47 protein-coding genes and 2 pseudogenes are annotated in these 57,671 nt (G+C 68.6%); 20 read left to right on the forward strand and 29 right to left on the reverse strand.

The genetic code is table 11. The features are described 5' to 3' along the window. Positions 1 to 414 precede the first annotated feature (414 nt). From JK361_RS34880 to JK361_RS34890, 3 genes are all read right to left on the reverse strand, one after another. Complete coding sequence (locus JK361_RS34880) at positions 415 to 567, reverse strand: hypothetical protein (RefSeq protein WP_201826099.1); 153 nt, start codon at positions 565 to 567, stop codon at positions 415 to 417. A 535-nt stretch (positions 568 to 1,102) separates the two neighbouring features. Continuing rightward, positions 1,103 to 1,531: a hypothetical protein gene (locus JK361_RS34885; protein ID WP_201826101.1), complete on the reverse strand. Its 429-nt coding sequence runs from the start codon at positions 1,529 to 1,531 to the stop codon at positions 1,103 to 1,105. Continuing rightward, complete coding sequence (locus tag JK361_RS34890; protein ID WP_201826103.1) at positions 1,528 to 3,447, reverse strand: nSTAND1 domain-containing NTPase; 1,920 nt, start codon at positions 3,445 to 3,447, stop codon at positions 1,528 to 1,530. Before JK361_RS34890 ends, JK361_RS34885 begins: the two co-directional genes overlap by 4 nt. A 752-nt stretch (positions 3,448 to 4,199) precedes the next feature. Between JK361_RS34890 and JK361_RS34895 the strand changes: the two genes are divergently transcribed. Further along, entirely contained in the window at positions 4,200 to 4,982 is a 783-nt protein-coding gene (locus JK361_RS34895) for a DUF3103 family protein (protein ID WP_236054135.1), read from the forward strand. 15 nt (positions 4,983 to 4,997) lie between these two features. Here JK361_RS34895 and JK361_RS34900 read toward each other — a convergent pair whose 3' ends face one another. The 3 genes from JK361_RS34900 to JK361_RS34910 form a co-directional block, all read right to left on the reverse strand. Further along, positions 4,998 to 5,918: an MBL fold metallo-hydrolase gene (locus JK361_RS34900; protein ID WP_201826105.1), complete on the reverse strand. Its 921-nt coding sequence runs from the start codon at positions 5,916 to 5,918 to the stop codon at positions 4,998 to 5,000. 1,540 nt (positions 5,919 to 7,458) lie between these two features. Further along, a complete protein-coding gene (locus JK361_RS34905; protein ID WP_201826107.1) occupies positions 7,459 to 13,947 on the reverse strand; it encodes an RHS repeat domain-containing protein in 6,489 nt (2,162 codons plus the stop codon). Between the two features lie 111 nt (positions 13,948 to 14,058). Then, a complete protein-coding gene (locus tag JK361_RS34910) occupies positions 14,059 to 18,282 on the reverse strand; it encodes a LamG-like jellyroll fold domain-containing protein (RefSeq protein WP_307787392.1) in 4,224 nt (1,407 codons plus the stop codon). 2,785 nt (positions 18,283 to 21,067) lie between these two features. Between JK361_RS34910 and JK361_RS34915 the strand changes: the two genes are divergently transcribed. After that, complete coding sequence (locus JK361_RS34915) at positions 21,068 to 21,601, forward strand: PDDEXK family nuclease (RefSeq protein WP_236054123.1); 534 nt, start codon at positions 21,068 to 21,070, stop codon at positions 21,599 to 21,601. A 407-nt stretch (positions 21,602 to 22,008) separates the two neighbouring features. Further along, entirely contained in the window at positions 22,009 to 22,659 is a 651-nt protein-coding gene (locus JK361_RS34920; protein ID WP_201826110.1) for a DUF3223 domain-containing protein, read from the forward strand. A gap of 52 nt (positions 22,660 to 22,711) precedes the next feature. Here JK361_RS34920 and JK361_RS34925 read toward each other — a convergent pair whose 3' ends face one another. Continuing rightward, on the reverse strand, positions 22,712 to 24,010 hold the full coding sequence (locus tag JK361_RS34925) for a competence protein CoiA (protein ID WP_201826112.1): 1,299 nt from the start codon (positions 24,008 to 24,010) through the stop codon (positions 22,712 to 22,714). Positions 24,011 to 24,556: 546 nt separating this feature from the next. Here JK361_RS34925 and JK361_RS34930 point away from each other — a divergent pair. The 3 genes from JK361_RS34930 to JK361_RS34940 all read left to right on the forward strand — a co-directional run bounded on the left by JK361_RS34930 (position 24,557) and on the right by JK361_RS34940 (position 27,014). Further along, the gene (locus JK361_RS34930; RefSeq protein WP_201826114.1) at positions 24,557 to 24,862 is read left to right on the forward strand and encodes a MazG-like family protein; all 306 of its coding nucleotides are present in this window, start codon (positions 24,557 to 24,559) and stop codon (positions 24,860 to 24,862) included. A 775-nt stretch (positions 24,863 to 25,637) separates the two neighbouring features. Then, on the forward strand, positions 25,638 to 26,366 hold the full coding sequence (locus JK361_RS34935; protein ID WP_236054124.1) for a calcium-binding protein: 729 nt from the start codon (positions 25,638 to 25,640) through the stop codon (positions 26,364 to 26,366). Positions 26,367 to 26,507: 141 nt separating this feature from the next. Continuing rightward, a complete protein-coding gene (locus JK361_RS34940) occupies positions 26,508 to 27,014 on the forward strand; it encodes a hypothetical protein (RefSeq protein ID WP_201826118.1) in 507 nt (168 codons plus the stop codon). A 124-nt stretch (positions 27,015 to 27,138) separates the two neighbouring features. Here JK361_RS34940 and JK361_RS42250 read toward each other — a convergent pair whose 3' ends face one another. After that, a complete protein-coding gene (locus JK361_RS42250; RefSeq protein ID WP_268983251.1) occupies positions 27,139 to 27,666 on the reverse strand; it encodes a TIGR02391 family protein in 528 nt (175 codons plus the stop codon). A 718-nt stretch (positions 27,667 to 28,384) separates the two neighbouring features. Between JK361_RS42250 and JK361_RS34950 the strand changes: the two genes are divergently transcribed. Further along, positions 28,385 to 29,200 (forward strand): hypothetical protein, encoded by an 816-nt coding sequence (locus JK361_RS34950; RefSeq protein ID WP_201826120.1) that lies wholly within the window; start codon positions 28,385 to 28,387, stop codon positions 29,198 to 29,200. A gap of 108 nt (positions 29,201 to 29,308) precedes the next feature. Here the strand turns inward: JK361_RS34950 and JK361_RS34955 are convergent, their stop codons facing one another. Continuing rightward, positions 29,309 to 31,186 carry a DUF4158 domain-containing protein gene (locus JK361_RS34955; protein ID WP_201826121.1) on the reverse strand — a complete coding sequence of 626 codons (1,878 nt, stop codon included), beginning with the start codon at positions 31,184 to 31,186 and terminating at the stop codon, positions 29,309 to 29,311. A gap of 237 nt (positions 31,187 to 31,423) precedes the next feature. Here JK361_RS34955 and JK361_RS41685 point away from each other — a divergent pair, with 237 nt between their 5' ends. After that, positions 31,424 to 32,050, forward strand: coding sequence for a site-specific integrase (locus JK361_RS41685; RefSeq protein ID WP_236054126.1), 627 nt, complete (start codon positions 31,424 to 31,426; stop codon positions 32,048 to 32,050). Positions 32,051 to 33,400: 1,350 nt separating this feature from the next. On the opposite strand, the gene JK361_RS42255 is transcribed toward JK361_RS41685, so the two are convergent. Then, on the reverse strand, positions 33,401 to 33,532 hold the full coding sequence (locus JK361_RS42255) for a hypothetical protein (RefSeq protein ID WP_268983245.1): 132 nt from the start codon (positions 33,530 to 33,532) through the stop codon (positions 33,401 to 33,403). A 937-nt stretch (positions 33,533 to 34,469) separates the two neighbouring features. Between JK361_RS42255 and JK361_RS34965 the strand changes: the two genes are divergently transcribed. After that, on the forward strand, positions 34,470 to 34,931 hold the full coding sequence (locus tag JK361_RS34965; RefSeq protein ID WP_201826123.1) for a hypothetical protein: 462 nt from the start codon (positions 34,470 to 34,472) through the stop codon (positions 34,929 to 34,931). Positions 34,932 to 35,514: 583 nt separating this feature from the next. Here JK361_RS34965 and JK361_RS34970 read toward each other — a convergent pair. Both JK361_RS34970 and JK361_RS34975 read right to left on the reverse strand, forming a co-directional pair. Next, the gene (locus JK361_RS34970; protein ID WP_201826125.1) at positions 35,515 to 35,988 is read right to left on the reverse strand and encodes a hypothetical protein; all 474 of its coding nucleotides are present in this window, start codon (positions 35,986 to 35,988) and stop codon (positions 35,515 to 35,517) included. A gap of 165 nt (positions 35,989 to 36,153) precedes the next feature. After that, positions 36,154 to 36,450, reverse strand: coding sequence for a hypothetical protein (locus JK361_RS34975; protein WP_201826127.1), 297 nt, complete (start codon positions 36,448 to 36,450; stop codon positions 36,154 to 36,156). A gap of 336 nt (positions 36,451 to 36,786) precedes the next feature. Here JK361_RS34975 and JK361_RS42470 point away from each other — a divergent pair, with 336 nt between their 5' ends. The 5 genes from JK361_RS42470 to JK361_RS35000 all read left to right on the forward strand — a co-directional run bounded on the left by JK361_RS42470 (position 36,787) and on the right by JK361_RS35000 (position 41,605). Next, positions 36,787 to 38,226, forward strand: a complete 1,440-nt coding sequence (locus JK361_RS42470) for a pentapeptide repeat-containing protein (RefSeq protein WP_201826129.1) — start codon at positions 36,787 to 36,789, stop codon at positions 38,224 to 38,226. A 267-nt stretch (positions 38,227 to 38,493) separates the two neighbouring features. Further along, entirely contained in the window at positions 38,494 to 38,802 is a 309-nt protein-coding gene (locus JK361_RS34985; RefSeq protein WP_201826131.1) for a hypothetical protein, read from the forward strand. 540 nt (positions 38,803 to 39,342) lie between these two features. After that, complete coding sequence (locus JK361_RS34990; protein ID WP_236054127.1) at positions 39,343 to 40,689, forward strand: hypothetical protein; 1,347 nt, start codon at positions 39,343 to 39,345, stop codon at positions 40,687 to 40,689. Positions 40,690 to 40,716: 27 nt separating this feature from the next. Beyond that, positions 40,717 to 40,872 carry a hypothetical protein gene (locus JK361_RS34995; RefSeq protein WP_201826255.1) on the forward strand — a complete coding sequence of 52 codons (156 nt, stop codon included), beginning with the start codon at positions 40,717 to 40,719 and terminating at the stop codon, positions 40,870 to 40,872. A 289-nt stretch (positions 40,873 to 41,161) separates the two neighbouring features. Beyond that, on the forward strand, positions 41,162 to 41,605 hold the full coding sequence (locus JK361_RS35000) for an HIT family protein (RefSeq protein ID WP_201826133.1): 444 nt from the start codon (positions 41,162 to 41,164) through the stop codon (positions 41,603 to 41,605). A gap of 115 nt (positions 41,606 to 41,720) precedes the next feature. Here the strand turns inward: JK361_RS35000 and JK361_RS35005 are convergent, their stop codons facing one another. From JK361_RS35005 to JK361_RS35045, 9 genes and pseudogenes are all read right to left on the reverse strand, one after another. Then, positions 41,721 to 42,323, reverse strand: a complete 603-nt coding sequence (locus JK361_RS35005) for a DinB family protein (protein ID WP_201826135.1) — start codon at positions 42,321 to 42,323, stop codon at positions 41,721 to 41,723. A 44-nt stretch (positions 42,324 to 42,367) separates the two neighbouring features. After that, a pseudogene (locus JK361_RS35010) lies at positions 42,368 to 43,214 on the reverse strand (IS5 family transposase). 57 nt (positions 43,215 to 43,271) lie between these two features. Further along, complete coding sequence (locus JK361_RS35015) at positions 43,272 to 43,691, reverse strand: RacP protein (RefSeq protein ID WP_201826137.1); 420 nt, start codon at positions 43,689 to 43,691, stop codon at positions 43,272 to 43,274. A gap of 2 nt (positions 43,692 to 43,693) precedes the next feature. Beyond that, entirely contained in the window at positions 43,694 to 44,701 is a 1,008-nt protein-coding gene (locus JK361_RS35020) for a DUF6192 family protein (protein ID WP_201826138.1), read from the reverse strand. 171 nt (positions 44,702 to 44,872) lie between these two features. Then, a pseudogene (locus JK361_RS35025) lies at positions 44,873 to 45,112 on the reverse strand (type I pantothenate kinase); the annotation flags it as partial. A gap of 340 nt (positions 45,113 to 45,452) precedes the next feature. Further along, positions 45,453 to 45,653, reverse strand: coding sequence for a hypothetical protein (locus tag JK361_RS35030; RefSeq protein WP_201826140.1), 201 nt, complete (start codon positions 45,651 to 45,653; stop codon positions 45,453 to 45,455). A gap of 381 nt (positions 45,654 to 46,034) precedes the next feature. Further along, positions 46,035 to 46,205: a DUF5670 family protein gene (locus JK361_RS35035; RefSeq protein ID WP_011113206.1), complete on the reverse strand. Its 171-nt coding sequence runs from the start codon at positions 46,203 to 46,205 to the stop codon at positions 46,035 to 46,037. A 140-nt stretch (positions 46,206 to 46,345) separates the two neighbouring features. Beyond that, positions 46,346 to 46,666 (reverse strand): hypothetical protein, encoded by a 321-nt coding sequence (locus tag JK361_RS41700; RefSeq protein ID WP_236054130.1) that lies wholly within the window; start codon positions 46,664 to 46,666, stop codon positions 46,346 to 46,348. A gap of 65 nt (positions 46,667 to 46,731) precedes the next feature. Continuing rightward, on the reverse strand, positions 46,732 to 47,373 hold the full coding sequence (locus JK361_RS35045; protein ID WP_201826142.1) for a uridine kinase family protein: 642 nt from the start codon (positions 47,371 to 47,373) through the stop codon (positions 46,732 to 46,734). A 643-nt stretch (positions 47,374 to 48,016) separates the two neighbouring features. Between JK361_RS35045 and JK361_RS35050 the strand changes: the two genes are divergently transcribed. Then, entirely contained in the window at positions 48,017 to 48,256 is a 240-nt protein-coding gene (locus tag JK361_RS35050) for a hypothetical protein (protein WP_201826143.1), read from the forward strand. On the opposite strand, the gene JK361_RS35055 is transcribed toward JK361_RS35050, so the two are convergent. After that, a complete protein-coding gene (locus JK361_RS35055; protein ID WP_201826145.1) occupies positions 48,253 to 48,912 on the reverse strand; it encodes a GNAT family N-acetyltransferase in 660 nt (219 codons plus the stop codon). The two genes, JK361_RS35050 and JK361_RS35055, sit on opposite strands and share 4 nt — an antisense overlap. A 188-nt stretch (positions 48,913 to 49,100) precedes the next feature. Further along, the gene (locus tag JK361_RS35060) at positions 49,101 to 49,262 is read right to left on the reverse strand and encodes a hypothetical protein (RefSeq protein WP_201826147.1); all 162 of its coding nucleotides are present in this window, start codon (positions 49,260 to 49,262) and stop codon (positions 49,101 to 49,103) included. Here JK361_RS35060 and JK361_RS42750 point away from each other — a divergent pair. Further along, on the forward strand, positions 49,231 to 49,434 hold the full coding sequence (locus JK361_RS42750) for an 8-oxoguanine DNA glycosylase OGG fold protein (RefSeq protein ID WP_372448772.1): 204 nt from the start codon (positions 49,231 to 49,233) through the stop codon (positions 49,432 to 49,434). The two genes, JK361_RS35060 and JK361_RS42750, sit on opposite strands and share 32 nt — an antisense overlap. A gap of 268 nt (positions 49,435 to 49,702) precedes the next feature. Here JK361_RS42750 and JK361_RS35065 read toward each other — a convergent pair whose 3' ends face one another. Beyond that, a complete protein-coding gene (locus tag JK361_RS35065) occupies positions 49,703 to 49,882 on the reverse strand; it encodes a hypothetical protein (protein ID WP_201826257.1) in 180 nt (59 codons plus the stop codon). 117 nt (positions 49,883 to 49,999) lie between these two features. On the opposite strand from JK361_RS35065, the gene JK361_RS35070 reads away from it, so the two are divergent. Then, positions 50,000 to 51,943, forward strand: coding sequence for a helix-turn-helix domain-containing protein (locus tag JK361_RS35070; protein WP_201826149.1), 1,944 nt, complete (start codon positions 50,000 to 50,002; stop codon positions 51,941 to 51,943). Positions 51,944 to 52,435: 492 nt separating this feature from the next. Then, complete coding sequence (locus tag JK361_RS35075) at positions 52,436 to 52,882, forward strand: peptidase inhibitor family I36 protein (protein ID WP_201826151.1); 447 nt, start codon at positions 52,436 to 52,438, stop codon at positions 52,880 to 52,882. Positions 52,883 to 53,345: 463 nt separating this feature from the next. Here the strand turns inward: JK361_RS35075 and JK361_RS42755 are convergent, their stop codons facing one another. The 3 genes from JK361_RS42755 to JK361_RS35090 all read right to left on the reverse strand — a co-directional run bounded on the left by JK361_RS42755 (position 53,346) and on the right by JK361_RS35090 (position 54,546). Beyond that, positions 53,346 to 53,585: an SDR family NAD(P)-dependent oxidoreductase gene (locus tag JK361_RS42755; protein WP_201826242.1), complete on the reverse strand. Its 240-nt coding sequence runs from the start codon at positions 53,583 to 53,585 to the stop codon at positions 53,346 to 53,348. Continuing rightward, on the reverse strand, positions 53,564 to 53,701 hold the full coding sequence (locus tag JK361_RS35085; RefSeq protein WP_201826153.1) for a hypothetical protein: 138 nt from the start codon (positions 53,699 to 53,701) through the stop codon (positions 53,564 to 53,566). The genes JK361_RS42755 and JK361_RS35085 overlap by 22 nt, the downstream gene beginning before the upstream one ends. 248 nt (positions 53,702 to 53,949) lie before the next feature. Then, positions 53,950 to 54,546, reverse strand: coding sequence for a DUF2867 domain-containing protein (locus JK361_RS35090; RefSeq protein WP_201826155.1), 597 nt, complete (start codon positions 54,544 to 54,546; stop codon positions 53,950 to 53,952). A gap of 103 nt (positions 54,547 to 54,649) precedes the next feature. Between JK361_RS35090 and JK361_RS35095 the strand changes: the two genes are divergently transcribed. Further along, complete coding sequence (locus JK361_RS35095) at positions 54,650 to 55,207, forward strand: TetR/AcrR family transcriptional regulator (RefSeq protein WP_201826157.1); 558 nt, start codon at positions 54,650 to 54,652, stop codon at positions 55,205 to 55,207. A gap of 312 nt (positions 55,208 to 55,519) precedes the next feature. Here the strand turns inward: JK361_RS35095 and JK361_RS35100 are convergent, their stop codons facing one another. After that, positions 55,520 to 55,681, reverse strand: a complete 162-nt coding sequence (locus tag JK361_RS35100) for a hypothetical protein (protein ID WP_201826159.1) — start codon at positions 55,679 to 55,681, stop codon at positions 55,520 to 55,522. A 700-nt stretch (positions 55,682 to 56,381) separates the two neighbouring features. Between JK361_RS35100 and JK361_RS35105 the strand changes: the two genes are divergently transcribed. Beyond that, positions 56,382 to 57,209, forward strand: coding sequence for a class I SAM-dependent methyltransferase (locus JK361_RS35105; RefSeq protein ID WP_201826162.1), 828 nt, complete (start codon positions 56,382 to 56,384; stop codon positions 57,207 to 57,209). Between the two features lie 121 nt (positions 57,210 to 57,330). Here JK361_RS35105 and JK361_RS35110 read toward each other — a convergent pair whose 3' ends face one another. Beyond that, on the reverse strand, positions 57,331 to 57,663 hold the full coding sequence (locus JK361_RS35110) for a hypothetical protein (protein WP_201826164.1): 333 nt from the start codon (positions 57,661 to 57,663) through the stop codon (positions 57,331 to 57,333). Between the last annotated feature and the right edge of the window lie 8 nt (positions 57,664 to 57,671).

Genomic DNA, 57,671 nt, shown 5'->3' on the forward strand with positions numbered 1-57,671 from the left:
CCGAGCACACCATTCGGGCAAGACAGGGAGCCGACTGCTTGGTTCGGCATGGCTCGCCGCGGCGGCCGACCACCCGTTCGGCTGCGCATGCACGTCCAGGTACAGGTGCGCGGTGCGGCGCGTCAGGTGGTTCCCTGGGGTGAGTGGTGCCGCAGCCGATCCCCGAGTCCGCCGCGGCACCACCCCGAACCGACCGAGGCTGCACCACGACGCCCATGCCCCGTCGTCGCGGCACGGGCGGCTCGCCTTCCGCGCGCTCAGACACCCGAACGGCGATCAGCGGCAGCAGCTGGCACAGCCCGTCGTACCGCAGCCGGCCGACCCGGTACGAGGCTCAGCCCGTTCTCCTCCAGCGGCATCCCCGGGGCCGGAGCACCCTGTTGCTCTGGTCATCGAGGACGCCGTCGTGGTTCATCAGAGCGACACCCACAGCTTCGAGGTGCCGTGGGCGCGCTGCACCAGGTCCTTGCGCAGCAGAGCGGTTCGGATGTCGAGACTGTTCACGTTGAACTCCCAGGTACGGATGGTGTGGCGCGGTCCGTCCGCGTCGCTGGCCGCACCTTGCAAGACACGAGGGTTAGCCTCGCAACTCTCGCGAAAATCCACGGTCCTGCATGGGATAACACCAGATCAGGGCGCAGGTACCCCGGACAGCGTGAGGGCCTCGGACAGTTGGTGTCCGAGGCCCTCACGCTCGTTGCCTACCTGTGCGATAAGTGCCCGCTGGCAGGAGGTGGGACCAGGATCAGCGAGCGTTTCGGCCGGGCGGTCGACCAGCCGGGGCCCTGCTCCCATCCATCCACCCAGCGCGATGGCCGGTGCTACCCGCTTTCCTCCACGCTCGCACCGCCGCCTTCCCTGCACGCGCCAGGCCGAATGAGCAGGCACCTGAACGGCGGCCGGCCGTGGTGGAAGGCATGAGGATGTGACGTGGTCCCTGCCTGAGCCGATGCTGAGCACACCGGTAGACAGCCCTGCCTTTGGCCGCCGGGTGGGCGGCGGAGCCGAAGTTATGGACAGGGTTTTTGGCCTTGTCCCTTGTCCGCGGATGTGGACTGTGTTTGGTGCACCTGGCGGCGCTCGATGTCCGGGGTGGGTGGGCTCAGGAAGGAGGGTTTCGCTTTGAGCTGCCCAGGAACGCTGCGGCGAGCGCCGCGACACCACCGCCGAGCATGCCCGCCGCGGGTGCCGCGGCACCGTGGTCGACAAAGTATTTGGCGACCCAGAGGTAACCGGCTACACCACCGCTGCCAACGATCATGCCGGTTGCGCGCAGTGCCAGATTGACCAGGTCCAAGCGGCGCTCATGGGCACGGTCGAGACACCACTGCCGGTGCTTCTCAGCTTGGCGCTCGAAGTCCTGCTCCACGAGCCGCAGGATGCGTTCGCCGGCGCCTGGGACTACACGTTCCCATACCTCCGCTTGGCTGGCGGCCGGCAGAGCCGAGTACGGTGTCGACACCTGGCCCGGCTGCGCGCCGTCGTCGATCGCGGCAGCAGCACCTGGCTCCTCGGGGGGTGTCGTGGTCACCGCTCGTCCCTTTCGGCTTCTCCCGGCTGCCGGCCGTGAGTAGGGCCCGGCCACTGGATCAACGCTTCGGGCGGTGCGCCGAGTTGACCGTACTTCTCGCGCAGGGCCTCATCGACATTGCGTCGACTCTGCTCGCGGGAGGGCTTGTCAACAACCGGGCGAACCGGGACTCGATGGCCAGCAGCAGTTGCTCCCGCGCCGGATCGGTAGGGCCACAGATCCCGCAGCCCATCCAGGAAGACGCTCGCTCGGGCGGCGAAGGTGCGATCTTGATGTTCCGGCTGCGGAGCGCGTCCGAGATGGCGGCTGCGGCGCGAGGCAAGAAGCCCTCCCCCAGCCAACATGGCCCACACCACGAGGAAGCTCCCCAGCGACCACCCGCCGTGTGCGGTGGGAAGAGCCCGCAGCAGCAGGAACAGACCGGCCGTGAGCAGGGCAATCACGAACAGGACCAGGACAGGAAAGGCCAAGAGCCGAGCGGCACGGCGCTGGCACCGAACCGACGCGTCGAGGAACTCGGTTGCGACCGGACTGAGGTCACGACCGCCTTCATTCGAACTGCGGGCCACCGCTAGCTCGTGGCCTCGATACAGGGCACTAGGTGCGCGGCCGAGGCGCCGCCACGCGACTGCGGCATCCTCGATCTGCTGGCGAACCAGGAGGCCAGCACGTTCGTCGGAGAGCCAGGTCCGTAGACGCGGCCAGGCCCACAGCAGTGCCTCCTGAGTGATCTCCACGGTCTCCTGATCCAGGCTGAGGACGCGGCTCTGGGTGAAGGCGTGCAGGACCTTTTCAGCAGAGGAATTGTCGCGGTCATTGCCGAGAAGGTCGATCCAGGTCACGCGCCGGCGGGTCGGCTCAATGTCCTCTGCCACTCTGACCAACTGCAGGAAGATCCTTCTGGCTGTCGGCTGGTCTTCCGGATCCAGCCCGGCAAATACCTGTTCGGCCATGGTCGCCACAGCATGTCGGATGCCGCCGGTGGCCTCGTAATCCGCGATCGTCAGGCGGTGGCCTTGTCGTCGGCGCCATACCTCACGAAGCGCGTGCGCTAGCAACGGCAGCCGCGTGGTTTCGGATACGTGCTCAAGATCCCGCAGCAACAGCTCGGTCAGACCCGACTCGATCTGCAGGCCCATCGCCTGAGCTGGCAGCACGATGGCTTCTCGCAGCTGAGGGACTGACAGCGGCCCAACCCACACGGGTTCGCGCAATGCCACCTCCAGCTCGGAGTACGTGGCACTGAGGACGAGGTAGTCGTCGAGGTAGTTGGATGACAGTGCGTACACCACCAGTGCAACGGGGGGTGTGCCGTCGGGGCCTGGTTTCGCCAGAGCGGACAGCGAACAGAGAAAGTCGCGGCGCTCCTGCTCGTCCGGGCACAGTGTGAAGACCTCTTCGAGCTGGTCGACCACGAGGACCAGGCAGGCATCAGCGACTCCGCTGCTGGCCCGTGCAGGGACCGCCTCCCGGAGTCTGTCGGCCTGGCCCTCCGGATTCTCCGACAGCGCCTCGGCCATGCTGTCAGGCGGAACGCCGACGAGGGACCCAAGGCGAAGGGCCAAGGACTTCATCGGGTGTTCGGTGGGGGTGAAGTACAGCACCGGCATGCGATCCGAGCCAGGGATGGCACCGGCGGCAAGCGCGGGGAGCAGGCCAGCTGCCAGCAACGACGACTTGCCCACGCCCGTCGGACCGACGACCGCCACCGCGCCACCGGAGCGCAGTCGCCCGCTGAGACAAGCAATCAGCCGTGCAAGCAGTTCGTCCCGGCCGAAGAACCACTGTGCCTGATAGGCACCGAAGGAGGCCAGGCCGGGATATGGGCAGACGTCCTCTGCCTGTTCCGAACGGAGCGATCGGTCACCACCGCGGGAGCCTCCCCGCGTCCAGGCTTCGGGAAGCTGCTTATCCACTCCGCTCCCCTTCATGCCCACGCGCGATCCAGACCTCACGGTAGTCCAGCGGCTTCCGCAATGACAGCACGTCAACCCCACCAGTAAGGTCGCATTCCCGGCCGCCAACTGCCCGGCTTCAGGTCGTACTTGTCCAGCGCGCAGGCTCCGCAGTCGCGCGGCGTCGGCCTCCAGGCTGATGCCCAACCGGCGTTCACCCCGCTGGCGGCTCCATGGAGCGAAGAGAGGGCGACGCCAGTTCCCGGCGAGTGAAGTGCCCTCGCGATCCGTGATCGACATGGCGCTGGACTTCATCGTGGACAGCTCAACAGCGCATAACCCAAGTGGGACGGCTACCGTGCCCAGCTCGCCCTGTACGCGGGCGGGCAGTCGTCGCTGCACCGCCTCGGCTGTCGTGCGCGGCTCCAGAGCCTACTGACACAGGAGCCACGTCGACACACCTCACTCAAGTAGCTTGTATGTGACATTGCTCGTGCGGCTCTTATCGCCGACGTCTGTCAAGCCCGTAACTACGAACTTCTTAAGTCCAGCGGATTTGGCTCGGTTTCCGCCCGACCGTGTTAAACCCCAATGCCTCTTTGCGCCAGTCGACCGCATCCGGCGACCAGCGGGGTTGGAAGTTGTCATCGTCCGCGCGGGCCGACTCCACGTGGTCGAGGACTTCTTCCACGACCTGAGCCGGCACGGCTGACGAGGCCGGCGCGAACCGCCGGGTCGCCGCGCTGAAGGGGCTGCCCGCCTCGACCGGTTCACTGCTTCGCGTGCGTCTCGGCGCGGCCTCCATGCGTGCCCGTCTGACCCCGGACGTGACCCCTTGGGTCGCGGTCGCCGCCTCCGACGAGCACGCGAAGACGATCACGGCGTTCGACAGCCGGGGCCGCGGCCACACCGTGGACGCGACACACGTACCCGCCTTCCCCCTGTACGTCCTGGACATCGACGCGGCCAAGGCGCACAAGGCCGGACTCCGAGTGCTCCGCGAGCAACTCGCCGACAACGGCGTCAGCACACCCGCGCCCCAGGGCGCGCACGCCGCGGACACGGCCGGCTGGTGGGCCACCAAGGTCACCGCGGTCGAGGTGAACGACGACCAGGAACCCTGGTTCAAGGGCGCGGCCGAGACGTTCTCGCTGGTGACCGGCTTCGGACAGGACGGCAAGGCGCGCGTCGACTCGGTCGACATGATCTACCTCGACTACGACGGGACGGTGTACTACCCCAACCAGATCCTGGTCAACTGGTCCAACTACAAGTACAACCTGGCCGACGTCGTCATGATGGAGGACGACGACGGCACCAACTACAAATCGCTCGCCCAAGCCCTCACCACGGCCCTGCTGACCGTCACCGACCAGGGCACCTACATCCCGCTGGTGAACGCGGTGCTGTCGGCGATGCCCGACTCCTGGTTCACCGACGACCCCGACTACGTGGAGTCCTGGTACACCCTGGCCAGGAACTCCACGGGCCGTCTCAATGGAGCCGCCGGCAACGGCTGGATGACCGTCGAACCGTACTTCGTCGAGCAGTTGTGACCCTCGGGCCAGGATTCACCCGAGGCCCGCGAGCGGGGCGGACGGCTGCCAGGCGACGGGCATGACGACGTCGACGGCGTCACGACGGGCCAGCGGCAGCAGTCGGCCCGTCGTGACGCCGAGGTCGTCCATGACGTAGGGCATGGGCCGCAGGGGCCGGTGGAGGCCGAGGAAGAAGTCGTCCCAGTGCACGAGGACGACACGGCGGGCCCCGGTCGTGACCACGACCTCGTCCCAGTAGGCACGCACGAACCCGGCCGGTCGCCTGCCCAGGTTGCCGACACCCAGATAGACGACGTCGGCGTCCACACCACGCAGCGCGCCGGGCCGGAAGTTGGCACTGGCGTGCAGCAGCACACGGCCCCCGGGATGGGAGAGGACCACACTGTAGGCGGTGCCGGTCCGCCAGGCGCCTGCGCGGGCCGGCGGGACGAGGGGCTCGTCGACGGTGCCGGGGAAGCGGTCGCCGGGGCTGTGCACGGAGTCCAGGAAGGTCAGCCCGAAACTCCCGTACGACACCGTGTCCCCGTCCGCGACCACGCGCAGGGACGACTCCGGCACGCCCGAGCCCCGGCCGATGTTCGCGGTGGACCGTGAGCCGATCAGGTCCGCGCCGGTCTCCAGCGCCCACACCGGGGCGTCCAGGGCGTGGTCGTAGTGGGAGTGAGCGCAGAACACCGCCGCGAGGTCCCGCGCCCGGAGCCGGTCGATCGCGGCGCGCACGAGCGCGCGGTCGGGCGAGATCCTGCCCGCCGCCACCCGCAACAGCCCCGGCCGGCTGATGAATCCGTCGCTGAGCACCGAGGTCTCCCCGTCGGAGAACAGCACGGAACTGGTGCCCAGGAAGTACGCGACCACCCCGTCGTGGCCGGGCGCGGCGGGCTGCTTGTACGGAAGGCACGGGCGCAGACTCGGACGGCCGAAGGGCGTTCTCATACGGGCATCCTGGCCCATCACGACCCGCCGGGCGAGGGCGGCGTGACGGGAGGACCGGACGGCCCGCCTAGGCTGAGGTACATGCCTTTCTCCCTGGGACCCGAGGCGCGCAGCGGGAGCCGGCGCGGACTTCCCGTCGAGATCGTCGACGCGTGCCTGCGCGGCCGGGGCGGCGGCAGCCCGACTGCGGTCGTCCACGGACTGCCCGCGCCTGCGGCCGAACGCCGTCGCATCCCAGGGCAAGTGGGCACGTCCCATGCCGTTTTCCTCCCACCAGCGAGATGCGTTGTGCTGGCGTGCAGCCGGCCGGCCGGACACCCACACCCCCCAGCAGCCGCGGCGGCGCAGAAGTCACCTGGCCGGACTCCGCCAACGTGCCCATGATGGCGGTGATGGACCATTCCCGCAGGCGCGGGGAACACGGGGGTTCCCGATGACCAGTCGCAAAATGCCTGGGCCCATCCCCGCGCATGCGGGGATGGGCCCAGGGACGCTGTACTGAATGCTGTGCACGTCGGCTGCTCCCTGCGCATGCGGGGATGATCCCGAGACGGCGTGACGTGACCACCGCCGTCAACTGCTCCCCGCGCATGCAGGGATGAAGGGACGTCTGGTCGGCGAGATCCACTGCGATCGCACTGGGGCCACACCTCGCCCAGCCGCCAGGCCACAGCGAAGCCCGCCACGCCTGGAACAAGCCTCCACCTCACCCGCCGACGGCGGACCCGCACCCCGACCCGGGTCAGCCGCCGGGGCCGGTTGAACTCATCCACGGGACGCGGTACCGGCCGGCCCGTCACCTCCTCCACCCAACCCCCGTACCGGGCCCCGACAAAGGCATAAAAACCGGTAGACCGCCTGTGCCATCTGCTCCCGCGCTGCGTCTGCGCCTGCGCCTGCGCACCCTGGCCCCGGACAGCCGCCAACCAGGCTTCCACCCCGCCGGCCCCACATCCCACACCGACGCACCATTCTCTGGTATGCCCGTTAAGGGGGGTGCGATTTACTGGGGCTTACAGCGGCTAAAACGCAGGTGGGCGGGAGTGAGTTCGTACTGGCTCTAAGTGGCGCGGGCCCTCAGAAAATTATCGCCGGAGGATGACGACCTGATCATTATTCGTGTCGACGCCCCAGAGGATGGATTCCTTGCTGGATTTACCCGCCCATATGGTGGCGGAGCACCCATCGACAAACCGCAGTTGTATTTCACTCGCCTGCCGACCTCTAGCCACCTCCCATGCCCCATGACCAGTTTTAGCCAGGAGGCTTTCGGAGGAGCATTCAAAATAGCGCAGTTTCAGTTTGACCGCAGAGAACTCTCCATTCGCATCGAGCTTGAGGGTCCCACCATCGCCGTTCCAACGACCCACCAAAGAGTCCTCTCGCACAAATGCACCTTGCGGATATTTGGCAGAATCGGTGGAGGAGTAACATCCGACAGCTGCAATAGACGCAAGGACCATAAGCGCCGCCACTCTAGATGCAGCACGAAGGCGCACCGCATCATTCTTCCTTTGTCGCACAACATCCCCCTCGGCGTTCAGAATGGAATAACCACTCTGAAAGAAATCTCCATATAATGCGATGCCGCAGCGTGGCCACCCGCCACGATACCGTCATTGTCGTAACGCTGCACGAACCTGTCAGCCGCCGTGCCGTATCCGGTGGCAATATGAGCAAAAGAGGACATTGTCATGTTGTTCTTGATGGTGATTCGGGCCTGGATGCCCGTATCGCTAGCACGCAGAATTTTATAGTCCGCTGCGTAGGAGCCGAGGACAGCCGTGGATGCATTGTGATCCCCCGTGATGATCGACCACTGATCGGCCAGGAATTGCTTCACTTTCCCGGACCCGCTCTTTTTCCCGATCGAGTAGGGTTCAAGCGTCCCTTCGGTCTTTCCTTGCATCCACCGCCGAGTGATTTCTTTGCGCTGCTGCGCTGTTATGTCGCTCATCATGACCTGCTGCGCAACACGACTGTCTTCACCGTAGACTGTGGCGCCGTCTAGCATCCCGGCCGCCCATTTGAGGCCAATAATACGCAAGTCATCTCGGCCTCCCCCTGTAACTGCATCCTCCGGGTTGCACATCAACATTGCCGGCATACCACTGCAAGCGCGGGCCTTCATGTACGAGGGCGCTGCGATGCCAGGCGGTAGGTATGGGAGCTGGAACTGTGTCGGCCCTACCTGCGGACCAAGTGCAGGCGGCGCACATGGCACCTCAAAGAGCACTCCGCATGTCATCGTTCCACCCACTCCACCGGTGGGGCCTGAGGGCGCCGTTCCCGACTGTCCAGTGTTGCCGGTGTGGGCTGTACCAGTTCCACTCCCCGTGCTTCCTGTACCGGGCCCGCACTTTTGCCAGCCGCCTCTGCACTGATCTCCGTTTGGCTCCAGGCGGATTGTCCCGCTTGGATCGCTGAAGGTAAGCGGATTTCCACCGGCGTATGAATAACCGCCAAGGGATTGTGGGTCGGAGACGTTGAGGATGGGGTCGACGCTGATGAACCGGCCGGTCGTCGGGTCGTACTCGCGGGCGCTGAGGTGGGTGAGGCCGGTGTCCTTGGTGTCGTCGGTGCCTCCGACGAAGCCCTTGGTTCCGGGCCAGGCGGTCGGCTTGGCTCCGCGGATGCCGCCGAAGGGCAGGGTGCGGCGCTGGGTGAGTTTCTGTGTGTCTGCTGCTACGGCGAGTTGGGCGGTGCCGTGGTGGTCGGCGAGGGTGAAGGAGACAGTGCCGTCGTCTTGCTGGACGGCCTGGTTGCCGCCGCCGAGGTCGAAGTAGCGGGTGACCTTCGGAGCGGTACTGCCCTTGGACAGCGTGATCTCGGTGGCGCCGAGGTAGAGGGTGGTCTCGGTGGGCGTGCGGGCGATCAGCCGGTTGCCGTCCGCGTCGTAGAGGTAGGCGGTGGTCTTGCCTGCGGCGGTCACCTTGGCGAGGTGGCCTTCGGGGTCCCAGGCGAGGTTCTGGTCGTCCCCGTTCAGGGTGCGGGTGGTGGTGTTGCCGGTCTCGTCGTACTGGTAGCTGTCCTGGACTGTGCTGGTGGGGCCGGTGGTGGTCACCGAGGACAGCGCGTGCGGCAGGGCCTTCCCCGGATCGGGGTAGGCGTAGGTCCGCTTGATGTCCTTGGCGGCGTCGCCCGTGATGTCGTGCAGGGTCTCGGTGCGGCGGTTGCCGACCAGGTCGTAGGTGTAGGACTGCCAGTAGGGGGCGGGGCCGCCCAGGTCGCTGCCGCTGGGAGTGGTGGCGCAGGACGTGGTGTTCTGCGCCCAGGCCTCCGTCAGGCGGCGCAGGTAGTCGTAGGTGAAGCACTGGGCGTCGGTGCCGTCGCGGGAGACGTCCGACACGGACAGGACGTTGCCCGTCTCGTCGTAGTGGTAGCTGTTGCTCTGGTCGACACCGGCGATCTCCTCCCGGTCCACGCGGGAGGAGGCCAGGCGCTGGGTGCCCCATTCGTAGGTGTTGGTGGCCCAGGTCTTCTTGCCGCCGTTGTTTGACAGCTCGTACTGCAGGGGCTTGCCGGTGAAGCTGTAGCTCGTGGTCGCCTTGACGCCCTGGCTGCCGGTGACGGCGGTCGGGCGCAGGGTGGCGTCGTCGTAGGTGTAGACGGCGGTTGCCGCGGACAGGGCACCGGCCTTCGGGTAGCCGACGCCGCCGGTGAGCCCCGACACGTTGTACGACGTGGTGGAGATGTAGGTGCCGGCTAGCTCCTTCTCCGCGGCCGGGATGGTGACCGAAGTGCTCTGCGGCCGGTAGAGGCGGTCGTAGGCGATGACCTTGGTGGTGTAGGCGTTGGTGCCGTCGTAGCGAGTGGACGCGGCCAGCTGGCCTTTAGCGCCGCTGACGGTGTCGTACACCCACTGGGCGCGCAGGGTGCCGGTAGAGGACTTCTCCCTCACCTCTGTTTTGCGGCCGAGGTTGTCGTAGCCGTACCACAGGCGGGGTGTGTCGGGACGGTCGTCGGTGGCGCTGTCGGGGCGGGCGTCGTCGGTGGTGGTGAGCTGGCCGCGGTCGTCGTAGGTGCTGAGGGTGGTGCCCTTGTCCGGGTCGACCGTCTTGATCTGCCGGTCGAGCTGGTCGTAGGTGTACGACCAGGTGTTGCCCGCCGGGTCGATGACCTTCTTGAGTTTGCCGCGGGGTGTGTAGTCGTAGGTGGTGGTGTCGTAGGCGGCGTCGGCGTTGCGGGCGTGGAGCTGGCGCAGCGCCGTGGTGCGGCCCCGTGCGTCGACGAGGGTGGTGGTGGCGGTGCTGCCCTCGGGCGGGATGACGGTGGTGCGGTCGCCGCCGTAGATGGTCCTGGTGGTGGACAGCACGGGTCCGCCGTCGCCGTTGCCGGCGAGCTGCTTGGCTTCGGTCTGCCGGCCGAGGCCGTCGTAGGTGTAGCGGCTCTGGGTCTCGACGTCGAGGGCGTCTTCCGGCTTGACCAGGACGGTCGTCGGCGGCTTCGTCGAGTAGTAGGAAGCGAATTCCTTGGTTACCAGGCCGCGGTCGTCGTAGAAGGTGTCGGTCAGCAGGCTGCCGCCGTCCGGGCCGGGGGCCTGGCTCTGGCGCGGCCGCAGGAAACCGTCGTAGAGGGCGTACGAGGTCAGCTGTGCGCCGTTGTTGCCGAGTGTTCTGGTGGCGATCGCGACCGGCTTGCTGTCGCCGGTGGTGTAGGTGAACTCGTAGGTGGGGGTCTGGCCGGTGAGGCGGTCGGCGAGCCAGACCTTGGTGGAGCGGCCCAGCGCGTCGTAGTCGAAGTTGGTCACCTTGCCATTGGTGTCGGTCTGGGTCTTCGGCAGGTTGCGCAGGAGGTCGTAGGTGACGCTCGAGGTCTGAGCGGTGGTGGCGTCACCGGTCTTGGCCGGCGGTGTGGTGGTGCTGACCTTGGTCGCGAAGCCGGTGGTGGGTTCCGGGGTTGTGGTGGTGGTGCGGCCGTCGGAACGCTCGGTGCGGGTGACCGTGCCGGCGGCGGTGACCTTGACGTCCGCGGTCAGGTCGGTGCTTGTGTGCTGGCGTCCGTAGTCGTCGTAGGTGGTTCCGGACTCCAGGTAGACGGCGGTGGTGCCGTCGTACTGCTTGAGCACCGCGGTGCTGGTCGGGTCCCCCTTGGTCGGGGCCGCCTCATAGGCGGCACCGTCGTAGGCGGTACGCACGTCCGAGATCACGTCGTCCGGGCGGCTGACCGCGTCGGAGCAGGACTTGGCCACCGTCTCGACGCGGGAGGGCAGGGTGAGGATGTTGGCGGTGGAGTTGGTGGCGTAGGTGGTGCGGGTGCAGGTGTCGTCCGCCTTGATGCCGCTGTCCCCGAAGTCGTCGACCTGCGTGGCGCGTCCGGCGACGGTGTCGTAGGTCGTGGCCGTGGACGTGGTGCGCCAGGAGGTGCCGGCGCCGTTGTCCAGGGACGTCCAGGTCTTGGAGCCGGAGGTGCCAGTGAAGTTGGCGGTGACGGTGCCCCAGCTCCGCTCTTTCTTCGCCGTCTCGTGGTGCCAAGGGCGGTTGACAGCCTTGGTGAGGACCTTGCCGTCGGGGCCTGAGTAGGTGAGAGTCTTGTAGGAGAAGCCTGCCGCCGACTCGTGGTCGGTGATCAGATCACCTTCACCGTCGGCGAGACTGATGCTTACGTTCTTGGTGCCTCCGCTGGTGGTTTTGCGGTCACCGTCCATGCCGCGCAGGAAGTAGCTGTCCTGCTGGGTCTTCATGGCGGCGTCGCCGCCCTGGCCGCCGGTGCGGACCCGGACGTGGCCGTAGCCGCGCCACTGGGACCACGTCTTCTCCTTCTCCTTGGTCAGCCCGTCGTCATCGTCGTAGTGCCAGGCCGCGCCGTCCAGGTAGTCGTACCGGGTGACCTGGTCCGGGGCGCCGCCGGTGCGGTCGGTGGCGGTGACGGAGGTGACGACGTACTTGTTGAACCACTTCCGCTCTGCGTCGTCCGAAGAGCTGCCGCCGATGTACTGCGGGAAGCAGCGGGTGGTGTTGGTCTCGGGCGTGGGCAGCGTGTCCCAGTCGCAGGCGGGCGCCGAGTAGTTGACGTCGATCTGGCCGCCGAACTCGTCGGCGACCGTGGACAAGCGGTCCTTGATGAACGGCGGGAAACCGTCACCGGTCTTGTCCAGCCGGTTGGCCAGCTGCGTGTACGCGAAGGTGGTCTTCGGCAGGGCGATCGCCGGTTCGGCGCTGCGTCCCGTGTGCTGGACGGAGTCGAGCAGCAGCTGGTAGTCGGTGTCTGCCATCCCCCAGCGGTGGTCCAGATGCCAGGAGTCGACGTCGTGGTACGCGGTGCCGTTGTAGATCTCGGTGGTGACATCGGTAAGCCGCTTGCGGGTGAAGAACGCCGGCGAGAAGCGGCCCTTGTCGCAGTCCTTGCCGATGTCGCAGTTCAGGTCCCAGGGCGTGTCGTACCAGTAGAAGGCGTCGGTGGAGATGTCCGCACACTTGGTGTGTGTGTTCGGCAGGCAGCGCTCACCGCTGGTGAAGTCGACCTTGGCCAGGGCCTTGGTGCTGTACACGGACGAGGACTTCAGTCCGTATTCGATGCGGTCCAGAGTGCCGCCGCGCACATAGGGGGTGTCGTCCTTGGCCTCGAGGTTACGGCCGTAGGCGTTGGTTTCCTTGTCGTAGTAGTAGGCGATGGCGTTGCCGTGCACGTCGACCGCGTAGTCGAGGTTCCACCGCCAGGCCTGCTGACAGTAGGAGTCGGCGAAAGCGGCTGCGTGGCAGGGCTCGTCAGCGTCGTCGCCGAAAACGGGGGCTGTCCAGGTGGAGTCGGTGGCTTCCTTGCCGGTGGCCCAGCCGGGCAGGCGGTTGTAGCCGAAGTAGTACTGCGTGCCGTCCGTTGTGGTGAGGCGCCAGTACTCGTTGTCGTTGTCGCCGTTGCCCCGGGCACTGGAGGTCAGGTGATCGACCTTCGTTCCGTCGTCGTCCTTGAACTTCCAGGAGTCCTTGCCGGCAGGGACGAGCTCGCCGCCCTTGCCGTTGAAGGTGATGAAGGCATTGTCGTAGCCCCAGCACAGGTCGCCCGGCTTGCTGCCGTCCGCGTGCTTGACGCCGTCGTCGGCGCACGGCTTGTAGCGGCGCTCGATGTAGCCAGACCACAGGTCGAAGCCGTCACCCACCCAGGAGGCCTGGTTGTTGGTGTTGGCCGTACGGCCGTCGACCGATCCCGAGGAGTAGGACAGCCCCACCTTGGGCGCGAGTCCGCCGGGGACCCCGGGGGCCGGCATGTCATAGGACCAGGTGAAATCACCAGTGTTGAGGCTGGTGTTCCAGGTCGCCGAGGGCGAAAGAGAGGTCGCCTTGTAGTCACCCTTATCGCTCTGCGCGCCGGCGACAGCGGCGAGCACCGTGGCCGAACCCACGTTGAGGCTCACGTTCTGCGCGGTCAGGGTCTGCTTTTCCGCGTCGTTGACCGTGGGGACCAGCTTGCTGGAGCGGCAGGCAGCCTTGTCCGGCGTGGTGAGCGCGCAGGCAGGCAGCTCGACCATGGTCAGGCGCGAGGCGTATCCGCCGCCGTAAGCGCCGGCGAAGCCGGAGTAGTCAAGGTGAGCCTGGACTCGGCCCACCTGCCCGGTCTTGGACGTGGGCTTGGTAACGGGCTTCAGCGTGAGCAGGGCGCCGTCGACACCGGCCTTCTGTGCCGCTGCGCGGCTGAGCAGGCGTGCCTCGACGTCCCCGCGGAAGGGCTCCTTGCGCGCCGTGCCCTGTGTGTCGAGCGTCAGCGGCAGACCCTTGACACGGACGGCCGGCGCGGAGTTCTTCTCGGCGGCAGCAGGCATGTGCAGGACCGTGGATGTTGCTTTGGGCCAGGCAGCGTCGGGTATCGCCTGCGGGGTCCGCGGTCCCTTCATCAGGGTGCGTGGCTTTACCTTGCCGGTCGTGGTGGCAACCGGGCGCTCGGAGGCAGGCAGGGAGGGCCGTCCCTTGCCGCTGTCCGCGGCGAGAGCGGGCTGCGTGACTCCTTGCAGGAGCGTGCCCACCATGACCGTGGCCGAAGCCAGTGCCAGGCGTCGCCGGAAGCCCGGGAAGCGTCTGCTCGATCTGCCGTTCATCGTGTCCTTCGTCCTTCGCTGCGGTGCTCCGCGTGCGTACCGAGCGCACGGTGGGCTGAAGTGAAGTGGGGTTGCCGGGGCGGGCCCTCACGGGTGAGGGCCCGCCGGCTGTCAGTTGACGCCGGGTACTTCGGTTGCCATCCCGGGCTGTCCCACGGCCACCGATCTGATCTGCTCGTCCGACAGCGCGCCTTGGAAGGCCCATACGTCGGCGATGGCCCCCGGCCAGTACTCACTGCCAGTGTTAGTTCCGGTCTTGGCTCTGCCGAGTTGCATCGGCTGCGCAGCTTTGAAGGCCAGTACATCGTCCGCCCACGAGAACTTGTCCGTGCACGCGGGATCGTCGGCGGCCCCGTCACCGTCGTTGTCCTTGCAGGCGACTTCTTCCTGCTCGCCGTTGACGTACAAGGTCAGGTGCTTGGAAAAGCCGTCGTAGACGAGGGCCAGGTGCGTCCAGTCGGTGGGCCAGTAAAACTGGCTGTTGTCGACTTGGGCGACGGTGGCATTGTCGGCGTCAGCCGCGGCCATCGCGATCCGCCATCGTCCGGGGTCAGAGTTTGGCGTGGTGGACGGTTCGTAGCGGACCGTGAAGGCGCTCTTCTTCGTGCCTGGGACGCTCAGCAGGGTGACGCCCTTGGCGGGGACCGCTGCCGCCTGTGCCCATGCAGTGACCGTGAAGCTGCCACTGGTGTCCACGGGCACCGTGGCAGTTGTTCCGTAGTCGTTGATGCCGTCGAGGGTCACGCCGCCGTCGGCCTTGCCGCCGTCGGCCAGGCCACCATTGAGGTGATCGACGCCGTACAGGGTCATGTCGTTGTTCGACGTGGAGGCGTCCGGCGTGATGAGCGGCGAGCCGGTCGCCTGCTCGAACGTCCAGCGTCCCTTTACCAGAGGTCGCTGCTTGAACAGCTGCTGCACTTCCTGGGCGGACGCGGGTCGGTCGAAGAGCCGGACGTCGTCGATCTGGCCGGGGAAGTACCAGTCGGGCCGGCTGTCGTTGGAGCCGGCGCCGATCTGTACCGGGCCGCTGGCGTACCAGCTCGCCTGCAGGTCTGTTTCACCGGCCTTGGTGCCGTTGACGTACAGGGTCAGCTTGTTGGCGACGGTGTCGTGCACGCCGACCAGGTGTGTCCAGGTGTCGCCGTAAGCGGTCTGCCCGTCGGCCTGCATGGCGCGGATCGGGGTGGCGGTTGCGGAGTCGTCCGAGAACTCGCTGATCACCCACCGGTCGGAGGTGTTGGAGTAGTAAAGCTCCATACCCGAGCGGTGGGCGCCCGCCTGGGTGGCGACGACCGCCGCATGGTTCGGTTTGGTCTTCGGCAGCTTGGCCCAGGCGGAGATGGTGTAGCTGTTGAGGTTGTTCAGAATCGGCCGGCTGGTGGTGGCGTAATCATCGACTCCGTCCAGCGTCAGGTCCTTGCCGGCGATGCCCTGCTGTCCGGGCTTGGCCCCGTTCATGAGGGTGGCGTCCGGGACCTCGGCCCTGCCGGTCAGCTCGGTGGCGGTGTCCGACTCGTCCATCGTGAACACGGCCCGTGCGGGTCGGCCGAGGGTGGAGGACGACTTGCCGTACAGCTGGGTCACCTCGGCCGCCGTGAGGGGTTTGTCGAAGATCTGCACTTCGTCGATCACACCGGGGAAGTGGTTCGTCCTCTTGCCGTTCAGGCTCGCCGCACCGAACTGCAGGCCGCGCCGCGCGTCCCAGGGGGTGCTGTAACTGGTCGTGCCCACGAGCTGGTTGTTGATGTACAGCTTCAGTTCGTCGCTGCCCGCGCTGTAGGTGCCCACCAGGTGGGTCCAGTCGCCGGCCTTCACGCCCCCTGCGGTGGGGGCCTTGACCGTGACGCTGCCCGAGTTGAGCGTGTCAGAGGTGTGCTGGCTGAACACCCATCGGTCCAGGCCCGCGGAGTAGTAGAGCTCGAACCCGGGCGAGTTGTTGCCGGGTTGGGTGATGGCAACGGCCGCGTGGTCGGGGACAGTGTCGAGCTTGACCCAGGTGGAGACAGAGAAGCTTGTTGAGGTGTCGATGACAGGGATGTCGCTGACGGCGTAGTCGTCCACGCCGTCGAACGACACGGCTGTGCCCTTGGCCCCGGCAACGTGCGGCGTGGCCCCACCGTTCAGACGCGCCGTTCGTTCCGGGGCCGTGCCCGAAGCGGTGGCTGTGGTGGCCGCATCGTCCAGTTGCCACATCGCGCGCTCTGGCTGGCCGGCCTTGACCCTGAACCGGTATCCGGCAGGCGCGGAAATATTGCCTGCCGCATCGACGGAGGAGACGTAGAGGGTGTTCACCCCGACCTTCGGCGGCAACAGCTTCAGCGATCTGGACGCTCCGCTCGAAGTCGTGATGGCATTCTTCGACGACGGGTCGACGTTGATGCCCCACAGGTACTTCACCGTCTGGGGGTCGTTGCCGCCGACTGTGAACGTGCCGTACTTGCCGAGGCCGTCGAACCACTCGTCGTCCGGGTCCGACGGGTCGGAGGGAGGGTAGTCACCCGAGGAAACGGTGGGCGATGCCGGCGCATGCTTGTCGTAGATGAAGTAGCAGGCTGTTGCACCGCCGGCCCAGGACCATGGGGAGTACTGGGCGCCGTCGTAGGAACGGACGAACCAGTGGATCGCCTTGTTTTCAGGGATGGACGACGGAAGGGTGCCGTTGAAGCCAGATCCCGACTTCTTGTAGCCGGTCGCATCCGGGGTCCACTTGCCGCCATCCCATTCGGCACGGAACTGCACCCTGATGGTGTCGCCGTCGGGATCGGTGACGTCGTCGACGTAGATCTTGCCCAGAGAACGTACCCGCGGAGCATCCGACGGCCTCTTGCAGGTACCGCCGTACTCCATGTCCAGCTGCGACATTCTGATCTGCTGCGGAGGCCGGTTGTACTTCACCCGCAGATAGGCATCGTCCGAGAACCGCTTCCAGCCGTACGCGTCGGATTCGTCGTCGGCGCGCAGGCCGAACGTCATCGTCGACCACTTCGCGTCCGCTGCCTGCTGCACGGCCGACTTCACGTCGAACTCGGCGTCTCTGGCCGCGCACCCCTCGAAGCCGTAGGCGAACGGTGTCGTCCTCAGGTGGTCGATCCAGAAACCGGATGCGTTCTGGGAGTCCCACGTGGTCGCGGATGAGATCGCCTTCGTCCGCCAGAGCTGCACACCTCGCGCGCTGCAGGAAGCCGACCACGTGTTGCGCACGACGAACTCGGCCGAGAGGACGTCCTTGCCCGCGTACTTCGAGACCGGGATCTGGTAGAAGAGCCGCTTGGTGTCATACGGCTTGCAGTAGTACCAGGCGCAGTAGCCCAGGCCGGCGTCCGGGTCACCGTTGAACTTCCACTGCGGGGATGACGCCCAGTACTTCGACGCCACCGTCCAGGCCGTGGCCTTGGGGGTGTCCCACTTGGGGTCGATGAAGACCGGGTACACGGTGTCCTTGCCGGTCAGGACCTCGGTGTCCGGTGTCAGCACCAGCTCGTCCTGGCCGGCGGGAACCTCCACACCGACCGGGGCGAGCTTGCCCGACTCAGCCGCGCCCGGCTCGGCGTCATCGGTGGGGCCCTGGGCCGCTTTCGGCGCCGCCAAGGTTCGTGCGCCCGGCGCCTTCTGCGCCGAGGTGCCTGGGCTGGAGTCCCACATCAGCGGCTGTGCCGCCTCGAACACCGCGCTTCCGGCTCCCTTGTCCACGGCCTGCAGGCCGCCGGCGCCGGTCTCCTTCACCTCCATGCCGCTGGCGTCCAGCTTCAGGCGCAGTTCGGTCAGTTCCTTGCTGGCAGCGGCCTGGGCCGACTTCACCACCAGCAGCTGGGTGAAGCCGTCCTGCTGTGCCCCCAACCGCAGGTCGACCCCCGGCAGGACGTCCGGATAGGTTGCGGTGTCGCCCTGGAGCTGTGGAGCGGGCAGCTTTCCCGGCCATGACAAGGCCAGTTCACGTCCGGCCTTCGTCATCCTGACCATGGGTGCGTCGCCGCCGCCGGAGAACTGCAGACCGATGGTCGTGGCTTTTGGCGCCACCATCCCATCGCCTGTCTGGGTCAGGTCGGTGTCGATGGCCTTCCACACCCCGTCGACGCGTACCCGCACGGGACGAAGGTGCTCGCGTGCCTCCAACTTGCCGTCCGGGTTCGCGAAAACCTCACTGCTCTCCCCCCGCAGGGAAATGATCTCCACGGGCCGGCCCGAACGCTTGGCACTGGCGACCGCCTCAGCTTCGGTGCCAGCTGAGGCCGTCCCGGCATCCCCAGCATCCGACACCTGCGACGTCCGGCCGGCCGACGTCTCGCTGCCAACAGCCCCCAGCGCGTTTGCTGACGGGAGAAGGCCCAGCGTCACTGCGCACACCACCGCGCCCGTAACGCACCATCGTCTCCCCACCGGCATGACACACCCTCCCCCGCAGGGTCTCCCCAGACCCCAACCCCGTTGTGACTGACCCCTTACAGATCGTTCACATGACGTTAAACATGAGATCAAGCAGAGGTCCAGACGGTCACAAACGGACATCACGCGCCAGAGAAGCCAAAGAGAAGCAGAACGCCAAGTGACATGAAACACACGGACTGTTATGGAGTGTGAGTCTAGGACTGCACCGTCACCGACCCTTAGCGGCTGCCCCCGCACCCACGCTGAACAGGGCTTATGAGGTCCACCATGCATCAACGCCGCTTGTCCGGCACTGTGACTGAAAGTAGCTGCTCCGACAGTCGCCGTCGGCCCTGTTCGTGGAGACCGTGGTATGTGCTGGAGCCAAGCCCTCGAGCAGCGGACCCGCCAGCGATCTCACGAGACGCGGCAATTACACAAGAGCTAAGCCTGAGGGAGTGACTCACCCGAGAGCACCGCTCCAACAAGAACGCCTTGCAGGTCCCGCAGCAACTCCTCTTCGCTGACAAGCGAATCGCAGAGCTGTCCTCCTCGCCGACGCGGGGGTGTTCCGGCCTTCATCACGGTGCCCTTGCGGGAGTCGTAGTCCTCCCCGCCGATGCGGGGGTGTTCCGTTCGACAAGGCCCTGTCCAACGTCCGCGCGGTGTCCCCCCGCCGACCCGGGGTGCTCCGGACCGCGGATCGTCCGACGGATGCTGGCGGTCCGCTCCGCCGAGTCTTCCCCGCCGACGCGGGGGGTGCTCCGCAATGGACGACGGCCGCCATGAAGGACCCCGCGTCCTCCTCGCCGAGGCGGGGGTCCTCCGCGGGTCCAGCCGTCCTGGTTGAAGGTGACCGACTCCTCCCCGCCGACGCGGGTGCTCCGTACAACGCCGCGGTAGCCAAGCACGGGTCAGCGCCCTCCCCGGCTACGCGGGGGTGCTCCGCTCCGGGAGCCCTGCGGCCCCGGGGCTTCGTCGTCCTCCCCGCCGACGCGGGGGTGCTCCGCGACAAATGCCATTCCCGGGCGCCACGATGCTGTCCTTCCCGCCGACGCGGGAGTTTTCCGTACGCGACGGCCTCTTCGAGGTCTGCCACCGTGTCCTCCCCGCCGACGCGGGGGTGTTCCGTCGATGAGCAGGTCGAGGTGGTCGAGGACTTCGTCCTCCCCGCCGACGCGAGGGTGTTCCGATGAACGCACGGTGGATGACTTGAATCCGGGAGTCCTCTCCGCCGACGCGGGGGTGCTCCGATGGACGTCTTCCCCGTCAAGGTCACCGGCGTGTCCTCCCCGTCGACGCGGGGGTGTCGAGCTGGTTGCTGACGACGATGGCGACGTCTTCCCCGCCGACGCGGGGGTGTTCCATCGTGGCAGTAGTCCTCCACGAAGACGCCGTTGTCTTCCCCGCCGACGCGGGGGTGTTCCGCAGCTGAACGCGCTCACCAAGTCGGGCACAAAGTCCTCCCCGCCGACGCGGGGGTGCTCCGAACCTCGACGCGCTCGGCCCCACCACCGCACCGTCCTCCCCGCCGACGCGGGGGTGTTCCGACCACGTTCCGGATCATCCAGCGCGTGGACGGGTCCTCCCCGCCGACGCGGGGGTGTTCCGGTGTTCACGGCCGAGGACGGGTCGTGGCTGCAGTCCTCTCCGCCGCCGACGCGGGGGTGTTCCGTTGGACGCGGTCTTCTGCTGCCCCCCATCTGGGTCTCCCCGCCGACGCGGGGGTGTTCCGGCGTCGAGTGCGCGGGAGTCGAAACGCCCGTGGTCCTCCCCGCCGATGCGGGGGTGTTCCGAGGAGGGCGTCAAGGCGAGTCATAGGGTCGCTGCCCTCCCCGCCGACGCGGGGGTGTTCCGGCGCTGCCCCCGTCCGACGACTCGGCCGCGCAGTCTTCCCCGCCGACGTGGGGGTGCTCCGTGCGTGTAGCGCTCGCTGCCGGCCACGTTCGTGTCCTCCCCGCCGACGCGGGGGTGTTCCGCGGTCGCAGCCGACGGTCTCGGACACGGTGCGGTCTTCCCCGCCGACGCGGGGGTGATCCGTCGTCCAGCCAGTGGAGGACGAACACGCCGTCGTCGTCCCCGCCGACGCGGGGGTGTTCCGCCGAGCGACACGATGAGGCCGAGGACGGCGGAGTCCTCCCCGCCGAGGCGGGGGTGCTCCGTGGAACGCCGAGAGCGAGCTGCTGACCTGGTCGTCCTCCCCGCCGACGTGGGGGTGCTTCGTAGCCTTCGGCGTCCTCGGGGCCGAGTGCGAAGTTCTCCCCGGCGACGCGGGGGTGTTCCGGCGGTCCAGCCGGCCAGGTAGGCGAGCTCGGCGTCCTCCCCGCCGACGCGGGGGTGCTCCGTCATCGTGGGCGGCCATCCGTGTCTTCTCTTCGTCCTCCCCGCCGACGCGGGGGTGCTCCGTCATCGTGGGCGGCCATCCGTGCCTTCTCTTCGTCCTCCCCGCCGACGCGGGGGTATTCCGTAGAGCGTCCGCAGCCCGGCGGACGCGGGTCGGTCCTCCCCGCCGACGCCGGGGTGTTCCGCTAGCCACCTCCGGGATCGGTGAGCTCGGCGTCCTCCCCGCCGACGCGGGGGTGTTCCGATCCCCCGCCGCAAGAAGAGGCTGACCCTCACGTCCTCCCCGCCGACGCGGGGGTGCTCCGTGGCACGTCGACATGGCCGGGTCGCTGGCGTCCTCCCCGCCGACGCGGTGCTGGTGCCGGCGGTCGTCACCGATCCGCTGCCGCCGCAGGGCCTTACCTGACGGCAGATGGCCGCCTGGTGGAAGAAGAACCACCAGCCGGACACCGATGAGATGACCGCCGCGAGCGGTCTGTATCGGCGTCTGTACCGGTCGCTGGACTCCGTGCCCGAGCAGCTGGTGATGCGCACGTACTGCGCCCGCTACGCCGAGGACGGCGGCTTCGACCTGCCCGCGCTGATCCCCCAGGTCTACCTCCACTACAACCCCTACACCCGCCGCAGTGGCAAGCAGTCCGGCGCGCTGCCCCGCCAGCGCATGGACTTTCTGCTCCTGGCCCCGGACCGCTCCCGCATCGTCATCGAGGTCGACGGCGTCCAGCACTACGGCCGCCCCAACCCGCCCAACGACACGGGGCGGATCACGCACACCGCCGTGCCGCGGCTGTACGCGGAGATGGTCGCCGAGGACCGGCGGCTGCGGCTGGCCGGATACGAGATCTACCGCTTCGGCGGCTGGGAACTCACCCAGCCCCACGCCAAACAGCTGGTGCAAGACTTCTTCACCGAACTCCTCGCCCGGCACCAGAAACCGGCCTTGTAGATCGGTATCGTCTCGCTGTGGATGTCAGGGCACCAGGCGCGGCAGGCAATCGAGGGTGTGGCGGACTGCGGTGCGGGCTGCGGCGGTGGGAAGCGAGTGTGCGCGCCCGGTACAACCGACGGACGACACCTGCCGCGCACTGGCACGGGCGGGGATGTGCGCGGCGCTGCCCGGCGGCGCGCCGCGCACATCCCGTGGGGGCCGGTTTGCGAGGTGTCCGCACCTGTCCCCGGCAGAGGGCAGGTCTGCAGGCCGGCACACGGGGGTAGCGGCGCCGCAGCCCGACTTCCAGGGATGTATCCGGCAACTCGGCAGAAACGCTGGGTTATGTGAGGGATACTCGTGCACGAGCCCCCCGCTCTCAGCGGGCGCCTCGCAACGGATATTGCTGGCACAGGAGTTGAGACATGCCGGAATTCCGGATCGGTCATCGCCGGTACCCCACGAAGCAGGCGGCCGGGGACGCCGTCCGTGCGGTGCTCTACGGGTACGAGGTGGGAAGCACGGTGGACCGGCCGGCAGATCACCTGCTCCTGCTGGACCTTCTCGACCTGCACGAAGAAGCCCCGGACAAGATCGGTTCGGGTGTGGACTCCTTCGTCATCGCCCCGCCCTTGCGTGGCCCCCATCCGGGCTTCGCGGTCGTCCGCACGGACGGCACCCGCATCGACTTCTCCTACCTGGCGTGCCTGAAGCCGCCCACCTACCGCCAACAGGTCTCCAGCGCGATGCGCGCCGAGGTCGAGGACCAGGTGAGCGCCTACTTCACCGCCCGGGTGGCGGCGGGCTCCCTCGTGTCGGACCAGTCCGGCGCACCGCTCGACTACGGCGACACCCACGTCAGCTACTTCCGCGGACCGACCTTCGCCGAGATCGCCGCCACCTTCGCCGCGGCGGTCGGCGGCTGGGACGCGATCGAGCTGAACTCCTCCGCAGACCAGGGCATCGGCACGTTCACCGACCGCGCCCTCGCCGAGCGGTGGCGCAGCCACCACGCTGAACACGCCGTGCTCGGCCTGCTGTCGTCGCAGGAGAACTTGCGCCGGCCGCGCGCATGACGGCCGCACACGTCCCGCCGTCCGGCCGCGCCGGACCGGGCATCGCACCTGTCTACGCGTCCCTGGAGAGGCAGAGGTTCGTGATCCGGGCCCGCGGCGACATCACTCCAGCCAGCTGACGGGCTTCCTGCTCATCACGCACCACGAGGTGCTGGAACTCCAGCTGCGGGGAGAGGCAGACGAGTTCGGGGCACGGACGCACGATCCCGTACAGGGCGCGCAGCCGCCCCGTCGTGAAGAGCGGGATGCCGTATGCGAAGCTCTCGGACACCTGCGGCCTCTCGGGGATCTCCACCCGTACCTCTTCGTCGGCCCAGGCCCGTTCGACGACCGCAGCGAACAGCTCGGCACGCTGCCGTGGTGGCACGTCCTGCCACCACGCCCGTGCCACCTCCACCGCCCGACCGGCCAGCTCCTGTAGCTTCGCGGCCTCCTGCTCGCGCTGCCGCCGCCATGCCTGCTCCAAGCGCCGCTGCTCCTGTGCCTGGGCGCGGAGGATCTCTTCGTCTTCGGGAGTCGGCACGAGCTGACTCTGTCGGCGCCGCTTCAGTTGCTGCATGCGCTGGAATTCTTGCTGCTGGCGTGCGGCGCGGCGGTCCGCGGCCTCCCGGCGGGCTCTGTCGGCTCGTTCGGCCTGCTCCTGGCGTCTGCGGTCGTGCTCGCTTTGCGCGCGCTCGGACTGGGCGGAGGTCCACCACAGGTGACGCTGCACGTAGTGGCCGCCGGAGCCCCGTGGTGCGGACGTGTAGTGCGGCAGGCTGGCGACGGAGGTGACGCTGCCGGACAGCACCCATCTCACGAACCGCCCCAGGTCCTGCGGTTTGAACACCCAGGTCCCGGCGGCGGCGTCGAATCCTCCCAGGCCGTCGACCACCCTCCAGCACTGCCCGTGCTGGTCGGGGGCGCTGACCTGTACGGCCGGGACCACGTCGATCCACGGAGGTGCCTGGGGACCCGGGGACACCCAGCACACCCCGATGCCCTCGGCTGCGTAGCGGGCGGTGCGGGCCAAGATGTCCCGGTCGGTGATCGGTGAGAGTTGCGCTTCCCAGGCGATGCGCCTGCTGCCGTCGGGGGAGGATGCCATCACGTCCGCGCGCCATGCGCCGTCACCTCCCGCTACCTCGAGGGCGGCGTTCCATCCGGCAGCGCAGACTGCCGAGGCCAGCTCGAGCTTGAGCATGTGGTGTTCCCACGATTCGCCGCCCAGTTCGCAGGTGCCGTCGCGGCCCGGGTCGTGGCAGAAGAACCGCACACCCTGGGGGGAGTGCTTGGCATGCACGGCCCACCCGCACCCGGGGCAGGCCAGGGGAACCCGGGGCCGCACCTTGTAGACCTGGGCCCAGCTCATCGCGCAGCCGAGATCATGCTGGGTGGCATCCAGTCGGCCGGCATCTGGGTGCAGCGCGGTGAACGGCACGGCTCGCAACAGCAGATAGCACGCGCCGCTGACACACCGCCCTGGACTGCAGGTATCCGATGCCTCCCGAAGCCGTCGAGCGCCTGAACCGTGCCAGTGTCGGACGCACCACAGCGGCAGCGGCCGCCGTGCCCTCGGAGGCGAGGACCCTACGGGCACGCGGGCCGGCTCGCGGATCAGCCGTGCGGGGCCGCTACGAGTCGGCTCCAGCACTTCCACCACAGGCCTTGGACCCAACTCCGATCAGACACACGCCGAGTCGTAGCACGGCGGGAGCACACCGCCCAGAGACCAGGACAAGGAGCCGGGGGATCCCGAGCCCGTGCATGCGCGATCCGGGTCAACCCTTTCCCCACCTGGCATCCGCCCGTACACGGACGGCCTGGGTGGCTGAACCCACGTGGGCTCCCCCCCTTTCATCCCGCTGCTCTCGCTAGGTTTTCCACGACAGCGGATCGCACTGCTCAGGGGACTACCGTGGACATCGCCGAGGCCCAGAGGCTCGCATGGGAGAACAAACTCAGCAAGGGTTTCAACATCACTGATGTGCCGCTGGAGTTCGGGCTCCTGACGGCGGAAGTCGGCGAAGCCTTCACAGCCTGGCGTAAGCAGCTCCCCGACCGGGGCGAAGAGCTGGCCGACGTGTTCCTCTACCTGGTGGGGCTTGCCCAGATGCAGGGCGTGGACCTGGATGAGGAAGTCACGCGCAAGATCGAGAAGAATGCGCGTCGTACCTACGTCCCGGGGGCCGACGGCACCCTCCTGCGGACCGGGGAGGAATAGGCCGGGCGGTTCCCTGGCCGGTCGCGCCGGTTCGGCAGAGGGGGTCAGACGGTGCCCGATGCGCCGCTGCAGACTGGCCCCGCTGTCTGCGCACCGCATCCCGGCCATCAGGAACCGAGCTCTGGTCGGGCCGGCATGTCAGCGCACCGGGTGGTGAGCAGCAGCGGCGCTGGTGGCCATGGGCGGTGTGCGCCGCACTGCATGCCTGTGCCCGCGGTGCAGGTATCTGCCCTGGCTGCGCAGGTGGGCACGGGATCATGATGGGGCACTGGCCCGGGTGGGGGACATGCCGGTGGGGCGTGGGATGAGGAGACAGGTGGGAGCAGGGTGAGCGGGGTCGCCGGTGGCGACCGTGAGGTGCAGGTGCACCACGGCGGTGCGGCCGGCGCCTGGTCGCTTACGGGCACCGCAGCCGTCGGCGGTGCCGCCCGGGGTGCGGTACGGCAATGAGCCGCCCACCTGGCAGCCGGCGGTGGTGACCGGTTCTCGGAGAAGCTGACGGACGCGGTGCAGCCTTGGATGGTCGGCGGCGTATGGCCGGCCGGGACTGTCGATCTGCGCGCGTCCGGGCCGGACGGTGAGCGCGTAAGGGAAGTTCGCAGCGAGACAGCTGCGATCCGCGTACAACCCTGACCTGCCTGCCGGGGTCTGAGATTACGACCTTCATGATCCGCACGGTTTTCGGTGGCCACAAGCTACCCGAGACCGGCCATCTTCGATACGGACTCGAATGCGTACACATGCCGCAGCGATTGCTGCAACAGCGACTGCCGCCTTGCTGACCCCCCTCTTCGCAGCCCCCGCCCACGCGGAACCCGGACCGGTCATCACCAAGGTCGTGGTCAACAAGGGCAAGAACATTGTGGTCGGCCCCACCACGGTCACCAAGTTCAGCGCCCAGATCACCGCCACCTACACCGCCGGGATATCGGTGGCCGACGTCAACCTGTGGCATGGCAGCACCTACGCCAGTCGCGACCGGGCCCTGTCCTACGACGCTCCGCGGTGCACCACCAGCGGCACCTCCACCACCTGCACCATGAACTTCCAGGTGGAGGCCGACACCCGCGACATGAGCAACGTGGTCTCCAACACACAGGCCGGAACCTGGCACATCGCCGCCTGGGCCAACGGCAAGGACCGCACGCAGACCGCCGTCTACGACTACGCCGTCACCAAGGTGCAGCGCGCCTCCAAGCTCAGCGTGAACGCCTCCCCCGAGCCCGTGCGAAGGGGCCGGACAATCACCGTCACCGGGGCTCTGACGCGGGCGAACTGGAATACGCGCAAATGGGCCGGCTACAGCGGCCAGAAGGTGAAACTGCAATACCGACCCAAGAACACCAGTGCCTACACCACCGTCAAGACGATCACAACCAACAGCACCGGCAACCTGAACACCACCGTCAACGCCACCGCCGACGGCTACTACCGCTACGTCTTCGCCGGAACCTCCACCACCCCCGCAGCCACCGCCGCCGGTGACTACGTCGACGTCATCTGACCCCGTTCCTCCCTGGCAGGGCCGCTCGCACTGCCCATGACCGCCCCGGGGGCCGTCGTGCGGGTGCACCGACAGCCGCGGTTCGGGCGTTTCCCTTTTCGCCGACGGTGTCACCGGCTCTGGCGGTGTGGGCCGCATCGCTTGGTAGGGCTGGGCCTGCTGGAGCAGACCGGACATCAGCTGGCCACGCCGACCGCGCGGGCCCGGTTCGTGCGGATCATCACCGAGCTGGGCAACGGCAAGGCCCTGACGGTGCGCGGGCCGGCCGAGCTGCTGGACGTCGTGCGGGACGTGATGGAACCGGACACCGTGTTCGCCGCCAGCGGCCTCGTCCGCGCACTCGGGCCCGCGCAGACACAGATGACCGTCGACGCGGTCGTGGGCCACGTCGAGGCCCTCAGCACCGCGCTGAGCCGCACCCTGGACGGGAAGGTCGACACCGTGATGCTGGAGCGGGCCAGGGCCGTCCACCGTGCTTCCATGACCGACTACCTCGCCGATCGCGGGACCCTCGCTGCCGAGGCTGGGCAGTTGGCCGGCCTCTTCCGCGAACCAAGTCTCCAGGAGCAGTTCGACCAGGCCGGGCGACAGCTCCTGCTCGTCCTCGGCATCCACCTGATCCACCAGCGCGCCAAGACCCGAACCTGAGTACCGGATGGGTCCTTCGGCGGCCTCGGGCGATGGGCATAATTGGATCTCGGCAGCGAGGGGGCCGCTCTCCGCTTGGCTCGAGCAGTCAGACCCGGCCCCGCCCATGGCACCGCTTAGGGGTCTAGGTCGTTGCCGCGGCCTGGCGCCGCTTGGCCCGTTCGACTTGGCGCAGCAGCAGGTCGGCGAACTGGATGATCTCTGCTGCCTCGATCGGGTCGTCGAAGTCGACAGTGCGGTGGCTGGCAGGGTTCTTGTAGGCGCCCATGGCGCCGGCGAACAGGTTTGCGGTGGCCGTCTGTTCGCCGCCTTCGGCTTCTGCATCGGCGAGGGCGCCGCCGGCCTTGCCGTTCTCGTGCGGCCGGAACGCCTCCCGCATCAGCCTCACTCCGACCAGGGAGTTGTCGAGCCCGGACTCATCAGCGCTTTGGCGTCGCGGTTGCTCCCGCTGATCGCTGCGGAGCGGAACGAGCCGTTCGCACGAGAACGCTGGGATCGCTGGCGGCGGGAGCCTCTGCCGGACTTCCGGGAGCCGCTGGCGGCAGCCGTAGTGCGCCGCTACGCGGCGGGCGGCGGCGCTTCGCGCCGCCAGGGGGAGCGGCCCGCGGACTGACCGGCGCGTCGCGCCGGTGGGTCCCGCTCCACGGGACATGTCGCAGTCCGCCGCTTCGCGGCAGTGGTCGGCGCTTCGCGCCTCCAACGGCCACTTCTCCTGGAGAGACCACCAACATCCAGCAAGATCACCAGCCTCCTACCCGTCGAAGGGTGCCAAACAGGCTCCAGGAACGGGAAGGCGCCGACTCGCGTACGGTCTGCCGAGCCGCGGGCAAACCGGCTGGACGCGAAGAGAAAAGTAAGGCAGGATTAGTGAAGCTGAGAGGGTGATGCTCTCTGCCTCGCACCGTGTAACCCGCGGAAGGGTGGGGCGGACGGCCAGCCCAATAGGAGTAGTACTGGCCGTCCTATGCCCCCTGGCCCCAGGCCCTTCAACAAGCCCACATCCAGGAAGGCACCTGTACACGATGGTAAACGACGCAGAGCTCGACACGTCCCCAGCCTTCGACGACCTCATGACCTCCCAAGCCGGCGGCTCGGCCCGAGCCGACTCAGCCGTGTCCCACCGCATACAGGACGGCCGTGCTCCGCGGCACCGGAGGCACCTGGTTCATCCTGCTCGCCGATGAGTAGGGCACGGTGGTCCGAAGGACTGGGCAACACGATCAAAGACAGCGACATTGCGATGGTCACAAGGCTGACCGAGTCCGGCCTGGTGCTCCTGCCGCAGCCAAACAAGGACCGTCGCGAGGAGGGAGCCGAAGATGACGCGTGAGGCCCTGCCGCGGGATCCACAAATCACGGAGGACACCCCCATGGCCACGCTGGACGGACGTCCCGTACTGACTCGCAAGCAGCTTGCCGGCACGTACGAGCTCAGTCTCACCCACCTGGAGAGGCTGTACCGGGAGCGCGAGGCCAACGGCCACCCCGAGGCCGCAGGCACGATCAACCGCGCGCTGGTCTGGTACGCCGCTGACTGGCACCAGTGGTACCAGCGCCATACCGATGTCTCTGGGCTGGAGAGCCGGGCTGACTTGCACGACCGCACGGGCCTGGGCCTGAGCACCCTCCAACTGCTTTGGCGGGACAGGAAATCCAACGGGCACCCCGAGCCGGAGAAGACCATCGGAAACACCATGTACTGGAACCCGAAGACCTGGGACACCTGGTACGAGGGCTACAAGGCAGATCAGCAGTGGCGCACGAACGTCGACCTCAGCGGAAACGCTGAGGACCTGATCTCGCTGTCCGAGGCCGCCCGGGTCTTGGGCATGGAACCGACCAGCATCACCAAATACCCAGTGAGGCCGCCGAAGTACTGGCCGGCACCAGCCGAGGAAACGACGACGGACAAGGGCTTCGTCAAGCGAAAGTACCGGCGCGGCGACATCTGGACGTACGCCGAGCGCCGAGAGCGTGGAGGCGGCCGCCCAGCCGGAACGACCAAGACGGATCGCCGCTACCCGTACGACGGCGATCCCCGCCTGGACCAGGCCCGCGCCGTGGTCAAGGCAAACCCCGAAACTCCTGCAGCCCAACTCGCCGGCCAGTTGGCCCACGAGCACGGCGGCACCGCTGGCACCTGGTCCCACATCGTCCGCAGCGCGCGACAGCACCCCGAGGACTGACCCGCTGCGATCAGCAGAGGGGGTGCTTACGGCGTAAGCACCCCCTCTGCTTCTGTATCGGCCCTACTCTCCCGAAGCTACGGCGAAGTGACAAGTAACTCTTGGTAATCAGAGTGACGCTCGGTCAGGGATAGCGGGGCGGGGTCCGGGCACTTCACCGGCCTGGAGGGCGGCGAAGTCGGCGTGAGCCTGTTCGACGGCTTCCGGGTACGCCTCTCGCTTGGCGTGCTCGGCGAGTGCCCGGTAGATGCTGGCGACGGAGGGGCTTTGGCCCTTGCGCTTGCCGGTGGGGATGATCAGGTCGGACTGGATCTGCTCGACGGACTCGCCGCCCGCCCGGCGGCGGAGCACGGTATGCAGCATGTCGTCGGTGATGACGGGCGGCCGGCCGCCGTGCTTGCCTTTTCGCGCCGCGGTGTCGAGCCCTTCGAGCGTGGACTCACGGATGTTCTCCCGCTCGGTCTCCGCCATCGCGGCGAAGAACGCGAACAGTAGCTTCCCCGGGCCGGTGGGGTCGTAGATGCCGGGCAGGGGCCCGGCGAGCATCTCCAGGACCAGGCCGTGGGCGGTGAGGTGGTCGGCCAGAGCGGTGAGTTCGGCGGCATCGCGGCCGAGCCGCTTCATCTCGTACACGGTGAAGATGACCCGGCAGTGCGGGGCGTGCGCCTTGACCTCCCGCGCCGTCCTCAGTGCCTCCTCGAACTTCGGCCGGACCCGGACCCGGGTGCTGATCTTCTCGCTGAAGATCTTGTCTCTCGGGATGCCGTGCCCGGCGAGTGCGTCGAGCTGGGAGTCGAGTTCCTGGCCGAGGGTCGAGCAGCGGGCGTAGCCGATGCGGATGTCCGCGCTCGGCAGGTCCGGGTCGATCGGCGCCGGCGGCGGGGTGCCTGGCCGCCAGGGCCGGGCTGGGCCGCGGTCGGCCGGGGTGGGCACTCGCAGCGCTTTCTTCAGCCGGGGCACCATGGTGAAGCGGCGGGTGTGGTAGGCGGAGGCGACCGCGCCGCCGCGCGAGCGGCAGGGTGAGCCGGGCTGGGCGTCACACTTCGGACAGGCGTGCTGTTCGACGTCGTCGGCGTCCGACCGGTCGGCCGGGGAAGGGTGCTGAAGGTCCGTCATGGGCCCGGATTTTCGCACAATGCAAGTCTCAGAAGGGTGTCTGTCCCGCTTCTGAGTGAGAACGGGTTCTGCGAGCGGATCCAGGGCCGGCTGGGGCTCGGCGGCCGATTGTTGATCTTGCTCGCGCAAAGGAAAGGCCGCGACCAGCTTCTCCGACACGTCCGCGAACAGCTCCGGCGGAAGCTGGAGCCCGCGCACCCGCTGGAGCTTGTTCACCTCCGCCAGCAGGCTGTCCAGCCCCAACGCGCCCGGGTCCGCCTTCAGCTCGGTGAAGAACGTGCCCCCGCCGCCCGCGCTCTCCTCGTCCGCGCCGGCATCCTCGGCAATCAGGTCGTCCAGCCGGGACCGGGTCGCCGCCGACAGCCGGCCCACAGTGGCCGCGCAGAACCGCTCCTCGAAGGTGCTGACCCCCTTGCCCACCAGCCGGGCGATCTGTCCTGGCGCCGGCGGCTCCAGCCGGTCCTTGCGGCAGCGGACCACCACCGCCTCCGCCAGCCGGTCCCGGTTCAGCTCCACCCCGCACAGCTCGACCGCCAGCCACTCAGCGAGCTGGGCCTGGTCCTCCTCGGAGCACTCACGGAAGCCGAACGCGCCCCGGATCTCCATCCGGTGCCGCTTGATCGCCCGCCCCGACCAGTCGTACGCGGCCCATTCCTCCGCCGCCACCTGCACCTGCTGAGATACGTATGACACCGCCGGCACCGGGATTTCCCCGGTGTCCTCCGGGAACCGGGCCTCCACCTCGAAGAACTTCAGCAACAGCGCAAACCCCAACCGGTTCGCCCCCGACTTGTTCCGCAGCCGCTCCTGGTCCTCCTCCAGTAGCGTCCAGACCTCGATCAGGTCCTCCGGCTCCCACTCCTGCCGCACCCAGCGCTCCCTCCGGTCGCCATGACCGGACCAACCTCGCCGAGCACGGCCCCCAATGAGCCCAGAAGATCAAAAACCCTGACAAGCACACCCCAGATCAGCTACAGAGAGCTACTTGTCACTTCGCCGTAGCTTCGGGAGAACAGGGCCGTCACCGGCCGCACCGCCCACGGGCTGCAGCTGGACCGCAAGGTCGCCTCCCGCGCCCGGTACGTGCTCAAGGCCAAGGTGAAGGAGATGGAGAAGACCGAGGAGACCCGCGGCCGGGGCCCGGCCCCCGCCCTGCTCGTGCCCCAGCTGCGCGCCGCCGTCCAGGCCGCCCCCAAGAACCGGCTGGGCATCCGCAACCGGGCCATCGTGCTGCTGCACTTCGCCCTCACCGCCCGCGAGCACCAGGTCGCCTACCTCCGGCTGCGCCACATCGTGGAGGTCGAGCACGGCCTGGAGGTCGACATCCGGGTCTCCAAGATCAAGCCCCGCAAGGTCAAGGTGCCCTACGGGTCCAGGCCCTCGACCTGCCCCGTGCGCGCGTGGCGCACCTGGAAGGCCGCCGCCAACCTCACCGACCCCGACGACTTCGCCTTCAAGCCGCTGCACAACCGCTGGCACACCCCGCTGGCCGGCGGACTCGACCCCGAGACCATCGGCACCATCACCACCGAGCTGGCTGCCCGCGCCGAGCTGCTGCAGCGCTACACCGGCCACTCCCCCCGCCGCGGCGCCGCCGAGGAGTCCCGCCGCGCCGGCAACGACCGCAAGGTCATCGCCAAGCAGGGCGGATGGGTGGAGAACTCCGCCGCCATGGAGGGCTACTTCGAGGCCGGCGAGGGCTGGGAGGAGAACGCCATGATCGGCGTGCTGTGAGGCGAGGGGGCTCCGTCATGCGCCGCCACCGCGCTCTGCACGGGGTGCTGTGACCTGGGCCACAGGAGCACGCTTATGTCATTTCCCTACCCCATCGAGGGGGTGTGTGATCGGCATCACAGCGCCCGAACAGGCCGTTTCCGGTTTCGGCAGCGACGGGCTTCGAGGGTGACCGCTGTCCGATCTGGCGTTTTCGGAGGAGGCGATGTCACGTCAGCCTGCCGGGTCGTCCGGGATCCGACAGAGCCTCCCGCTACAGTTAACACGCCTGCTCTGACGCGTAATTGAGAACCATGGCCTGACCAGGCAGAGAAAAGCGGGTCAGGCGAAACGCGAAGGTTGCACGCCAGCGGCAGCGGTGTCCGGTGGCTTGACATGTGCATGATCGTGCACGGGTCCGTGGATAACGGGCCTGGCCCCCTGCAGGGCCGTGGCCAGCGTCGTCGGCGCCGACGACGCCCGTCGCCGGGAGGCAATTGACTCAGTTGCCCGAGCCGTCGCGGCCCAGCTCTGAGGCAACCAACGACCTTGACCCGGTCACCCCGCGATCAGCCGTATACGGCCCCCGGGCGCGGTCGTCGACGGCCCGTCTACAGACGTATACGCCCCGTCGATTCGACGCTGCGACCGGGGCCACCGTCATGGGCGCCCGTCCACCAGAACCCCGACCAGCCCCAGGTCATCCAGGGTCTACGTCGCGTGCACCGCTGTATACGCCACATCTACCGGGCACCACGGGCGGCCCGTCACCCTGGCCCAGGAGCGAGGGGCTCACCGCCGGTCAAGTTGCCTCGCTTGACCGGCTCAACCACGCAGTTGACCGGCAACCGTGGATCACGGGCCAGGCAACCCGCGCACTTGACCGGCGACCGCAGCATGCACAGCCGGCGTGCCCGACGACGGGGCGTCGTCGGCGCCGACGACGCTGGCCACGGTCCCGGCGGGGGCCAGGCCCATTACCCGGCTCGGACAAGCCGTCGGCGCCGACGACGCTGACAACATTGCACTGAAAAGAGAACCACCCAAACTGGGATTTCGAAAACCGAGGAACCTAAACGGCATCCGACCAAATCGAATTGGCGGCGGAGTCGCGAAATCCGGGGCGGGCCAAATGGAAGGCGACCGCGAAATGGTGGACCCGGAATCATAATTTAGACCGGCCGACGAAATTTGCATCATCCGTGGTACTCTGTGCCAAGCACGGCCTAGGCCGTTGCACCAACGTCCACATGAGTGAGCCCCACGCCTGCCGACAGCAAGAACGTGGGGCTCGTACCTCAACGGTGTCGGACGACCGATGGGCCCACCCTTCGCGAGAGGGTCGGGCCCATCAACTTCTTTAGCCGCAGGTCACCAGTCCTTCCGGCCGTAGTAGACGGCCTGGAGGACGGCCCCCACGAACCGGACCACATCCGTGGCCCGACGAAGAAGCTTCGCCCACACCGGCCCCTCGTCCCCTGGGGACGTCGTTCCGGTGATCACACCTCACCTCCTCTCACTGGGTAGCCCAGCTGGAGGCCACCCAGGCAGCCGAGGAGGTATTGCCAGAACAATACCACCTAAGACAGTGGCCACGATGGCCACGAGCCCCTTTAGTGCGGGGAAATGATGGACGTCGGACGCGAAAAACCGCAAGGCTCCGTATCTACCCTGGAAGCCGCCCCCGGATATGTAGCTACACGCTCTTGGAAACCCGCAGGCCAGAAGCCTCAGCATCCAAAATCGAGCAGTACGGGACGTGCTCTAGACGTTCCACGCGGAACAGCACGTCGCCCTCGCCTACGTCGGATCCAGCACCCTCCACCCCGCCCTTGGTCGGAGGCCGGCGCGGGCAGGACCCCCGACGGGGGGCCGCAGTGGTTCAGTTGGGCGTCCCGGTCGACCGGTACGGTAGGGGCATCTCGCCACCCCGACCCGCCGCCCGGGAGGTAGGGAACGCGCTGCGATACGCGACCCGCAGACCCGGATGCGGCCACCAGTACGCCCGGGTCACCATCGCGGTCGAGCCGTCGAGATCCACCAGCACCTGATAGGCGACCCGGCCGTCTGCCCAGTCGGGATGCCGGTAAGAACACTGTCACCAGCCGCAAACGGCGGGCCTTACGTGCGGCGACAAGCAGCGGGGTCGCGTTCCACGACGTGCTGGGCCGACCGCGTCGACTCCAGGACGGGCGTACCGCTTCAGCGGAAAGAGGCGTGGTGGGAGCGGGCCAGCAACATCGGACGTACCGTCCTCGGCATTCGGGTGTGAGCAGATGGGTAGGCTGCTCCTGGCAGATAGCGCCTGCCCGCTCCGAGTCATGGTGGCCCACGTCCGCCGTGGCGGCGAAGACAAGGTTCTCCGAATCGCGCCCAGCACTTCCGCCAGGTCATCAGACATCCGTGCGGGGAACGTGGGCAGCCCTGCGAGGAGCACCCGATGACCCAGAACCACCGTCAGAAGTTGTGGATTCGCGCTTACCAGGCCGCCACCGGTACGACGTACTTGAACGCTCGCCGCCGCCAGCTCAACTGGCCGACCCTGGCCGAAGTGATGGAGGAGCACGAGAGGCTCGGCAACTTCGGCATCGGCATCTTCAGCTCCCCTCGCCTGGCTGCCGAGCAGCGGCGCGCCGAACTCGCCGTCGAACGCGAGAACCTGCGGCGCAATGAGGACCTGGCCATGGAGACGGCCCTGTGGCTGCGCGACAACATCATGCCGATCAAGACGCCCACCGCCGGCAGCTACGGTGTGAAGCACTTGATCGAGCGGGCAACTGGTGACTACCTGCCCAACGGAGTGCTCATCGCCTCCGCGTTCATCGTCGGGTACCCCTTCAGGTACGACCAGCCGAACGTGCGGTTGGGCATGAGCCGGCGGGACCTGAACAAGCTGAGGTGAGCTGGGCGCCGCCCTGCAGACCGGGCCCTCGGTCGTGTGCCGAGGGCCGGTCGTTCTCGGCTCCAAAGGGGTAGGGGTCACGGTCATCGATCGTCTTCTCGGGGCTTCACCCCGAGCAGCTGCACGCCCCTGGACTCACCCACATGGGTGACACCCCGACAAGATCATCTCTGATTGCGGCTGGTGACAGCGCTCTTACCGCCACCCCGACGGGGGGCCGCAGTGGTTCAGTTGGGCGTCCCGGTCGACCGGTACGGTAGGGGCATCTCGCCACCCCGACCCGCCGCCCGGGAGGCAGGGAACGCGCTGCGATACGCGACCCGCAGACCCGGATGCGGCCACCAGTACGCCCGGGTCACCATCGCGGTCGAGCCGTCGAGATCCACCAGCACCTGATAGGTGACCCGGCCGTCCGTCCAGTCCTGCCGGGCCCGGACCGTGGCCCACCGCCACCGGCCCCGCGACCTCAGCCACAGCACCGGCGGATCCGCCAGCGGCCAGGTCCACACGATCGGGGCCGGCCCATCCTCTGAGCGCCACGGCCGCGCCTCGACCGGCTCCGGAAATTCATCGTTCACATGTTCTATTTCAGGCCGGTGTCGCGTGGCTTCTTCTTGGGCTGGCTCTGCTGACGCCGCAGCTCACGGATGCGGTCCTGCTCCGCGAACAGCCTGCGGTTCTCCTCCTTGAGCGAGAGCCGCTTCGGGTTGGCCGCCCGCTCCTTCTGCTTGGCCGCCCGGCGCTCCGCTACGAGCGCCTGGGCCTTCCTCTCGCACTCCGAATGCACCGGCTTGCCCCGGGCAGGTCCCTGCTCCCGGCTCACCCACACCTTGCCCTCGATCGGTCCGCCGCACATCGCGCACACGGCCGGGCCCCGCCGCCGCGGCGCCAGCGCCGTCTTTCGTGCCGCCTTCGCCGCCCGGGTCTCCACCGAGCCGTCGGCCCGGGTCACCGTCACCGGAGACGCCGGCGACACGGTGTAGGAGCGCAGGTCGTCCGGAGTCGCCCGGTGCTGCTGCCCCTTCCTGCCCCCACGCACGGGGATCTTGCTGGTCATGAGCGGCAGCGTACGGCAGACCCGGTCACCGGTGGATCTGCGCACACGGGGCACCATCCGCCCGGTTGAACTCGATGCACAACCACGCCCCGTTCGGGAAGTGCCGGCCGTTGAGCTTCCAGTCCACGTCCGAGAACTTCTGAATTCCGATGAGGGTACGGCCGCCTACTGGCTGCGATCCCACGGGATCGGGTACGACACCGTCGGCGTCGGCCGCGGGGCAGGCTTCTCCCAGCCGGGGAAGTGCACCGGGTACACGCCGGTCTGCTGCGGCCGGGGTAACCGCTCCCCCGACCCGGCGGCGCCGGCCGACCCGCCGCTGCTGCCGAAGCCGACCACGGCCAGGGCGATCACGGCGAAGATGGTCAGCTCCCGCCGCGCCCCCGGGTACCACCGCGAATGCGCCCGCACCTTCGTGCCGTCCGCCCGCTCGTACTCCCGTACCTGCACCACGTCGTTCATCCCCTCCCCTGGGCAACGCGCCGCACCGGCGCAACGGACCATGAAAGCAGCCACCACTGACAACGGCCCGGGACTCCTATCTCTGACCCACGCCGCAAGGTGGAGCCGGGCTCTCGCTGATCGGAACATCCGCGGATCCGGCCACCAATCACGGCAGCCTGCTGCGCCCCTACGGCGGCGTGTTGCCTCACGCGCCCGCCTCCCGGTCATGGCTGCTGGCCTGCTCGGGTGGTCGGCGTCGGGAACGGCGAGTCGGCGACGTTTGTGGCGGGCGACCCCACCGACTGTTTCCTCCGAGACAGGCAGAAGGCGCTGGATCAGCTGGGAGGATGCGCAGTGGGCTCTGTACGGTTCGGGCGGATCGCCGCGTACGGCCTGGCTACGGTGTCGGGCGTACTTCTGGTCGTGGCCGTACTTTCCTGGGGCCGGCTGGTCGACCTGGCCACTCGCATCCCGCTGGTCCCGCTTGTCCTGGTCATCGCTTCCGCAGCCTGTGCACTGGCGGCGGGCGAGCTGTACCGACGTACGCGGCCGCGGGGGCGGCGACGCTTCGCCCCGCCTATCCGCTGGTGGTGGGTCCTGCTGGCGTCCGCCGCTGTACTGGCTGCGGTGTGGGTCACTACCGCCTTGCTGCTGGCCCAGGCTGCCCATATGCCGTCGGCCAACGAACGGACGAAAGAGCGGATCGAGGCGGTGCGTACCGGTCTTGCCGCGGGTGCTGGCGCGGGTGCCGCGCTCACGGTGCTGCTGGCGTTTCGTCGGCAGCTGCACCACGAAAGGGCCACCGAGGAGAGCGAACACGACGCGGACGAACGGCGGATCACAGAGCTGTACACCAAGGCTGTCGAGCAGCTCGGCAGCCCTCAAGCCCCGGTACGGCTGGGCGGGCTGTACGCGCTGGAGCGGCTCGGTCAGGCCGCTGCCGACCACCGGCAGACCATCGTGGACGTCATCTGCGCATACCTGCGCATGCCCTACACGCCGCCCGCGATCTCCCGCCACAGCAAAGGGGAGCGCAAGGGATGGCGACAGAAGGTAACCCGTTCCCGACAGGCCATCCGGGCACGCGTCCAGGGGAAGATGGACAACCAGCGACGGCAGGAACTTCAGGTACGTAAGACCGCCGAACGCATTCTCACTGCCCACCTATGTGACTCCCGCCTTACGGACCAGCGGGAGACCACCACAGCCAATGACCGGTTCTGGGAAGGCATGCGCATCGAACTCTCCCACGCCACCCTCACCACGGGGTCCTTCAATCGCTTCCACGTTGCCGAGGCAAACTTCAGCGACGCCACGTTCACCGGCGACGCCTCGTTCATCGGCGCCACGTTCACCGGCCACGCCTTGTTCAGCGGTGCCACGTTCACCCGCGACGCCGGGTTCAGCGACGCCTCGTTCACTGACCACGCCTGGTTCCGCGGCGCCACGTTCGCCGGCGACGCCTGGTTCGTCGGCGCCACGTTCACCCGCGACGCTTGGTTCAGCGACGCCATGTTCACCGGCCACGCTTGGTTCGGCGACGCCACGTTCACCGGCGACGCCGGGTTCCGCGGCGCCACGTTCACCGGCGACGCCCAGTTCGGTGACGCCACGTTCACCGGCCACGCCTGGTTCCGTGGCGCACGGGCACGCCTAACGACGTCGGAGGGCACCCCTCTGGCCTGCTCGTGGCCGCCAGGCTGGGATGTCCAACCCACCACTGACGGCTGGGGGATCTTCAGAAGGCCTGAGGCCAGCTGGCTCCCTGACCAGGCTCCGCGCTCTTTTCCGTGACCCGAGGTGAAACCCTGGAGCAGCTCGCAACATCAGGGCACTGACCAGCGAGGAGGGCTCCACCTTGCGGCCTGGGCCAGAGATAGGAGTTCCGGGCCACAACGGATGACGCTTCGATCACCCCGGAGATCACGGGGCAGGTCAGCAGACACCCCCACCGGTGCCACGATGGGCGCATGAGCACGGCAGGCCGTAACACCGTCTCGGGACACTTCTTCTTGCCTCGTTCCTCCTCATCTGGCCTCGCTGCTGCGACAGACTGCCGCCATGAACCATCAGGAAGCCCGCGAGGAACTGGCCGAGGCGGTCGCCGACATCAAGCACACGGCTCCGGGTGTCGACGGCCCCCTATGGCGGGACATCGGCACACCGGACCTGACACTGGCAGTGGAGGACCTGGTGCACTCGACCGCGCCGGACGAGCAGGAGGGCATGGCTCGGCGTGTGTCGGAGGCATTCGTCGTGCACCCCGGCCAGCTGTACGCGCACGGGATCGACAACCTCGCGTTCGGCACCGCGATTCTCTCGCTGCGGCTGGCGCTGGCCCACCTGGACAGCGCGCAGCGCCCGGAGTAGGGACCGTGTCGCCGCGCCGTCCGCCCCGGGAGCCTGTGGGATGGGACCTGTTGGGGTAGCCGGCGCCCTGGGCGAAGAACAGCGCCAGGATCAGGATGTCGTCGATGTTGGTGACGGCGGTACGTCGGTAGCGGCGGCGGCCCGGCCTGCCTCTGCCGGTATATCGGATCCCCGACTTCGGCGCCACCTTCCTGCCCGAGTCCGCCATCCCCTACCTCGGCCTGCTGCCGCTCGCCCTGGGCCTCAAAGCCGCCTGGCAGGCATGGAAGGACCACCGCGACGGCAGCGCAGACGAGGAGGAGGAAGGGCGAAGACGGGCACGTAGACGCCGATGTTGTCGCCGCCGTTGGCGAAGGTGACCGCGGCGACCTCCAGCGGGCCCGGACCGCCCTCCTTGGCCTGGGCTGGCTCTGCTTCGACCTGGACGACAAGCGCGGGGAAGTCGGCCCCGACCTCGCCACCCTGCTGCGCTGGCTGGAGGAGGCCGGGCTGACCTACGTGGTCGCCGCCTCCGGATCCGCCGGCGGACGGCACGTGTGGGTGACCGCCGAGACGCTGCTGGACGCGCACCTGGTCGAGGCCCTCGCCGTGGCCGCCGCCAAGCGTCTGCCCACGCTCGACTACGGCCTGCTCAAGTCCCGCACCGGCGCCGTCCGCCCGATCGGTGCCCCGCACCGCAACGGAGGCCGCAGCGAGCTGCTGAGCCCGGCGGACCCCCGCCGGGCCGCCGCCCTGCTCACCCCTGCCAGCTGCCGCAACCCCTCCGAGGCGTTCACCCGGCTGCTACTCATCATCGATGCACTGCCCGCCCGCGAGGACTTCCGCCCCAGGGTGGTCGGCCGCGACGAGGTCGCCGAGGTCCTCGACGACCGGCTGGGCCCCCGGCTCGCCGGCACGCCCAACACCGTGCTGGACCGCGACACCATGGCGCTGCTGACCCGGCGCCCGCCGGCCGACCAGGTCAGCGAGGTGTGCGGCTCGCTGCTGACCCGGCTGGCGCTGCGCCGCTGGACGCTCCCGATGGTCGAGCGCCTGCTGGACGACCGCCGTTACCGCGAGGGCGGGCTGCTGCACCTGTGCACCGCGCCCGGGGTCGGCACGCTCCGCGTGGCGCTGGACCAGGCCGACGTCGAGGAGAAGCTGGAGCGCCAGTGGGCCCGCTGCGTCGCCTACGCCGCCACGCTGCCGTACACCGAGGAGTCCCTGCAGCGCACCGAGACCATCGCCGAGACCGTCGCCCTGGTCGAGCAGCTGCAGCAGGCCGCCGACGCCTGCCCGCAGCGCTGGGCCACCGAGTCCGGCCCCGCCGACCGGGCCGCCCTGGACCTGTTCTGTCTGCTCGCGCTGCGCTCCGGCAGCACCGTGCTGAGCCTGGACGTCCGCCGCGCCGCCCTCGCCACCGGCCACGGCCGCTCGACCATGCACCGGGCGTTCGGCCGCCTCACCCTCGACAGCTGGCTGGGCCGGGCCACCGACGATGGCCCCGCGGGCACCTACGAGCTGCTCCCGGTCACCGCTTCGCACCCTGCATTCGCCTCCGTTGCACGGGGTGGGACACAAGGAACCCCGCCCCCCCAGGGGCGCCCCGCACCACCCTGCTCTCGCGCCTTCAAACCCGCCTCGCCGCAGGTCAGGCCGACCTGTTCGCCCACGGCCGGGCCACCCCCTCGCACTCCGGCGGGCTGGGCCACCACGCCGGTCGGGTCTACCAGCAGCTGGCCGAGCACGCCGACCGTGCCGTCAGCCTCGCCGAGGTCTGCCAGCGCACCGGCTACCGCCCCCGCACTGTTGCCAAGCACCTCGTGCGGATGCGGGACTTGCTTGAGTCCGCACAGTGCAGAGATCACATGGGCCAACCCCAGCAAGACAACAGGAAGCTCCCGTTGATCGACCCGGCGCAGGGAGGTCCAAGCCATGACTGCTACCAGCAGCAGGATGGCCACCAACACAGCAGCGGCGCAGAACGCCAACGAGACCGGCACACCGAAAACGGTGCCGGGAGAGAGCGAGAACGACAACGCCGAGCCTCCGGGAACGAAAAAGGCCCCCGGCATGGCTCCGGGGGCCTAGTGCGTGTTTCTAAGCCTCGGTGCTGAGTACCTCGAGCCCTACGTTGGCGAAGTGGTCGAACACCGGACAGGCGAGCAGGGGGTCCAGCATTACCAGTACCTTGACGCCGTGCCCGGTGTCATAGTCGGGTCGGGTGCCGTCCACACCGTGGTAGGCGGGACATGCGCGTCGCGGCGGCCAGGCTCGCGGCCACTGAGCGTGTCCACTTGGGTGAAATTCGCTCGCGCCTGTGTGCCGCTTCTGATGTTGTGAGCGGCGCGGGGTAGTTCGCGTCTTGAGGGGGCATGCTGTGGCGGACGACGGATGCATCTTCTGTGCAATAGCGAGAGGTCAGGCGGACGCCAGCATCGTCCACGAAGATGACTCGGTGATCGCCTTCATGGATCTCCAGCCTGTCACTCCAGGCCACTTGCTGGTTATCCCCAAGGCGCACGCGGTGGGACTGGAGGATCTCCAGGAGGACGCCGGCGTCCAGGTCTGGAAAGTGGCGCATCAGCTCGGACGCGCACTGCGCCGGTCAAGCTTGCGATGCGAGGGCGTCAACTTGTTCCTTGCGGACGGCGAAGCAGCCTTCCAGGAAGTTTTCCACGTTCACCTGCATGTCTTCCCCCGCTTCGCAGGTGACCCATTCCGCATCGATGCTGACTGGCGTGTGCAGGAGCGAGACCAGCTCGACAAGACGGCTGCTGCCGTGCGTGGCGGCCTTGCTGCCCTCGACGCCGGCCCGTACTGACGACCATCGCTCTCCGGGACACGGTCTCACGTGGGGCAGTGCGTGTTCTGAAGGTGCGGCGTTGCGGATCAGGGGTTGATTCCAGGAGCTGTCCGGGCTGAGGGGCAGAGGATTGTCAACGGCCAATGCCGTCAGACCTCGCATCGGCTGCTGCTTTGGCGGCTCGCTCGATCTGCGCGTGTTGGGCTTCCCAGAAGGCCGCGTCGCGGTTCGGGATCGCGTGCTCGGCTGCTGTCCCTGTCGAACCGTCGAGATGTTCGCGCAGGATGTCGGCATGTCCGGCGTGCCGGCTGGTCTCGGTGAGCGTGTGGACCAGGATGTTGAACAGCATCACGTTGGGGCGTGGCCACCAGGGCACGTGGCCGGGGGCGTCGATGGCGAGGGCGTTGATGGTTGCGTCTGAGTGCTCCCAGACGCGACGGTAGCGGTCGGTGATCTGCTCGCGTGTCTCGTCCTCGGTCGCCCACATGTCGGTGCCATGCGCCTTGGCGTCGTCCCAGCGGGGCAGGGGTTCGGGGAACGGTCGGTCGAAGACCTCGCCAAAGTACCTGGACTCCCAGAGCGACAGGTGCTTGACCAGGCCGAGAAGGTTGGTACCCGTCGACGTCAGGGGGCGGCGGACGTCGTACTCGCTCAGCCCGTCGAGCTTCCAGAGCATCGCCTTGCGAATCTCTCGCAGATCGTTGTGCAGATACTTCTTCGCAAAATCATCGATCATGGGCCACGAGCCTGTCATGTGCGGACCATGCGCTCAAGTGGCGGTCAGCCGCTGGCCTGGGCGGGTTTCCTTGGCCAGCTGGGAGTGGCGCCTTTGCGGGCGAGGCGCCTGGTCATGAGGGTGATGGCGGCCCAGGTGATCAAGGTTTCGGAGTGTTGGATGAGCCGTTCGTAGTCCCTTGCATGGCGGCGGGCGTGCATCATCCAGGCGAGCGACCTCTCGACGACCCAGCGGCGGGGCGGCACGACGAAGCCGGAGGCGTCCTTGGGACGGCTGACCGGCTTGATCGTCAGGTTGAGGTGCTGCTTTGCCCAGTCGACGAGCTTGCCGGCGTAAGCCGAGTCGGCCCACACGATCGTGATCTCGGGGTGCATCAGGCGCAGGCGGAAGAGGACTTCCTTCGCCGCGGCGGCGTCGTGCAGGTCGGCGGGGGTGACCATGACCATCAGAGGCAGACCGCGGGTGTCGACGACCAGGTGGCGCTTGCGCCCGTTGATTTTCTTGCCTGCGTCGTAACCGCGGGTGGCCTTGGAGACGGTTTCTGCGGCTTTCACGCTCTGGGAGTCGATCACCGTGGCCACCGCGCGAGGGCCTTTGCCCATGTCGCGGCGGATCCGCCCGGCGAGCTGGTCACGGATCTGGCCGATGATCCCGGCGGCGGCCCAGCGGGCCATGAACCCCCAGACCGTGCGCCAGGGCGGGAAATCCGCAGGCAGAGCCCGCCACTTGCATCCGGTATCCACGACGTAGCGGATCGCGTCGACGATCTCGCGGCGGGGGTGCTTCTCCGGCTGGCCGCCCTTGCTGGTCTCGCAGGCCGGTGGGCAGCAGTCCTTCGAGCAGCGCCCATTCCGCGTTCGTGGTGTCCGAGGGGTAGCGGCGTCGGCGCATGGCGGGTGCCTTCGAGCGAGCGCGGCGGGGCCGCCCGCAGGGCGGTCCCGCCGCGGGTCAGGAGCTGGCGATGAGGTCGAGGGTGGACTCGATCGAGTTGAGCTGGGCGACGATGTGCTTGACCCACTTGTCGCCCGGGTGGGCGGCGGCGTGCGGGGCGACGGTGCCAGTGATGAACCGACGGAACTCGGTCAGCTTCTCCCTGACGACGGCCCGTTCGTATGCCTCCAGCACGTCCCGCTCGGCTCCGAGCTGGTAGCCCGTGGCCCTGTTCCAGGTCAGCGGGGGCCAGCCCTTCTCCGCGGCCTGGTCCTTCAGTGCGGCGAGCCCGGAATGGACCTGGCTCGGGGAGAGGTCGCTGGCGCGTACCAGCTGAGGGAATTCCAGGCCGGCGGGTCTGGCCTCGAACAGCACGAACCGGAGGGTGTCCGCGTGGCGTCTGGCTGCATCACCCCGTCGCCGTGAGGCGCGGGGCATGTCTATTCGCCCTTCAGCAGACGGGCCAGTTCGTCGTCCATGTCGACCTTGCCGGTGTCCACGGCGGTCTCGATCCAGTCCAGCGTCGCCCGCACCTTCGCGACGTTCTGGTGCACGATCGTGCGTTCGTCGTCGCTCAGGGTGCGGTCCCGCAGGCCGGGAACGGTGCGGCCGGCCGCGGCGACGAAGGAGTGGCAGGCGGTGACCAGGTCCAAAAACTCCACCGTCCGGTCGATGTGCCGGATGGCCGGGGCGACCGGGCTGGTGTCCTCGAAGTGCTCGCGGGCCTGTCGGCTGCGTTCGTTCTGGGCCTGGTTGACGTGGAAGCGGGCGGTGTCGTCGCTCATTGCCCTGAACGCGACGTCCGGCCTGCGCAGCAGGTTCGTCGCGGCCGTTGTCGCGACCGCTTCGTCCCGGGTGAACTCCTCCACCACGCGGGCCTTCTCGGCGGCCGGCACCTTCGCCGCGACTGTGGGCCGCTTGAGGAAGTCGGTGGTGACCGTCGCCGCGACCTCTTCGTCCCGGGCCAGCGAGTGGATCGCGGTGATCTTCTCCTGCGGCGACGCCGGGCGTTCGACCTGGCGGCCCACCCTGCGGTTGGCCTCATCCACCGTCCACCGCGTCCCGCCCGCGGGAGGTTTGGCGATGGTCGCGAACCGCTCGTCCTCGTTCTCGATCTGCCCAAGGATCCTGTGGACGCGGAACGACACCCCCGCCTGGCGATGTTCCCTCGGCCAGCGGGACGCCGTCCACCTGGCACTTTCCACGGTTTTGTAGGCCAGCCCGATGTCCTCGGCCAGGCGGAACAGCGTCTCGCGGACCGTGAACAGCTCCTGACCCGGCGCGGCATGCTGGCCGCCCCACCCGCGCATGGGCTCGACCTCCAGGGCGCGGTCACCGATCGTGAACGAACCCCGCGTCTGCTGTTCGACGACCTGCCGCAGCTCGGCCACGATCTCGTCATAGCGGGACTGGCTGACGGAACCGACCTTCTCGGTCTCCTCGGACATGGCTCTCACCACCCAAGTACGGGCCAGGGCACGGCACTTCGGGCCGTGACGAGACAGGACCCGCATCCGTTGCCGAGAGTCAGACCGAAAATCCTAAGATCACAACAAACGACCGCAAATGACCGGTTAGTGAACGGAGTTGGGGCCAGGATGCGTTCGGCCAGCGGTCAAGCGGCTGAGGTACCAGCGCTTGATGCCCTCGCCGGTGGCGTCGACGTACACACTGAAGTCGAAGTAGTCGGCGAGACCGACCCGAGTGCGGCCGTCCTTGCCGGGCAGGGCGGCCGGGAGGACGTTCAACCCCTCGACGATCAGGGTGTCCGGGCGACGCACGGTGAGCTTCTCGCCCGGCACTATGTCGTAGATCCGGTGGGAGTAGACGGGCGCGGACACCTCGCCCTTGCCAGCCTTGGGGATTCGACACGGTCGTCTCCCCCCGGTGGTGGCGCGCCAGCACGGCATACAGGGCCCGCTACGACGAGGCCGGCTTCCTGCGCGCTCCTGCCACACCGCAGACCTCCCCTGAGGAGGCCGAACTCGCCGAGCGGGTCGCCTCCATGGCCGACTGGCTCCTCGAGGAGCAGGCAGGGGAAGGGCGCGGCGCAGGCTCAGGCGGGGGCGTGGCACGAGGCCCGCCGCGCCTGGACATGAGCAGATGTCTGCGGAGCACCAACCGGGCACAGCACCGGGTCAGTCGAAGACGTGATCGTGACGGCGAAGCGGGCCGGCCTGGTGCAGCGGCAAAGGGGCGTCAGACCAGGGCGGCCGGGACGGCGTCGTCGGCCGCCCAGTCCCCGTCGAACAGGGCGGCGACCAGGCGTACGTCCGCTTCGGGGAGCCGGCCGGAGCGGTGCCGGGGGCGGGCCTTGGCGAGCCAGGCGCCGATCTTGACGGTGCCGCCCTCGAGAGGACTCGGCTCGGTGCCACCTTCGCCGTGGAAGCCGTCGACCATGACGCCGCACCTGGACATGGCGGGTACGCCTGGGGAGCATCCAGATCCGGCTGCACCACGAGGGCCTACGCGCCCCTCGCCTGTCTCGCTCTGCACCGCCTCGTGCAGCCCTGACCTCGCCACCAGCTACTGGGGGCCGTCCTGCCGATACGTCGAGCAGGCACCGTGCGCAGCGGCCCCGCAGGCAGGAGGAGCAGGGTTCCACTGCTGGGCCTGCGGGGCCGGTGCATCACTCACGTACCCTGCGGCGCGTCCGATACGCCCGATCCCTCCCAACCGTCCGTGTGGAAAGGCCTCTTATGCGAGTGGGGCCCGGCCGTATCCGGCCGAGCCCCATCACCTCGCACGCGTGGCGCGCTCTTCGCGCCTGGCGTCTGTCGGCTACCAGCGGTACCAGCGGCCCTTGCGGCCGCCGCTGTCCGCGGTGCGGACGACGAAGCCCAGCAGCCACACGACGAGCACGATCACCGCGATCCACCACAGCGCCTTCAGCGCGAAGCCCGCGCCGAAGAGGATCAGGGCCAGCAGAAGAACCAGAAGCAGGGGAACCATCGTTATCAACCTCCTGGCCACCAGGTGCCCTTACCTCAGGCTGACAAGCCCACAAAGAGGGAGTTACTTCCGCGAGGTACAGGGCATATGCACGGGCCTGCACGCCAGGCATCGTTCCCCGGCCCCACCCCTCATGCACCTCAGATCCGCCTCGTGAACTGCGGTGGGCGGGCCTGGGTCAGGGTGTGTCGCCGGAGCAGTGGAAGCGGCAGGTGATCCCCGGGCCTGTAGCGCACGCCCTCGGCCAGCAAGATCCGGCGCACCTGGGAGCGGCTGATCTCGATGCCCCGGTCCCGGGCGGCGGCAGCCAGCGCGTCCAAGGTCCACTCCGAGGGCCCTGACTCGTCAGCGGCCGCCACGCTCACCCCGGAGCGGGTGGAGCAGCTCTCCGCCATCGGCATGCGGTGGACCAGACGGTGAACAAGCTCCAGGACGCAGCGGCTGCTGCCTGGAGCGTACATTTAGCGTACGTAGTACGTACTGAGCACGGTGATGTCCCTCGCCAAGACTCGCCCGCCGGGGCATGTCACATCGCGAGCGCCGGGACCCCGGGGGTATCGGGCACACCGCATCCCTCTCGGGTCTGCGAGGGCGCCGCGGGCGGTGAGGTAAGCGCCGGTCCGATCAGGGGCATGACGGCCGCCAGCATCTCCGCCTTGCTCGCGGTCCCGTCCACGATCAGATCGGCCGCTGCCCGGGAGGGCGCGACATGGGCCGCGTGGCGGTCCCTGCCGGTCTGCAGATAGTTGCGCAGGGACAGTCGGGGGTCCTGTCGCTGCGCCTCGATCTTCCTGAGGATCTTGCGGGCCAGGCGTATGTCGTCGGGGGTCTCGACGTACACCCGCCACGCCGCCCGCCTCAGCACGGACGGCAGTGACAGCGCGAACAGGCCCTCGACCACCACCAGCAGCACGCCGGGGCGCTGCAGCGCTGCGTCGATGGCGTGTGCCGCCGCTGTCTCGTCGATCGATCCCGGATGATTCCAGTCGAGGACGGCGTGCCCGTCGGCGCTGACTGTCCACACACCCCTCAGGGGGTCGTGGGCGGGCACGTAGTAGTCGTCCAGATGGATCAGCGTCACGCTCTCGGGACACTGCAGCGACAGGGCCTCGGCAAGGGTTGACTTGCCGGATGCGGTGCCGCCTGCAACCGCCAGTACACCCGTCATAACGGGCGCTCCTCATGTGCTCAAAGGGGGGTGGACGAAGCGGCCGGACAAGCCGGGTCCAGGGAATGTACGGCGGTGTGATCGCCGCTGGCAAGCAGGGAGACGCGGCCCGGTTCAGCGGGGCCAGCGCTGCGATCTTCGGTTGACCTGCGCACGGTCTCGGCGACGCCGCGGACCTTCAGCGTGGCATGACGGCCCCTGAGCGCAGGCGGGACGCCGAGGGGAGCGGGCCAGTTCTCACTGCCCGGCACCCTACGGCGCGGCACTGACAACACCGCCCGGCCGAGGGGAAGGTCCAACCTCTCTCTGGCGCGCCGCCGGTCGTGGACTGCTGCGGGACGGCGGCCCGGGCGAACGTGGTGAGTCATCCGCTTCTCGTACTGCGGTGATCGGCAGGGACGTGGTGTGGTGCCCGGGCCAGCGGTCCGCGCTTCTCGAGGAGCGTGGCGGAAAGCGCTACCGCTTCGGGGTTCGCCACATTGGACAAGATGACGGAATGCCATGCCCGCACCTCGCTGACCTGCGGTGATGGGAGGTGGAGGCCTCGCGTGACGACGGCACGTCCGTGTGGACACGGGTGCCGGAATGCTCGTGATCGGCCTGGCACGCCGGGGCGGTCGGGTGCCACGATCGAGGCCTCGCCATGTTCGTCTTCTCCGCCCGCCTGGCCACGGCCGGTGCGGTCGTCGCGGTGGCCGCCGAGTGCGGCATCGCGTACCCGCTCGCCAACCGCCTCCCGGCCGGCGACGCTGTCGTCATTGTCATCGTCGTCCTGGCCGTCACCGCGCTGGCCGCGACCGGCCACGAGGTGCCCGCCGTGCTGGGGGCGCTGGCGGCCGCGGCCGCCGGCCGGCTCGCGCGGGCCCGGCTGCGGGCGTGCTAGTTGCCCTTGTCGATGGGTTTGGGAGGCGCCCCGATCCACGGTCGGGTGATGTTGATGAGTTTGGGAGGCACCAGGTCTCTTGCCAGGGCAGCATCGGGATGCTGCTGGTGAAAGGTGCTGGTGGGCCCCGGATCCGTTGCCAGGCGGGCATGGAGTTCCACGTCGAAGCGGACACCGTCGTATTCGAGCTTCTGTCGTTGTTGTCCTTCCACCGCGAAGCCGGCCGCGCGAGCAACTCCGCATGAGGCGGGATTGTTCACCCGGTGCCCAAGCTCCAGCCGGAAAAGTTCCGCGTCGTCGAAAGCCCAGCGAGCCACAGCACGGCAGGCACGGGACGCTACGCCCCGGCCACGGGCCGTTGCCGTCGTCCAGTAGGACACCCATCCAGTGGCATGGCGCCGGTCCACTGGGCCAACACACACCTGGCCGAGAACGAGGCCACCGCCGTCGACGACGGCGAAGGAATAGGAAGAGTCCGCAGCCCACTGGTCACCACGGGCCGTTAGCCACCGCTCGGCGGCCTGGACAGAATCGACCGGCTCGATGGACTGGGCACGCATGAGCGGATCCGCGAACGCGGTCATCACCGCCCGGGCGTCCTCGGCCTTCCATCTCCGCAGCACCAGGCCAGAGGAGGTATCTACACGATCGCGCACGACGCGAGTCTTCCTCAGCAGACATCGCCTGTCACGTCGGTTTCCCAGCAGTCGGTCCCCCGCCAGGGAGCCGTGCTCGTGTCGGGACGTGAACCAGCTTCCGTCACGTCAGTTCCGTCATTTGTCGTCGACATCCAAGCGACGAGCGATCACCAACTGCCTCCCAAACCCGTCCACATCTGCTGTTCCTATAGATGCACGAAGCCACAGACGGCCGAGACGACGACCAGAGCGGCGATCTGAGCCTGGATATTGGCGGAGGACAGGCCCTCTCGCAGAACACCGATCAGCACCTGCGCCGCTACGGCGAGCGCACGCATTCCCTGGCTCGGGCCGTCGTTCTTCACCAAGTTCCTCTACTTCACCGGCAAGACGGTGACGCCGGCGAACGGCCCTGAGCCGCTCGTTCTCGACCGCATCATGGCCCGGCACATGCGGTCCCTGGCATCAACGGTCGGTCGGGAAACGGGCCACGACTCCGACGGCTCGATCGCCGGCTGGGTCTGGAGGGACCAGGACTGATCACCCCACCGCTACCAGGTCTTCCTGTCGTTCCTGCACGCCGCCGTCCACCAGGCGGCGTCCACCGACGGCTGGCCGTCCGACGCCTCACCCGACCTGCTCGAATACGCACTCTTCAGCACCGCGTGGACGTGAGCATCCGGGCCCGGCACACCTGCCGCATGGAAAGCCGCACCGGCCCCCTGCGGGTACGCCCGGCGCGCAAAGACCGTGCGGCGAGGCGCCGGATGCCTGGAGTGCCACGCATGGTGCGGCGGCGCCGGCCGACTCACCCGAGGAACTCGGCGAGGACTCCGGTGACGGCGGCCGCAAGGGTGAGGACGGCGGCGAACGTGGTGGCCGCACGCATGAGGGCTGTGGGGTAAGTGGCACCGTCAAAGCGAGCCAGGGTGCCCGCGGCAGCGACGACCAGAGCCGCGGCGAGCAGGACGATGGCGATGTGGTTCACGGCAATCTCCCCGTACTGGTTGGGATGTTGACGTGGGTGAAGGTCGCAGAAACGGTGTGCGCCGTGGTCCGGCCGGACAATGATGAACACCGTTGAACACACGCACTGGGGGTGCAGGTGAGCGGGAATGCCGAGGAGCGTGAGGCGGCGCTCACCGAGCTGCGCAAACGACTGGAAGACGCCCTGGCCCACACGGGGCTGACCAAAGCTCAGCTCGCCGCCCGGGCGCATCGGTCGCGCACAACCGTCCATGAGGCCTTCAAGGACGGCGGGCGTGTTCCGTCCGGCGCGACCGTAGCGGCGCTGGCCGGCACGCTGGGCCTGTCGGCCGAGCAGAAGCGGGAGCTGCTTCAGCTGCGCCGGGCCGCGGCAGGCGAGAGGGCCGGTCCTGTGCGTGTTTGGGACGAAGAGCTCGGCAAGCCGATCGCGCAGTGGGATCCTCACGACTTGGAAGTCCATCCCGCCGGAACCCCCACCATCGCAGCCAGCTTGGGCGCCTTGGCGCAGCGGGCGCTGCCCGGCTACGTGCACCGCGCCCATGACCGCGTCCTGGCCGACGCGGTGCGCGAGGCGGCCGGGGGTCGCAGTCGGATGCTGGTCCTGGTCGGATCGTCTTCGACCGGCAAAACTCGGGCGTGCTGGGAGGCCGTCCAGCCGCTCGCTGCCTACGGCTGGCGGCTGTGGCACCCGTACGATCCGACCTCGGTCGAGGCCCCGCTCCCCGACCTCCACCGGGTGGCGCCCCGCACGGTGATATGGCTCAACGAAGCTCAGCACTACCTCGGCCACTCCCGGGTCGGCGAGCGCATCGCGGCCGCACTGCACACCCTGCTCACCGACGCCGACCGCGGGCCGGTCCTCGTACTGGGCACCTTGTGGCTCGAGTACGCCAACTCCTACATGGCCCTACCCGGCCCCGAGGCACCTGACCCGCACCGCCGGGTCCGCAAACTGTTGACCGGACGCACGCTCACCGTCCCCGACGCGTTCGACGAGGAGGCGCTCGAGGCCGCCTCCGTCCTGGCCCAAGGCGGCGACCGGTTCATGGCGGACGCCCTCACCCGCGCCCACACTCACCGACGCGTCACCCAGGACCTCGCCGGGGCACCGGAGCTCGTGCGCCGCTACGACCACGGCATCCCGCCCGTGAAAGCCCTCTTGGAGGTAGCGATGGACGCCCGCCGCCTCGGCGTCGGACTCCACCTCCCCCAGGCCTTCCTCATCGACGCCGCCACCGACTACCTCACCGACGACGACTACGACGAGCTCACCGAAGACCGGCTCAAAGCAGCTTTCGCCGCCCTTGCCCACCCCGTCCACGGCAAACAAGCCCCCCGCCCCATGCGGCGCCCCCCGGGCAGCCCGGCACCGACCAGGACGCCCACCCCGGCGGCAGGACCGGTCTTCCGCCTCGCGGACTACCTCAAACAGCACGGCCGCATGACACGCCAAAGGTTCTGCCCGCCCGCCTCCTTCTGGCACGCAGCCCACACCCATCTCACCGACCCCGAAAACCTCCGCAACCTCGCCAAGGCAGCCGAAAATCGGTATCGCCTGCAATGGGCACATCATCTTCGTTGGCAGGCCGCCGATACCGGCAGCATCGAAGCCCTGTGCGAGCTGGCGCACCTGAGGGAGCGGGCTGGGGACCAGGAGGGTGCCGAAACCCTGTACCGGCAGGCCGCCGACGCCGGCGACACCCACGCCCTGGCCCACCTGGTACAGCAGCGCCAGGCGGCTGGGGACTCGGAGGGCGCCGACGCCCTCGCCCGGCAGGCCGCCGACGCCGGCACCACCTACGCCCTGCGCAAGCTGGCGCAGCTACGGGAGGCGGCCGGGGACCGGCGAAGCGCTGATGCTCTCGCCCGGCGCGCCGCCGACGCCGGCGACGCTTACGCCCTGGTCATCTTGGCGCAGCTGCGGAAGGAGGCCGGGGACCTAGAGAGCGCCGAAGCCCTGGCCCGGCACGCCGCGGATACTGGCGGTGCCACACAGCATCTCGGTAATTGGTGGCGGTACGGGTTAGACCCAGACGGTTCACCGACCCCTCCATGGTCCTGAACACACGCCCGCCCGCAGGGGTTACGCCCGCAGTGGCGCGGCGCCAGTCCGGGCACCGATGGGTGCCCGCAAGTAACCCTCCACGGCACCCAGGGGCCGGGCAGGGTTGCGCACGGCCGCTCGGGCGAAAGGGGGCTCCCGTCCCGGCTCGGGGGTAACACGGAACTGGAGTCCTACGTCCATCTTCCTCGCCCCTCCGGGGGAGCGTCGCGGCCCTGTGGCTCGCCTTCGGGCACCTCCTGATCGCCGCGGCCGTCGTCGGCTTCCTCGTGCCTCCGCACGGCGTGGCCTGGCGGTCCTGTTCGGCGGGCTGGTGGTTGCAGCGCCCCGCTCGCTCCGGGGCGAGGGCCCCGCCTGCGCCAGCCAGCAAGGCACCACCCAGCACACCCTGCCGCCAACCCACCCAGCACACCCTGCCGCCAACTCGCTCATCCGAATGAACGCCGGCAGGAACCGGAATGGCAAACCGTTCCACCAGGACAGGGGGATGTCATGAGACTCCTGCCTCTACGACCGCCCCGGACAGGCGTTACCGCGCCGATCACCGCTGCCGTCACGACCGTCCTGGCCGCCTCACTGATCGGCCTCGCATCCGCCCACGCCGCGCCCCCCGCGGGCGCGCCCGCTGCGGTCCGGGACCAGATCGCGTGCCCGCGCGGGTTCGTGTGCATCTACCCCGACATCAACTTCAACGGACAGCCCTACGTCAAACGCGCCGTCGACGGATCCGTGCGGCACCTGCCGGACTACATCCGCGGCAAAGGCAGCTCCGTCATCAACAACAGCAGCCGCACCGCCCGCGTCTACCAGAAGGACAACTACTTCGGCCGGCACGTCTGCGTCGGCCGCGAGGGCGGCACCATCAGCGACCTGCGCTCCTACCAGCTCAACGACACCACCCACAGCCTCCGCAACAACGACACCCCCTGCGGCGCCTGACGGCCGCCCGAAGAGGGACGGGCCGACATGCCGCTTGCGCCCCCGGCCGTCCAGGTGGGCGCGAGTCCGGCGGCGCGCGGAGGTCCACCGGTAGATCGGCGGAGGGCGTCACCCGAGTCGGGGGGGCAGGGCTTACGCCAGGACGGCCGGGACCGCGTCCTCGGCCGTCCAGTCCCCCTCGAACAGGGCGGCGACCAGGCGTACATGGTCCTCGGGGAGCTGGCGAGCGCGGTGCTTGGTGCGGGCCTTGGCGAGCCAGGCGCCGAGCTTGACGGTGTCGCCGTCGACGCGGATCGTCTCGCGGGCGGCGGGGATGAGTTCAGCAACTGGTGCGCGCGAGGGTGAGGGCTTGCCAGGTGGTGAGCTGGCGGTGCAGCCAGGAGCCGATCTTCACCCCGGCGAGCTGGGTGTCGCGCGCGGATCCGGGGTTGGTGCGCACCGGCCGTGGGATGGGCTCTCCAGCTCACGGTGGGCGGTGTCTTGTTGCTGGTGCCGCAGACCACGGTGGGCCGGTTGCGGCGGTGCAGGGCCATTCAGCGCCTGTGGGGGTCATTCCAGGACAGAGGCTCAGCACATGGACGCCGGATTTCTTGTACTCCGCCCACAACACCTCCCAGAAGGACGGAACGAACGCCTTGGTGGCGCTGTAGGCCCCAGGTCCTGGGTCGGTGCGTAGGCGAGCTAGGACGCGGGCACGTGCCAGAACACGTGGGCGAGAGCGACCAGGGCATCACAGTTCAGACCCATCATCTCCAGGCTCTGCTCCAACGGAACGGTGGCGAACCTGCCGGTCACCACGAAGTCGGCGTGGCTGACCAACAGGCGGAGCCGGCCCCGCTGGTGCGGCCGCGAGAGTAGTCAGCCCCGGTGCCGTGTCGGTTCACCGCGTGTGGCCGCCCTGGACGATCGGCTGCAGGTCTCGCCAGCCTCGGGGACCAGGCGGGTGGTGGTCTTGTCGCATAGCCGAGCGCCTTCGAAGTGACGGGGGCTGGGCGCCTCGGCGGTAGTGCGTGTGGGTCGGGTGCGTCCCCCGTGCGCACCCGCCCCGGTCGGAGTGGCGGCGGGGGTCAGGGCTTGGGGGCGGGAGCGGTCGCCTGCCAGCGGGTGCCGATGGTGCGCAGCAGGTTGTCGTAGACGCCGAGGTAGCGGAAGGGCTTGATGGCCGCCATGTAGAGGTGACCGAAGGGGCCGTTGGGCTTGACGAGGACGGCCATCTGCCCGCGGTAGCCGCCGGAGCTGTCCGGGACCCAGCCGAGGTGAAGCACGCCATGCATCGTGCGATTGGCGATCTCGGCCGCCCACTCGCCCTCGGTCTCGTAGACGGTGGTGAAGCGGGGGTTGCGGGAGGACGACAGGTCCTTGCGGAGGTCGTCGGGCAGCCGGTCGCGCAGGGTCGGCACCCGCGCGCCCAGGCCGGCGTCCGGCTTGTCCCACCCGAACAGCGCACCGAGCTTCCAGCGGATCGCGAAGAGGGCGTGGGCGACGGGCGAGGTGACGAACGGCTCCTGCGCGGGGCCTGCGCCGCTGAAGAGGGCGACCAGGCGGGGCCAGTCGCCGGGGCTGCCCGGAGTGGGCAGCGCCCAGACGTCCTCGAGGCGGAAGTCGTGGGCGATGGCGTGAATGCGCCAGGGACGGGAAGTGTGGGCGGTCTTGGGAAGCCTCATGCCGAGCCCCTGTCTATACGGTGGCGTATAGACCTAGGCTAGCCCTGTGTGTACGGAGGCGTCTATACGGGTCCGTACATCCGATGAGTCGAGGAGGCACGGCATGGGAGTCACCCGTACGCCGCGCGGCGCCTGGATCGAGCAGGGGATGCGGGCGCTCGCCGCCGGTGGTCCGGAGGCCGTTCGCATCGAGGTGCTGGCGCAGGCGCTGGGCGTCAGCAAGGGCGGGTTCTACGGGTACTTCCGCAACCGGGACGCGCTGCTCGGCGAGATGCTCGACACCTGGGAGCGGGAGGCCGCCGAGGCCGTGATCGAGCAGGTGGATGCCGAGGGCGGGGACGCCAGGGCCCGGCTGGAGCGGCTGTTCACCATCACCGCGGCGGCCACCGGGCCGGTGACGGGCGTGGCCTCGGAACTGGCCATCCGCGACTGGGCGCGGCGCGACGAGGACGTGGCGGCGCGGCTGCGGCGGGTGGACAACCGGCGCATGGAGTATCTGCGCGCACTGTTCGGGGACTTCTGCCCCGACGAGAAGGAGGTCGAGCTGCGGTGCATGCTCGTCTTCTCCCTGCGGATCGGTAGCTACTTCATCGCCGCCGAGCACGGAGGGCTCAGTCGGGCGCAGGTGATGGAGCTGGCGCGGGAACGGCTGCTGGCGTAGGGGCGAAGCGCGGGCCACTACCGAGTGCTTCCCGTGGTGTGTGACTGCTTCCGGCGGTGCCCGACTGCTCACTGCTGGCCGGCCGGAGGGCGAGGGTGATGGTGATCGCACTGAGCACGGCGGTGGTGCCTGTTTCTAAGCCCCGGTTCTGAGGAGCCTGGCGGCCTAGGCTGAAGTCGTGTCCGAGGACGCCAGTCGGGCAGGCGAAAGAGAGTGCGGGGCCCGATGGGTGGCCGGCGTCGACCGCCGTACTGCTCGGCCCGGTGCAAGGTGAGGGCCTGGAGGCACTGGGCAGAACCGTTCGGCGAACGGTCACAGTGACCGCTGAGCGGTGGCTTGGCGTTCGGCGGTGATGGCGCGCTGCTTGCAGTCGTCGCACGGGTGCGGGTGGGTGTCGCGCGGGGTGTCCCATCCGGCGGGCTCGATGGTCTTCCACTGTTCGTCGGTGAACCGGGTGCCGCAGTCGGCGCACACCGGACGGCGGGCCTCTCGCTCGGCCTTGTGCTGTGCGGCGATGCGGCGCAGTTCCTCCTGGTGCTCCCGTTGGCGGGCGGCGTACTCGGCCTGCTGGCGGGCATCGTGGGCTCGCGGCGCGGGTTGCCGATCGCCTCGAGGAGGGTCTGGTTCTGTGGCCGGCGAAGCGCCGGAAGATCGCCCCGGCCGGGCCGTGCTCCTTGAGGTGCTCCATGCCGGTGACCACGATGGGCAGCTTGCCGTCGTACATGGGGAAGCCGCCCTCGTACGTGGTGCCCTTCCAGTGCTGCTGGGTTAGCTCGGCCAGCTGCCGGGTGACGGTGTCGGGGTTGCGCGGGCCGATCCGGTTGAAGCAGCGGCGGGTGTGGCTGGTCGCCGTGGCGGCCGTCGGGCGCCCACCAGCGGGTGCGCCACATCGGCCGCTCACGGCCGTCGACGTCCTTCACCTTCCGCTGGCCAAACCGCATGTACTTACCGTCGGCACCCAGGCAAGGCGCCCTCCAAGATGCTCCGGCGCGAGAACGGCGGATCACCCGGGGGGAGTCCGGATGCTCCCCAGCCCGGCCGAGCACAGCCAGCCGCCCAGGCCGCCAGGCCGAGTTCGCTCCATTAGGTGCCTGCCGGACGCCCTCGACACCCGACACGGCGCTTTTCCGGTTTTCCTCCCCCGCGTGCGGCCGGGGCGCGATTGGATGTCCTCATGACCTCCGCCGAGCACGCGCGGCTGATGCGCGCGAACCAGGCGAACTGGGACGCCCGCACTCCGGTCCACGTCACCAGCCGGTTCTACGGCCTGGACGAGGACCTGGATCCGGAGCGCTGGTTCGCCGCGTTCGAGTGGGAGGACCTCGGCGAGTTGTCCGGCCGGGACGTGCTGCACCTCCAGTGCCACCTCGGTACGGAGACGCTCGCCCTCGCCCGGCGTGGAGCCCGGGCAGTCGGCCTGGACTTCTCGGCGGAGTCCGTGACGGCCGCGCGGGACCTCGCCGCGAAGTCGGGCCTCGACGTCACCTACGCCCAGGCCAACGTGTACGACGCCGTGGCGGCGCTCGAGGGCCGGCGGTTCGACGTCGTCTACACCGGCAAGGGCGCCCTGTGCTATCTGCCCGACCTCGACCGGTGGGCGGATGTCGTCGCCAGGCTTCTGCGGCCGGGCGGGCGGTTGTACGTCGTGGAGTTCCACCCGCTACTCAACGCGCTCGGCCCGAAACCCGGTCCGGGTGAGGGACCGGAGCTGCTGCTGCGCCACGACTACCTAGGTGGCTCCGGTCCGGTGCACCGGGATGCCACCTACACCTACACCGACGGGCCGGCCGTCGAGGGCGCCACGGACAGTTACGAGTGGATGCACGGAATAGGAGAGGTCGTGAACGCGTTGACGGATGCGGGAATGGGCGTCCGGCGACTGCGGGAGAGCGACGAGCTTCCCTGGCCGCGCTGGCCGCGGATGGTCCGTACGGACTCTGGCTGGTGGCGGCTGCCCGAGCCGCGGATCCCCCTTTTATACGGCCTGCTGGCCGTTCGTTGAGCCTCCTTCCCCCGGCAGCGGTTACAGTGCGAGCAGCACGCGTGCTTGCCCCCAACCTGCACCGTGCGCAGCTGAACCCGATCGAAGAGGCGGCAGCGCGAAAGGTCCCTCCCGGGACCGCTTAACTCAGGCATGCCGGGAAGGTAGCAGAAAGCCCTCTGAACTGCTGAAACAGCGGATTTAGTTCAGTCAACACGCCGAACATGCGCACCCGCACGAAGGACATACGCCCGACCGGCACGTCCTCGAGGGCGTCCAGCGTCTCCTGGTCGACGTCGCTGTAGATGGCCATGTCCTCGGCGAGCATGTCCGCGTCGATCCGCGCGCTGACCGTCCAGACCTCCAGCGTGTCACCGAACTTGGACGCCTGGACCGGATGTTCGTGGTGGTACACGAGGCTGATCAGGGACGGGTCGGCGGGCAGCCGGGACACAGCAGGAGAGACAGTGGTCACCGCTCCAA

Origin of the sequence: Streptomyces musisoli (assembly GCF_016741855.1) — a bacterium.
In the GTDB taxonomy this organism is placed as follows: domain Bacteria; phylum Actinomycetota; class Actinomycetes; order Streptomycetales; family Streptomycetaceae; genus Streptomyces; species Streptomyces musisoli.

Excerpts from the sequence above, each read along its gene's own strand:
- JK361_RS34965 (WP_201826123.1), top strand. The coding sequence starts at position 34,470 with ATGACCCAGAACCACCGTCAGAAGTTGTGGATTCGCGCTTACCAGGCC.
- JK361_RS34905 (WP_201826107.1), bottom strand. The coding sequence starts at position 13,947 with ATGAACGGCAGATCGAGCAGACGCTTCCCGGGCTTCCGGCGACGCCTG.
- JK361_RS34985 (WP_201826131.1), top strand. The coding sequence starts at position 38,494 with ATGAACCATCAGGAAGCCCGCGAGGAACTGGCCGAGGCGGTCGCCGAC.
- JK361_RS35075 (WP_201826151.1), top strand. The coding sequence starts at position 52,436 with ATGAGACTCCTGCCTCTACGACCGCCCCGGACAGGCGTTACCGCGCCG.
- JK361_RS35035 (WP_011113206.1), bottom strand. The coding sequence starts at position 46,205 with ATGGTTCCCCTGCTTCTGGTTCTTCTGCTGGCCCTGATCCTCTTCGGC.
- JK361_RS34975 (WP_201826127.1), bottom strand. The coding sequence starts at position 36,450 with ATGAACGACGTGGTGCAGGTACGGGAGTACGAGCGGGCGGACGGCACG.
- JK361_RS35045 (WP_201826142.1), bottom strand. The coding sequence starts at position 47,373 with ATGACGGGTGTACTGGCGGTTGCAGGCGGCACCGCATCCGGCAAGTCA.
- JK361_RS35020 (WP_201826138.1), bottom strand. The coding sequence starts at position 44,701 with ATGTCCGAGGAGACCGAGAAGGTCGGTTCCGTCAGCCAGTCCCGCTAT.
- JK361_RS35105 (WP_201826162.1), top strand. The coding sequence starts at position 56,382 with ATGACCTCCGCCGAGCACGCGCGGCTGATGCGCGCGAACCAGGCGAAC.
- JK361_RS35015 (WP_201826137.1), bottom strand. The coding sequence starts at position 43,691 with ATGCCCCGCGCCTCACGGCGACGGGGTGATGCAGCCAGACGCCACGCG.
- JK361_RS34920 (WP_201826110.1), top strand. The coding sequence starts at position 22,009 with ATGCCGGAATTCCGGATCGGTCATCGCCGGTACCCCACGAAGCAGGCG.
- JK361_RS41700 (WP_236054130.1), bottom strand. The coding sequence starts at position 46,666 with ATGTACGCTCCAGGCAGCAGCCGCTGCGTCCTGGAGCTTGTTCACCGT.
- JK361_RS42250 (WP_268983251.1), bottom strand. The coding sequence starts at position 27,666 with ATGTCCCGTGGAGCGGGACCCACCGGCGCGACGCGCCGGTCAGTCCGC.
- JK361_RS34900 (WP_201826105.1), bottom strand. The coding sequence starts at position 5,918 with ATGAGAACGCCCTTCGGCCGTCCGAGTCTGCGCCCGTGCCTTCCGTAC.
- JK361_RS35050 (WP_201826143.1), top strand. The coding sequence starts at position 48,017 with ATGTTCGTCTTCTCCGCCCGCCTGGCCACGGCCGGTGCGGTCGTCGCG.
- JK361_RS41685 (WP_236054126.1), top strand. The coding sequence starts at position 31,424 with ATGGAGAAGACCGAGGAGACCCGCGGCCGGGGCCCGGCCCCCGCCCTG.
- JK361_RS35090 (WP_201826155.1), bottom strand. The coding sequence starts at position 54,546 with ATGAGGCTTCCCAAGACCGCCCACACTTCCCGTCCCTGGCGCATTCAC.
- JK361_RS34950 (WP_201826120.1), top strand. The coding sequence starts at position 28,385 with ATGGCCACGCTGGACGGACGTCCCGTACTGACTCGCAAGCAGCTTGCC.
- JK361_RS34995 (WP_201826255.1), top strand. The coding sequence starts at position 40,717 with ATGACTGCTACCAGCAGCAGGATGGCCACCAACACAGCAGCGGCGCAG.
- JK361_RS34915 (WP_236054123.1), top strand. The coding sequence starts at position 21,068 with ATGGCCGCCTGGTGGAAGAAGAACCACCAGCCGGACACCGATGAGATG.
- JK361_RS35095 (WP_201826157.1), top strand. The coding sequence starts at position 54,650 with ATGGGAGTCACCCGTACGCCGCGCGGCGCCTGGATCGAGCAGGGGATG.
- JK361_RS35005 (WP_201826135.1), bottom strand. The coding sequence starts at position 42,323 with ATGATCGATGATTTTGCGAAGAAGTATCTGCACAACGATCTGCGAGAG.
- JK361_RS34970 (WP_201826125.1), bottom strand. The coding sequence starts at position 35,988 with ATGACCAGCAAGATCCCCGTGCGTGGGGGCAGGAAGGGGCAGCAGCAC.
- JK361_RS34925 (WP_201826112.1), bottom strand. The coding sequence starts at position 24,010 with ATGAGCTGGGCCCAGGTCTACAAGGTGCGGCCCCGGGTTCCCCTGGCC.
- JK361_RS35030 (WP_201826140.1), bottom strand. The coding sequence starts at position 45,653 with ATGGTCGACGGCTTCCACGGCGAAGGTGGCACCGAGCCGAGTCCTCTC.